The sequence below is a fragment of the Acidovorax sp. GW458-11-26-14-TSB4 genome, from assembly GCF_059423865.1.
In genome coordinates this window covers 111,148-166,569 of record NZ_JBWKYR010000010.1, presented here as the reverse complement: position 1 = coordinate 166,569, position 55,422 = coordinate 111,148, and the positions used below count along the sequence as shown (strand labels likewise).

55 protein-coding genes (2 of these 55 cut by a window edge) are annotated in these 55,422 nt (G+C 67.9%); 37 read left to right on the top strand and 18 right to left on the bottom strand.

Translation table 11 applies throughout. The features are described 5' to 3' along the window. The 5 genes from pbpC to AC07X5_RS20485 form a co-directional block, all read left to right on the top strand. Nucleotides 1-1,904, top strand: partial view of a penicillin-binding protein 1C gene (pbpC, locus tag AC07X5_RS20505; protein ID WP_494771618.1) — the 3' portion only. Its footprint begins 397 nt before the window's first position; 1,904 of the gene's 2,301 nt are visible here — the last part of the coding sequence; the start codon falls outside the window, past its left edge; it ends in the stop codon at nt 1,902-1,904. Nucleotides 1,905-2,015: 111 nt separating this feature from the next. After that, on the top strand, nt 2,016-4,289 hold the full coding sequence (locus tag AC07X5_RS20500; RefSeq protein WP_494771617.1) for a bifunctional diguanylate cyclase/phosphodiesterase: 2,274 nt from the start codon (nt 2,016-2,018) through the stop codon (nt 4,287-4,289). 71 nt (nt 4,290-4,360) lie between these two features. Beyond that, entirely contained in the window at nt 4,361-5,221 is an 861-nt protein-coding gene (locus AC07X5_RS20495) for a DMT family transporter (RefSeq protein ID WP_494771616.1), read from the top strand. Nucleotides 5,222-5,319: 98 nt separating this feature from the next. After that, nucleotides 5,320-6,483 carry an alpha-hydroxy acid oxidase gene (locus AC07X5_RS20490; RefSeq protein WP_409956102.1) on the top strand — a complete coding sequence of 388 codons (1,164 nt, stop codon included), beginning with the start codon at nt 5,320-5,322 and terminating at the stop codon, nt 6,481-6,483. 95 nt (nt 6,484-6,578) lie between these two features. Further along, nucleotides 6,579-7,508, top strand: coding sequence for a DMT family transporter (locus AC07X5_RS20485; RefSeq protein ID WP_494771615.1), 930 nt, complete (start codon nt 6,579-6,581; stop codon nt 7,506-7,508). 16 nt (nt 7,509-7,524) lie between these two features. On the opposite strand, the gene AC07X5_RS20480 is transcribed toward AC07X5_RS20485, so the two are convergent. Further along, nucleotides 7,525-7,884, bottom strand: coding sequence for a c-type cytochrome (locus AC07X5_RS20480; RefSeq protein ID WP_409956100.1), 360 nt, complete (start codon nt 7,882-7,884; stop codon nt 7,525-7,527). Nucleotides 7,885-8,167: 283 nt separating this feature from the next. On the opposite strand from AC07X5_RS20480, the gene AC07X5_RS20475 reads away from it, so the two are divergent. The 5 genes from AC07X5_RS20475 to AC07X5_RS20455 all read left to right on the top strand — a co-directional run bounded on the left by AC07X5_RS20475 (nt 8,168) and on the right by AC07X5_RS20455 (nt 12,185). After that, nucleotides 8,168-8,743: an RNA polymerase sigma factor gene (locus AC07X5_RS20475; RefSeq protein ID WP_409956099.1), complete on the top strand. Its 576-nt coding sequence runs from the start codon at nt 8,168-8,170 to the stop codon at nt 8,741-8,743. Nucleotides 8,744-8,755: 12 nt separating this feature from the next. Then, nucleotides 8,756-9,565: an anti-sigma factor gene (locus AC07X5_RS20470; protein WP_494771614.1), complete on the top strand. Its 810-nt coding sequence runs from the start codon at nt 8,756-8,758 to the stop codon at nt 9,563-9,565. 288 nt (nt 9,566-9,853) lie between these two features. Then, nucleotides 9,854-10,786 carry a DUF3034 family protein gene (locus tag AC07X5_RS20465; protein ID WP_494771613.1) on the top strand — a complete coding sequence of 311 codons (933 nt, stop codon included), beginning with the start codon at nt 9,854-9,856 and terminating at the stop codon, nt 10,784-10,786. A gap of 195 nt (nt 10,787-10,981) precedes the next feature. Next, nucleotides 10,982-11,419 (top strand): group I truncated hemoglobin, encoded by a 438-nt coding sequence (locus tag AC07X5_RS20460; protein ID WP_494771612.1) that lies wholly within the window; start codon nt 10,982-10,984, stop codon nt 11,417-11,419. A gap of 25 nt (nt 11,420-11,444) precedes the next feature. Then, on the top strand, nt 11,445-12,185 hold the full coding sequence (locus tag AC07X5_RS20455) for a cupredoxin domain-containing protein (RefSeq protein WP_494771611.1): 741 nt from the start codon (nt 11,445-11,447) through the stop codon (nt 12,183-12,185). A gap of 26 nt (nt 12,186-12,211) precedes the next feature. Here the strand turns inward: AC07X5_RS20455 and AC07X5_RS20450 are convergent, their stop codons facing one another. The 8 genes from AC07X5_RS20450 to AC07X5_RS20415 form a co-directional block, all read right to left on the bottom strand. Further along, nucleotides 12,212-13,138, bottom strand: coding sequence for a c-type cytochrome (locus AC07X5_RS20450; protein WP_494771610.1), 927 nt, complete (start codon nt 13,136-13,138; stop codon nt 12,212-12,214). 185 nt (nt 13,139-13,323) lie between these two features. Continuing rightward, complete coding sequence (locus tag AC07X5_RS20445; protein WP_409962608.1) at nt 13,324-14,391, bottom strand: ABC transporter substrate-binding protein; 1,068 nt, start codon at nt 14,389-14,391, stop codon at nt 13,324-13,326. Nucleotides 14,392-14,439: 48 nt separating this feature from the next. Next, nucleotides 14,440-15,612 carry an NAD(P)/FAD-dependent oxidoreductase gene (locus AC07X5_RS20440; RefSeq protein ID WP_494771609.1) on the bottom strand — a complete coding sequence of 391 codons (1,173 nt, stop codon included), beginning with the start codon at nt 15,610-15,612 and terminating at the stop codon, nt 14,440-14,442. Beyond that, entirely contained in the window at nt 15,609-17,009 is a 1,401-nt protein-coding gene (locus AC07X5_RS20435; RefSeq protein ID WP_494771608.1) for an FAD/NAD(P)-dependent oxidoreductase, read from the bottom strand. Before AC07X5_RS20435 ends, AC07X5_RS20440 begins: the two co-directional genes overlap by 4 nt. After that, on the bottom strand, nt 17,006-17,308 hold the full coding sequence (locus AC07X5_RS20430) for a (2Fe-2S)-binding protein (RefSeq protein WP_494771607.1): 303 nt from the start codon (nt 17,306-17,308) through the stop codon (nt 17,006-17,008). The genes AC07X5_RS20435 and AC07X5_RS20430 overlap by 4 nt, the downstream gene beginning before the upstream one ends. A 5-nt stretch (nt 17,309-17,313) precedes the next feature. Then, the gene (locus tag AC07X5_RS20425; protein WP_494771606.1) at nt 17,314-18,108 is read right to left on the bottom strand and encodes an ABC transporter permease; all 795 of its coding nucleotides are present in this window, start codon (nt 18,106-18,108) and stop codon (nt 17,314-17,316) included. A 28-nt stretch (nt 18,109-18,136) separates the two neighbouring features. Further along, on the bottom strand, nt 18,137-18,997 hold the full coding sequence (locus AC07X5_RS20420; RefSeq protein ID WP_494771605.1) for an ABC transporter permease: 861 nt from the start codon (nt 18,995-18,997) through the stop codon (nt 18,137-18,139). Next, nucleotides 18,994-20,085 (bottom strand): ABC transporter ATP-binding protein, encoded by a 1,092-nt coding sequence (locus AC07X5_RS20415; RefSeq protein ID WP_494771604.1) that lies wholly within the window; start codon nt 20,083-20,085, stop codon nt 18,994-18,996. Before AC07X5_RS20415 ends, AC07X5_RS20420 begins: the two co-directional genes overlap by 4 nt. Before the next feature lie 251 nt (nt 20,086-20,336). On the opposite strand from AC07X5_RS20415, the gene AC07X5_RS20410 reads away from it, so the two are divergent. Continuing rightward, nucleotides 20,337-21,197, top strand: coding sequence for an IclR family transcriptional regulator (locus tag AC07X5_RS20410; protein WP_494771603.1), 861 nt, complete (start codon nt 20,337-20,339; stop codon nt 21,195-21,197). Nucleotides 21,198-21,283: 86 nt separating this feature from the next. After that, nucleotides 21,284-21,679 carry an MAPEG family protein gene (locus AC07X5_RS20405; RefSeq protein WP_494771602.1) on the top strand — a complete coding sequence of 132 codons (396 nt, stop codon included), beginning with the start codon at nt 21,284-21,286 and terminating at the stop codon, nt 21,677-21,679. A gap of 20 nt (nt 21,680-21,699) precedes the next feature. On the opposite strand, the gene AC07X5_RS20400 is transcribed toward AC07X5_RS20405, so the two are convergent. Together AC07X5_RS20400 and AC07X5_RS20395 are read right to left on the bottom strand one after the other, a co-directional pair. After that, the gene (locus AC07X5_RS20400) at nt 21,700-22,602 is read right to left on the bottom strand and encodes a LysR family transcriptional regulator (RefSeq protein WP_494771601.1); all 903 of its coding nucleotides are present in this window, start codon (nt 22,600-22,602) and stop codon (nt 21,700-21,702) included. Nucleotides 22,603-22,655: 53 nt separating this feature from the next. Next, nucleotides 22,656-22,799, bottom strand: coding sequence for a hypothetical protein (locus AC07X5_RS20395; RefSeq protein WP_494771600.1), 144 nt, complete (start codon nt 22,797-22,799; stop codon nt 22,656-22,658). Here AC07X5_RS20395 and amaB point away from each other — a divergent pair. From amaB to AC07X5_RS20360, 7 genes are all read left to right on the top strand, one after another. Then, entirely contained in the window at nt 22,798-24,342 is a 1,545-nt protein-coding gene (gene amaB, locus AC07X5_RS20390; protein WP_494771599.1) for an L-piperidine-6-carboxylate dehydrogenase, read from the top strand. The genes AC07X5_RS20395 and amaB overlap by 2 nt on opposite strands. Before the next feature lie 31 nt (nt 24,343-24,373). Continuing rightward, the gene (locus AC07X5_RS20385; RefSeq protein WP_494771598.1) at nt 24,374-25,549 is read left to right on the top strand and encodes an NAD(P)/FAD-dependent oxidoreductase; all 1,176 of its coding nucleotides are present in this window, start codon (nt 24,374-24,376) and stop codon (nt 25,547-25,549) included. A gap of 65 nt (nt 25,550-25,614) precedes the next feature. Further along, nucleotides 25,615-26,535, top strand: coding sequence for an amino acid ABC transporter substrate-binding protein (locus tag AC07X5_RS20380; protein ID WP_494771597.1), 921 nt, complete (start codon nt 25,615-25,617; stop codon nt 26,533-26,535). Next, nucleotides 26,532-27,758: a pyridoxal phosphate-dependent aminotransferase gene (locus tag AC07X5_RS20375; protein WP_494771596.1), complete on the top strand. Its 1,227-nt coding sequence runs from the start codon at nt 26,532-26,534 to the stop codon at nt 27,756-27,758. Before AC07X5_RS20380 ends, AC07X5_RS20375 begins: the two co-directional genes overlap by 4 nt. A 43-nt stretch (nt 27,759-27,801) precedes the next feature. Then, entirely contained in the window at nt 27,802-29,502 is a 1,701-nt protein-coding gene (locus AC07X5_RS20370; RefSeq protein ID WP_494771595.1) for a thiamine pyrophosphate-binding protein, read from the top strand. Nucleotides 29,503-29,566: 64 nt separating this feature from the next. After that, nucleotides 29,567-30,835: a DNA polymerase Y family protein gene (locus AC07X5_RS20365; protein ID WP_494771594.1), complete on the top strand. Its 1,269-nt coding sequence runs from the start codon at nt 29,567-29,569 to the stop codon at nt 30,833-30,835. Between the two features lie 98 nt (nt 30,836-30,933). Beyond that, on the top strand, nt 30,934-31,194 hold the full coding sequence (locus tag AC07X5_RS20360; protein WP_494771593.1) for a hypothetical protein: 261 nt from the start codon (nt 30,934-30,936) through the stop codon (nt 31,192-31,194). 32 nt (nt 31,195-31,226) lie between these two features. On the opposite strand, the gene queF is transcribed toward AC07X5_RS20360, so the two are convergent. The 4 genes from queF to AC07X5_RS20340 form a co-directional block, all read right to left on the bottom strand. Then, on the bottom strand, nt 31,227-32,078 hold the full coding sequence (gene queF / locus AC07X5_RS20355) for an NADPH-dependent 7-cyano-7-deazaguanine reductase QueF (RefSeq protein ID WP_494771592.1): 852 nt from the start codon (nt 32,076-32,078) through the stop codon (nt 31,227-31,229). A gap of 8 nt (nt 32,079-32,086) precedes the next feature. After that, the gene (locus tag AC07X5_RS20350; protein ID WP_409955440.1) at nt 32,087-32,983 is read right to left on the bottom strand and encodes a 2OG-Fe(II) oxygenase; all 897 of its coding nucleotides are present in this window, start codon (nt 32,981-32,983) and stop codon (nt 32,087-32,089) included. 8 nt (nt 32,984-32,991) lie between these two features. Continuing rightward, a complete protein-coding gene (gene yaaA / locus AC07X5_RS20345) occupies nt 32,992-33,771 on the bottom strand; it encodes a peroxide stress protein YaaA (protein WP_494771591.1) in 780 nt (259 codons plus the stop codon). Between the two features lie 150 nt (nt 33,772-33,921). Beyond that, nucleotides 33,922-37,059 (bottom strand): Rne/Rng family ribonuclease, encoded by a 3,138-nt coding sequence (locus AC07X5_RS20340; protein ID WP_494771590.1) that lies wholly within the window; start codon nt 37,057-37,059, stop codon nt 33,922-33,924. A 590-nt stretch (nt 37,060-37,649) separates the two neighbouring features. On the opposite strand from AC07X5_RS20340, the gene AC07X5_RS20335 reads away from it, so the two are divergent. The 4 genes from AC07X5_RS20335 to AC07X5_RS20320 all read left to right on the top strand — a co-directional run bounded on the left by AC07X5_RS20335 (nt 37,650) and on the right by AC07X5_RS20320 (nt 40,855). Beyond that, entirely contained in the window at nt 37,650-38,660 is a 1,011-nt protein-coding gene (locus tag AC07X5_RS20335; RefSeq protein WP_494771589.1) for an RluA family pseudouridine synthase, read from the top strand. A gap of 14 nt (nt 38,661-38,674) precedes the next feature. Beyond that, nucleotides 38,675-39,346: an HAD family hydrolase gene (locus AC07X5_RS20330; RefSeq protein WP_494771588.1), complete on the top strand. Its 672-nt coding sequence runs from the start codon at nt 38,675-38,677 to the stop codon at nt 39,344-39,346. Between the two features lie 8 nt (nt 39,347-39,354). Beyond that, nucleotides 39,355-39,735 carry a Rieske (2Fe-2S) protein gene (locus AC07X5_RS20325; RefSeq protein WP_494771587.1) on the top strand — a complete coding sequence of 127 codons (381 nt, stop codon included), beginning with the start codon at nt 39,355-39,357 and terminating at the stop codon, nt 39,733-39,735. Between the two features lie 100 nt (nt 39,736-39,835). Further along, complete coding sequence (locus AC07X5_RS20320) at nt 39,836-40,855, top strand: S49 family peptidase (protein WP_494771586.1); 1,020 nt, start codon at nt 39,836-39,838, stop codon at nt 40,853-40,855. A gap of 180 nt (nt 40,856-41,035) precedes the next feature. Here AC07X5_RS20320 and AC07X5_RS20315 read toward each other — a convergent pair whose 3' ends face one another. The 3 genes from AC07X5_RS20315 to AC07X5_RS20305 are packed head-to-tail and all read right to left on the bottom strand — an operon-like array spanning nt 41,036 to nt 43,586. After that, nucleotides 41,036-42,217: a toxin-antitoxin system YwqK family antitoxin gene (locus AC07X5_RS20315; RefSeq protein ID WP_494771585.1), complete on the bottom strand. Its 1,182-nt coding sequence runs from the start codon at nt 42,215-42,217 to the stop codon at nt 41,036-41,038. 2 nt (nt 42,218-42,219) lie between these two features. Continuing rightward, entirely contained in the window at nt 42,220-42,990 is a 771-nt protein-coding gene (locus AC07X5_RS20310; RefSeq protein WP_494771584.1) for an SAM-dependent methyltransferase, read from the bottom strand. Then, nucleotides 42,987-43,586: a Maf family nucleotide pyrophosphatase gene (locus tag AC07X5_RS20305; protein ID WP_409955427.1), complete on the bottom strand. Its 600-nt coding sequence runs from the start codon at nt 43,584-43,586 to the stop codon at nt 42,987-42,989. The genes AC07X5_RS20310 and AC07X5_RS20305 overlap by 4 nt, the downstream gene beginning before the upstream one ends. A gap of 25 nt (nt 43,587-43,611) precedes the next feature. Here AC07X5_RS20305 and AC07X5_RS20300 point away from each other — a divergent pair, with 25 nt between their 5' ends. From AC07X5_RS20300 to lepA, 14 genes are all read left to right on the top strand, one after another. Next, nucleotides 43,612-44,163 carry a YceD family protein gene (locus tag AC07X5_RS20300; RefSeq protein ID WP_409955425.1) on the top strand — a complete coding sequence of 184 codons (552 nt, stop codon included), beginning with the start codon at nt 43,612-43,614 and terminating at the stop codon, nt 44,161-44,163. Nucleotides 44,164-44,261: 98 nt separating this feature from the next. After that, entirely contained in the window at nt 44,262-44,444 is a 183-nt protein-coding gene (rpmF, locus tag AC07X5_RS20295) for a 50S ribosomal protein L32 (protein WP_005794249.1), read from the top strand. 108 nt (nt 44,445-44,552) lie between these two features. Then, entirely contained in the window at nt 44,553-45,605 is a 1,053-nt protein-coding gene (gene plsX / locus AC07X5_RS20290; RefSeq protein WP_494771583.1) for a phosphate acyltransferase PlsX, read from the top strand. Between the two features lie 2 nt (nt 45,606-45,607). Beyond that, complete coding sequence (locus tag AC07X5_RS20285) at nt 45,608-46,585, top strand: beta-ketoacyl-ACP synthase III (protein ID WP_409955422.1); 978 nt, start codon at nt 45,608-45,610, stop codon at nt 46,583-46,585. 55 nt (nt 46,586-46,640) lie between these two features. Then, entirely contained in the window at nt 46,641-47,591 is a 951-nt protein-coding gene (gene fabD / locus AC07X5_RS20280; protein ID WP_494771582.1) for an ACP S-malonyltransferase, read from the top strand. Next, nucleotides 47,588-48,337 carry a 3-oxoacyl-ACP reductase FabG gene (gene fabG, locus AC07X5_RS20275; RefSeq protein ID WP_409955419.1) on the top strand — a complete coding sequence of 250 codons (750 nt, stop codon included), beginning with the start codon at nt 47,588-47,590 and terminating at the stop codon, nt 48,335-48,337. The genes fabD and fabG overlap by 4 nt, the downstream gene beginning before the upstream one ends. Nucleotides 48,338-48,440: 103 nt before the next feature. Next, nucleotides 48,441-48,680 (top strand): acyl carrier protein, encoded by a 240-nt coding sequence (acpP, locus tag AC07X5_RS20270; protein ID WP_003058049.1) that lies wholly within the window; start codon nt 48,441-48,443, stop codon nt 48,678-48,680. 46 nt (nt 48,681-48,726) lie between these two features. Further along, entirely contained in the window at nt 48,727-49,971 is a 1,245-nt protein-coding gene (fabF, locus tag AC07X5_RS20265) for a beta-ketoacyl-ACP synthase II (protein WP_494771581.1), read from the top strand. Nucleotides 49,972-50,124: 153 nt separating this feature from the next. Then, nucleotides 50,125-50,598, top strand: a complete 474-nt coding sequence (locus AC07X5_RS20260; RefSeq protein WP_494771580.1) for a hypothetical protein — start codon at nt 50,125-50,127, stop codon at nt 50,596-50,598. 16 nt (nt 50,599-50,614) lie between these two features. Then, nucleotides 50,615-51,244, top strand: coding sequence for an RNA polymerase sigma factor RpoE (rpoE, locus tag AC07X5_RS20255; RefSeq protein WP_494771579.1), 630 nt, complete (start codon nt 50,615-50,617; stop codon nt 51,242-51,244). Nucleotides 51,245-51,308: 64 nt separating this feature from the next. Beyond that, nucleotides 51,309-51,965: a sigma-E factor negative regulatory protein gene (locus AC07X5_RS20250; protein WP_494771578.1), complete on the top strand. Its 657-nt coding sequence runs from the start codon at nt 51,309-51,311 to the stop codon at nt 51,963-51,965. A gap of 29 nt (nt 51,966-51,994) precedes the next feature. Then, nucleotides 51,995-53,080: a MucB/RseB C-terminal domain-containing protein gene (locus tag AC07X5_RS20245; protein WP_494771577.1), complete on the top strand. Its 1,086-nt coding sequence runs from the start codon at nt 51,995-51,997 to the stop codon at nt 53,078-53,080. 113 nt (nt 53,081-53,193) lie between these two features. Next, entirely contained in the window at nt 53,194-54,660 is a 1,467-nt protein-coding gene (locus tag AC07X5_RS20240; protein ID WP_494771576.1) for a Do family serine endopeptidase, read from the top strand. A gap of 512 nt (nt 54,661-55,172) precedes the next feature. Then, a protein-coding gene (lepA, locus tag AC07X5_RS20235; protein ID WP_409964358.1) for a translation elongation factor 4 crosses the window boundary here: on the top strand, nt 55,173-55,422 show its beginning. The gene runs 1,559 nt beyond the window's last position; only the first 250 of its 1,809 coding nucleotides appear in the window; its start codon is at nt 55,173-55,175; its stop codon lies beyond the right edge, outside the window.

Below are 55,422 nucleotides of genomic sequence, written 5' to 3'. Positions count from 1 at the left end.
CGGGCGGGCGCAGCGTGGTGCAAAAGCTCGGCCAGACCGTGGCCGCCCAGGTGCTGGACCGCCGCTGGCGCAAGGACCAGGTGCTGGAGGCGTATCTCAACCTGGTGCCCTTCCGCAGCGAGCTGGTAGGCATCGAGGCGCTGAGCCGCACCCTGTTCGGCAAGGCCGCGCACGGCCTGGACGACCGCGAGGCCGCCGTGGCCGCTGCGCTGGTGCGTGCCCCCAATGCCCGGCCCGGCCTGGTGGCGCAGCGCGCCTGCGGCGTGCTGCGCGAGATGCAGCGGCGCCCCGGCCAGGCCGCAGCCCAGGTGGACTGCGATGCGCTGGACCTGTTCACCACCGCGGCCCTGCAGCGCCGGGCCTTTGACGCCAGCGAGGGCATCGCGCCGCATTTCGCACGCTACCTGCTGCGCCAGCAGGCGGCTGCGGGCAAGGCGGTGGCCGAACGCGTGGACAGCAGCTTGCGTGCCCCGCTGCAGCGCTTTGCGGTGCAGACCCTGGCCCAGCACCTGCGCGAGCTGCAGGGCCGCAACGTCGAGGACGGTGCTGTGCTGGTGCTCGACAACGCCACGGGCGCCGTGCTCGCCTGGGTCGGCTCGTCGGGCCAGCTCAGCCAGGCCGGCGAGGTCGATGGCGTGCTCGCGCTGCGCCAGCCGGGCTCCACGCTCAAGCCCTTCCTGTATGCACAGGCGATTGCCGAGCGCCGGCTGACTGCGGCCTCGCTGGTGGATGATTCACCGGCCCACATCGCCACGGCCAGCGGCCTCTACATCCCGCAGAACTACGACCGCCAGTTCAAGGGCTGGGTCTCTGCGCGCACGGCGCTGGCCGCCTCGCTCAACGTGCCGGCCGTGCGCACCCTGGTCATGGTCACGCCCGATGCCTTCCACCGCCAGCTCGGTGCCCTGGGACTGCCGCTGCGCGAAAGCGGTGACTACTTCGGCTACAGCCTGGCCCTGGGCAGCCCCGAGGTGCCGCTCTTGCACCTGACCAATGCCTTCCGCACCCTGGCCAACGGCGGCAGCCGCGGGCCGGTGCGCGTGTGGCCGGGCCAGCCGGGTGCCGCAACGGTGCGCGCCATCGATGCGGGCGCGGCCTTCATCGTGGGCGACATCCTGTCCGACGGCAATGCGCGCTCGCGCACCTTCGGCACCGACAGCGTGCTCGCCACGCGCTTCTGGTCGGCCGTGAAGACCGGCACCAGCAAGGACATGCGCGACAACTGGGCCGTGGGCTGGTCCGCGCGCTACACGGTGGGCGTGTGGGTGGGCAACGCCAGCGGCGCCGCCATGCACGACGTGAGCGGCACCAGCGGCGCCGCGCCCATCTGGGCCGCGGTGATGGGCTTTCTGCATGCGCGCGAGCCCAGCCGCGCGCCGGCCGCGCCCAAAGGCCTGGTACGCCAGGCGGTGCAGTTCGGCGCCCTGCAGGCGGCGCAGGAGGGAGCGGCACCGCTGCCGCTGGAGGCGGCGCGCGAGGAATGGTTCGTCCCCGGCACCCAGCAGGCGCGCTTTGCCATCGACCCAGGGCCGGCCGACGAACCCCAGGTGGCAAAGCGCGGTGCCAGGCCCTTGCGCGCCGCGCCCGCCGCAGCGGATGCGGCCGACGAACCGACCTCGGCGCGCATCCTGGCGCCGGTGCCGGGCACCATCATCGCGCTTGATCCCGACATTCCGCCCGAGCGCCAGCGCCTGCAGTTCGTGGCCAGCGGCGGCCGCGACCTGCGTTGGCGCATCGACGGGCGCGAGCAGGGGCGTGGTACCCGCTCGGCCTGGCCACCCTGGCCCGGGCGCCACCAGCTGGAACTGGTGGACGCGCGCGGCAAGGTGCATGACACGCTGCAGTTCGAAGTGCGCGGCGCGGGTGTGCGGGCGGCCGGTGCCAGCCCGCCAGCGCACCGATAAATGGCGCAAAAACCCTGCCTTTTCGCGCTATGCCTGGATTACGGGCAACGTTACACTGTGTTGCAAATGACCGGGTCTGCATGACGCCTGCCCCGCAACGCACGCTTGTCCATGCACTTTTCCCGCCAGTTTTTCTCCCACAGGCTGATCTGGCTGGCCCTGCTGGTGTCCCTGGGCATCGGCCTGCTATTTGCCCGCACGATCTGGACCATGCGGGAAGACAGCTGGGACTATGCCAGCCGCACCAATGCCAACCTTGCGAGCACGCTGGAGCGCAGCATCGGCGACTCGATCCGCTCGCTCGATGAATCGCTCAAGGGCGTGGTGGCGGGGCTTGAGCGCCCTGAGGTGATGGCCCTGCCGCCCGAGATCCGCAGCGGCGTGCTGTTCGACAGCTCGCTGCAGGTGCCGGGTTCGGGCGCGGTGCTGGTGGCCGATGCCCAGGGCAAGCTGGTGCTGCACTCTTCCACGCTGACCCCGCACGCGGCCAACTTTGCCGACCGCGACTATTTCCTGGCGCTCTCGAAGAACCCGGGGCAGGGCCTGCACGTCGGCCGCCCCGTGCCTTCGCGCATGAGCGGGCTGGCCATCCTCCCCCTCACCCGGGCCTACCACCACCCTGACGGGTCCTTTGCCGGCGTGGTGGTGGGGGCCATCCGCCTGAGCTACTTCGACGGGCTCTTCGGCTCGCTCGACCTGGGGGCCGGCAGCAGCGTGGACCTGTACCGCATGGATGGGCTGCCCATTTCGCGCTTTCCGCGCGCCGAGGACGACACCTATGCCAGCATTGCCGGCACGGCGGCCCTGGCCCGGCTGCAGGCCGCCCCCGTGGGCACCGATACCGACGACCCCGTGGGCAGCAGTGGCGCGCGCCAGCTCCAGGCCTGGAAGCATGTGGGCAGCTACCCCCTGGTCGTGAACGTGGCGCAGTCCGGCAACACGGTGCTGGCCAAGTGGCAGCGCAGCGCCTGGGCGCTCGGGGTGTTCGCGGCGCTGCTGATGGCGGGGTGCGTGGGCCTGGCCACGCTGTTCGTGCGCGAACTGCAGCGCCGCCAGGCCGTGAGCGCCGAACTGCGCGCGGCCGAGCGCGAGCGGCAGACCATCCTCGACAACCTGCCCTCGCTGGTGAGCTACTGGGATGCGGACCTGAACAACCGCTTTGCCAACAGCGCCTACGACACCTGGTTCGGCAGGCCGCCCGACCAGATGCGCGGCCGGCATTGCCGCGACCTGCTGGGCCCGGCCCAGTACGCCATGTGCGAGCCCTTCGTGCGCAGCGCGCTGCGTGGCGAGCGCCAGCTCTTCGAGTGCACCGTGGCCGACAAGGCCGGTGTGCTGCGCCATGCCCTCATTTCGTACGTGCCCGACGTCGATGGCGATGCCGTGCGCGGCGTGTTCTCGCAGACCATCGACATCACCGACCGCAAACGCATGGAGGACCAGCTGTTCGAGGAGAAAGAGCGCATCCGGCTGACCCTGCAGGCCATCGGCGATGCCGTGATCTGCACCGATGCGCAGGGCCGCATCACCTACCTCAACCCGGTGGCCGAGCGCCTGACGGGCTGGCAGGCCTTCGACGCTGCAGGCAGTCAGGTGGATGCGGTCCTGCGCCTGCAGGCGCCGGACACGGACAGGCCTTTGCCCAGTACCCTGCACCGCGCCATGCAGGGCGATGCGCCCGATGCGCCCGTGCGGGGCGTGGTACAGCACCGCACCTCGGGGCAGCGTTTCGATGTCGAGGAGACGGCCCGCACCATCACCGACCGGCACGGCACGGTGACCGGCGCCGTGGCCGTGCTGCGCGACGTGACCGAAGCCGTGGCCATGCAGGCGCGCATGGCCCACCTGGCCCAGTACGACGCGCTGACCGACCTGCCCAACCGCCTGCTGCTGCAGGACCGTGCCCAGTTGGCGGTCGCCCATGCACGGCGCGATGGCCGCTGCCTGGCCGTGATGTACCTGGACCTGGACGGCTTCAAGGCCGTCAACGACCGGCTCGGGCACGACCTGGGCGACCGGCTGCTGGTGCAGTTCGCGCAGCGCCTGAAGGCCGCCGTGCGCGGGTCGGACACCGTCTGCCGCCAGGGCGGCGACGAGTTCGTGGTGCTGCTGCCGGGCCTGGACGGTGCGGAGGGCGCCTGCAGCGTGGCGCGCAAGATCCTGGCCGCCGCGGCCAGCCCCTACGAGCTCGGGGGGGAGGCGCTGTGCATCGGCCTGAGCGGTGGCATCGCCATGTTCCCCGAGCATGGCGCCAGCTTCGAAGAACTCACGCAGCATGCCGATGCCGCCATGTACGCCGCCAAGCGCGCAGGGCGGCTGCAGTTCATGCTCTACGCGGGCCCGGATGCCGCTCCGCAGCCGATCGGTCCGCCGGTGTCCGAGTAGGGCGCTGCTCAGCGCGGCCGGCGGCATGCGTCTATGCTCGGCGGTTCTGTCCGCTTTTCTCCTCGCCTTCCATGCATGCGCTCGCCCCGGTGTTGTTCGTCCTGATCTGGTCCACGGGATTTCTGGCAGGGCGCGGCGTAGCCAGCCATGCCGACCCGTTCTGGTTCCTGGCCTTGCGCTTTGCCTGCGTGGCCGCTGCCTTCATTGCGGCGGCGTTCTGGGTGCGGGCCGCCTGGCCGCGGGGCACGCAGCGCATCGCCATGCATCTTTTGGCCGGTGCGCTCATGAGCGGACTGTATCTGGGCCCGAGCTGGTGGGCCATGTCCAAGGGCCTGGCGGCGGGCATCATGTCGCTCATCGGCGCGCTGCAGCCGCTGTTCACCGCACTGCTGGCCGTGGCGGTGCTGGGCAGGCGGCTGTCGCCCAGTACCTGGGCGGGCCTGGCGCTGGGCTTTGGCGGCGTGGGCATGGTGCTGCTGCCGCGCCTGCAGGCAGCCGATGCAAGCGCCCTGTCGCTGCCCGTGGTGCTGGTCGCGGCGGGCAGCATCTTCTCGTTGACCATCGGCTCCATGGTGCAGAAATCGCCGCTGGCGGCCGGCGACGACCTGCGCAGCGCCAGTGCGGTGCAGAACATCGGCGCGGTGGCCGTGCTGCTGGCCATGGCCTTCACGGTCGGCCAGCCGAACTGGGACAACTCGGCCGCACTCTGGGGCTACCTGGCGTTCTCGGTGCTGGTGCTGTCCATCGGCGGGGCCACGCTGCTGATCTGGCTCATGCGCCAGGGCGAGGCCACGCGCACCACAGCGCTGTTGCTGGCCGTGCCGCCGCTGTCGGCGCTCCAGGCCTGGCTCATCTTCGGTGAGACGCTCTCGCCCATCCAGCTCGTGGGCTTCGTGGTGGCCATCGCCGGGGTTGCACTGGCGCGCCGCTGACGCCGCCGTGCAAAAATTTCAACGCACGCGCAAAAGCCTTCATCCCGCCCTTGGCGGGGCACGGCTACGATGTGCGCCATCCATAACAAGGGGACCCCGTGCCTGACCTGTCCAAAATCACCTGCATCGAAGACCTGCGCGTGGTCGCCCAGCGCCGCGTGCCGCGCATGTTCTACGACTATGCCGATTCAGGCTCATACACCGAGGGCACCTACCGCGCCAACACGGCCGAGTTCCAGTCCATCAAGCTGCGCCAGCGCGTGGCCGTCAACATGGAAGGCCGCAGCACCCGCACCACCATGCTCGGCCAGGACGTGGCCATGCCCGTGGCCATTGCGCCCACCGGCCTCACAGGCATGCAGCATGCCGATGGCGAGATCCTGGGCGCGCGCGCGGCCAAGGCCTTCGGCATCCCGTTCACGCTGTCCACCATGAGCATCTGCTCCATCGAGGACATTGCCGAGAACACCGGCCGCCACCCTTTCTGGTTCCAGGTCTATGTGATGCGCGACCGCGACTTCATCGAGCGCCTGATCGACCGCGCCAAGGCGGCCAACTGCTCGGCCCTGCAGCTCACGCTGGACCTGCAGATCCTGGGCCAGCGCCACAAGGACATCAAGAACGGCCTGTCCACCCCGCCCAAGCCCACGGTCCGCAACCTCATCAACCTGGCGACCAAGCCGCACTGGTGCCTGGGCATGCTGGGCACCAGGCGCCGCACCTTCGGCAACATCGTCGGCCATGCCAAGGGCGTGGGCGACCTGTCGTCGCTGTCGTCCTGGACGGCCGAGCAGTTCGACCCCCAGCTCAACTGGGGCGATGTGGAATGGATCAAGAAGCGCTGGGGCGGCAAGCTCGTCCTCAAGGGCATCATGGACGCCGAGGATGCGCGCCTGGCGGTGGACAGCGGGGCCGATGCGCTCATCGTGAGCAACCACGGCGGCCGCCAGCTCGACGGCGCGCCCTCGTCCATCGCCGCGCTGCCGGCCATCGCCCAGGCCGTGGGCAAGGACATCGAGGTCTGGATGGACGGCGGCATCCGCAGCGGGCAGGACGTGCTCAAGGCCCGTGCTCTGGGCGCGCAGGGCACGCTGATCGGGCGCAGCTTTCTCTACGGCCTGGGTGCCTTCGGCGAGGCCGGCGTGACCCGTGCGCTGCAGATCATCCAGAAGGAACTCGATATCACCATGGCCTTCTGCGGCCATACCAACATCAACAACGTGGACCGCTCGATCCTGCTGCCGGGCACCTACCCCGCATAGGTGCGGGGCAGGCAGTCCGGGCCTTCTCCTGCCTGGATGGCCGCCGTGCCCGTTGGAGTGGGCGAGACACCAGGCCAGGGGGCTATAACCCATCGATGACTCTTTCATGGATGGCCTGGGCCTGGATTCCCCTCACCCTCTGGGCCGCGCTCGCGCAGACGGCGCGCAACGCCGCCCAGCGCTCCGTCACGGCCGAGCTGGGCACGCTGGCGGCCACGCTGGTGCGTTTTCTCTATGGGCTGCCTCTGGCCTCGGCCTGGGTGGCGGGCCTGACCTTGGTCGGCACGGGCTACGCCGTTCCGCATTTCTCGCTGCCCTATGCCGCCTGGCTGGCCCTGGGTGCGCTCACGCAGGTCGGGGCCACGGCCTTCCTGCTGCTGGCGATGAAGGAGCGCAATTTCGTGCTCGCAGTGGCCTATTCCAAGACCGAGGTGCTGCAGGTCGCGCTGTTCTCGGCCGTGCTGCTGCAGGAACTGCCGGGCCCGCTGGCCTTTGGCGCCATGGCCGTGGCCACCATGGGCGTGGTGCTGCTCTCGCTGCCGGCCGGCGGCTGGCGCGCACTGCGCACGGGGGAGGGCGGCAGCGGCAAGCTGGTGGTCTACGGCCTTGCCTCGGGGGCGTGCTTTGCGCTGGCCAGCGTGGGCTTTCGCGGTGCCTCGCTGGCGCTGGGCGAGGGCGTCGCGCCCTGGGTGGCCGGCGCCTGGGGGGTGTTCTGGGCGCAACTGCTGCAGACCCTGGTGCTGGGCGGCTGGCTGCTGGCGCGCCAGCCCGGCGTGGCCGGCGCTATTGCGCGCGCCTGGCGGCTGTCGGTGGTGGCGGGCTCCATGGGCGCGCTGGCCTCCATCGCCTGGTTCACGGCCTATGCCATGCGCCCGGCGTCCGACGTGCGCACGCTGGGGCTGGTCGAGGTGCTGTTCAGCTACCTGGTCTCGCGGCGCATGTTCCGCGAAAGCCTGTCGCGCACCGAGGGCATCGGCCTGGCCCTGGTGCTGGCGGGGTTGGTGGGCATCTGCGCCCAGTGGTAGCTGCAGCCTGGGAAGGTCAAGGCGCTGCGATCAGACGCCGCAGGGTGGCCAGGTAGGCCACTACGTCCTCGCGCTCCCTTGCGTCGTCGAGGCGGTAGTCCATGGCCTGGCCTGGGATCAGCGCCTCGGGGTCGGTCAGCCAGGCCTTGAGCGTGGCCCGCGTCCACAGCAGCTTGCTGTTCTGCAGGGCGGGTGAATACGCGTAGTCTTTGAGGGCTCCCGCACGGCGGCCGACGACGCCCCGGTGGGCCGGGCCTTCGCCGTGCGTGTCCACGCTGTGGCAGCCTGCGCAGTGCTCCTGGTACACGGCGCGCCCGCGTTCCACCGATTGGGCGGATGCACTGGCGCTGGCCAGGCACAGCGCGGCGGCTGCCACGGCCCTCCATTTCCATCCGTTCGCGTCAGGCGGCATCATGGCGTTCCTGCCCCATGGGGGCTCCCGGCTGGGGGCGTGGCGGAGTGTCGTGGTTCATGGGCCTGTGGTTCGAAGGGGAAAGGGGCGTGCCTGCATGGCCCTTTCTATACGCAGCGGACTGCCCAGTGGATGCGAGGGCCGCAGAAGGCAGGCCCGTGCATCCAGATGCGGGTTTGTGGCGTATTCACAGCAGACCGACTCCATCCTCCACCGTGACTTCTGGCCAATCCCAGACAATGGGCGCATGAGCACCCTCACCCCCGACAGTGAACTGATGCAACTCCTCGACCGCATTGCCGCGCAGGACGATTCCGCGCTGAAAGCCTTGTACGAGAGCACCTCGTCCAAGCTGTTCGGCCTGGCCCTGCGCATCGTGCGCCACCGCGACGTGGCCGAGGACGTGCTGCAGGAAGCCTTCCTGAGCATCTGGCGCGGGGCGGGCAATTACCGCGCATCGCTGAGCCCGCCCATGGCCTGGATGGGGCTGATCGTGCGCAGCCGGGCCCTGGACGCGCTGCGCAAGCGCGCCTCGGACCGCAGCGACGTCACGAACGAGTTCGACGACGAGATGGCCCAGACCATGGAGGGCGATTCGCCCAACCCCATGGACATCACCCAGGCCAGCGAACAGGCCTTTGCGCTGCACCAGTGCCTGGGCAAGCTGGAGAACAAACAGCGCGAGGTGGTGAGCCTGGCCTACCTGCGCGACCAGAGCCACAGCGAGCTGGCCGAGCAATTGCGGCTGCCGCTGGGCACCGTGAAGAGCTGGATCCGGCGGGGCCTGGAGCAGTTGCGCCAGTGCATGGCCCGCTACGTTTAAGGGGGCACCACCATGGACATCGCCCAACACCCCGAACTGCTGGACCGCCTGGCGGCCAGCTACGCGCTCGGCACCCTGCGCGGCGGCGCGCGCCGCCGCTTCGAGACCCTGGCCCGCGAGCAGGCCGCCGTGCGAGCGGCCGCCCTGGTATGGCAGACCCACTGGTCGGGCCTGGCCGAACTGCAGGAACTCGCACAGCCCGATGCCGCCGTGTGGACGCGCATCCATAATCTGGTGCAGGCCGAACGCCAGGCCCAGGCCATGCAGGCGGCGCGCCAGGCAGGCGAGCCGGCCTTGCCGCTGGTATCCGCTGGCTCCGGTGGCTGGCTGCGCAGCCTGCTGCTGTGGCGCGGTGCGGCGGCCGCCGGTGCCCTGGCCACCCTGGTGGCCGTGGTGGTCGGGGTGCAGGTCAATGGCGGGCTGCGTGCCAGCAGCGGTGCCCAGATCGCCGAGTTGCGCCAGCAACTGCAGGCCGCGCCGCAGATCCAGTACGTGGCCGTGCTGGCCGACGACAAGGCCGCAGCCTCCATGCTGGTGACCTTCGATCCGAAGAACAACCGGCTGGAGCTGCAGCGTGTGGGCGGCTTCCAGGAGGGGGCCGACAAATCGCTGCAGCTGTGGGCCCTGCCGCCCGCGGGCGGCCCGCGCTCGCTCGGCGTGCTCGGTCAGGAGCGCCTGCTCAACCTGACAGCCGGCGAGGCCGACGTGCGCCAGGTGCCGGCGCTGGCCATCAGCCTGGAGCCCCGGGGCGGCGTGCCCAGCGCAGGCGGCCCCACCGGGCCCGTGCTGTTCAAGGGCGAACTGATCCAGCGCATGTTGTAGATCGAAGCACCCCCTGAGTCGCTGCGCGCCTTCCCCCTATCTCGCATTGCTGCGCAATGCGGGAGGGGGACGCCCCCAGCGCGGCGGGGCGGCCCTTGCGCGGGGCACTGGCTTTGGCTGCGCCAGTTTCGCAGGCCTGTGGCTTGTGTGCTGTCTTGTGAGCTGTCGGCGGCTGCCCCTCGACAGGGGATCGAACAAAAATATCTGTGGTTTTTGAATCCGAGGCGCACCAGATTGCGTAAGTAGGGTGCAACATCCTCTTACATCGCTTTCGTACTGGAGCCCCCGATGAACCACAGGCGTCCCTTCACCGTGTTTGCGGTCCTGGCCATGGCGACCGGGCTGGCGCAGGCGGACACCGGCAAGCTGCTGCTCACCGGCGGTGTGAGCACCATTGCCGGCTCGGCTGGCGGGGGGCTCACGCCCTGGGCCGTGATCGGCAGCAACGCCACCGAGGGCGAGGTCGGCTTCAGCGGCTACGCCACGCGGGTCGGCACGCAGGACTACAGCCTGACCGGCTACGGCGTGGCCGTGGGCCTGTTCGACCGGGCCGAGCTGTCGTTGGCGCGGCAGGATTTCAATGCCTCGCCGGCCCTGGCGCTCAACGGCATCGCGGCCTTTGGCGTCACCCCGGGCCAGCACATCAAGACGGATGTGGTGGGCCTCAAGTTCCGGGTGGCCGGTGACGCGGTGCTCGATGCCGACAGCTTCATGCCGCAGATCGCCGTGGGCATCGAGCACAAGCGCGCCCACCCCGGTTCCATCCAGTCGGTCTACAACTTCCTGGGCGTCAAGAACAACGGCACTGACGTCTATGTGAGCGCCACCAAGCTCTTTTTGGCGCAGAGCCTGCTGGTCAATGCCACGCTGCGCTCCACCAACGCCAACCAGAACGGGCTGCTGGGCTTTGGCTCGGCGGCGCCGGGCAAGAACAGCCGCAGCCTGCAGCCTGAATTTTCCGTGGCCTACCTGCTGCGCCGCGACTTGGCGGTGGGCGCCGAGTACCGCTTCAAGCCCAACAATTTGCAGGCGCTGGGTGCAGCGGCGGGCCTGGGGGCTGGGCTGCGCGAGGATGACTGGAAAGACCTGTTCATCGCCTGGGCGCCCAGCAAGCACCTGTCGCTCACGTTGGCCTACGTGGACCTGGGCCGCATCGTGCCCGGCGTGACCCAGGGCCGGCGCCAGACCGGCTACTACCTCTCTGCGCAAGCCGCGTTCTGAAATGAAGCACCCCCTGAGTCGCTTCGCGCCTTCACCCCTATCTCGACTCGCTGCACGAGTCGGGAGGGGGACGCCCCCGGTGCGGCGGGGCGGCCCTCGCACGGGGGCACTGGGTTGGGCCGCGCCAGTTTCATGCGCGGCGGGCAGAACGCAGGGCAATGAATAACTGATACCAGGTACCTTTGGAGACCGATCATGAGAAATTCCCTGATGGCCTTGGGCCTCGCCTGTGCCTGCCTGCTGGCGGTGCCCGCCCTGGCCCAATCCGCATCCCCTGCCGGCTTGTACCAGGCGCTGGGCGAAAAGCCTGGCATCGACCGCCTGGTGGATGACTTCGTCAACCGTGCCGTGAAGGACCCGCGCATCGGTGCCCACTTCAAGGATGTCAAGCCCGCGGCGCTCAAGGAGAGCCTGGCCGACCAGTTCTGCCAGCTCAGCGGCGGGCCTTGCAAATACGAGGGGGCCGATATGAAATCGGCCCATGCCGACATGCAGATCAACAAGGGCCACTTCCATGCGCTGGTCGAGGTGCTGCAAAGCGCCATGGATGCGCAAGGCATTCCCTTTGCCCAGCAGAACCGCCTGCTGGCCTTGCTGGCCCCCATGCACCGTGACGTGATCACAGTTCACTGACTGACAGAGAGAGGGACCCTTGCCCATGCAAAACACGCACATCGCCATCGCCGCTGCTATCGCTGCCAGCTCCCTTGCCATGGGGGCCCACGCCGGCAACGTACAGATCCAGGTCCTGGACAAGGACGGCAAGCCCGTGCCCGACGCCGTGGTGGTGGTCTATCCGCCCGCAGGCAGCGGCGCGGCGCCCAACCTGGTGGCGCCCAGCCCCGTGATCGAGCAGGAGAAGATGCGCTTCGTGCCCGCCGTGACGGTGGTGCAGCCCGGCACCACGGTGCGCTTCACCAACCAGGACCGCTGGGACCACCATGTGCGCGGCAATGCCGCCGGCCCTGCGGCCAGCGCGGCGCCCGGCGCTGGTGGCTTTGAATTGCGCTTGGCCGGCAAGACCGATGGCAAGCCCTCGAATTTCGCCGACGTGAAGCTCGACACTGCCGGTGTCGTGCTGCTGGGCTGCCACCTGCACGGCTCCATGCGCGGCCATGTGTTCGTGACCGATTCGGCCTGGACGCTCAAGACCGACGACAACGGTATCGCCCGCTTTGCCAGCGTGCCCGAGGGCGCGGCGCAGGTGCGCGTGTGGCATGCCGAGCAGCTGGTGGACCTGCCGCGCAAGGCTGTGCAGGTGCTGGCCACGCCGGTGCTCGATACGGTGCAGCTGAGCGTGGTGCCGCGCGTGCGCCGCGCACCGCCGCCTTCCACCGCACCGGGCGGCCCCATGGGTTCATACAGCCAGGCGCAATCGGTGCCGCAGCATGCGCATTGAGCGCGTGGGCATGGCAGCCGGCGGGCTTAGCGGTTCAACGCCACCTCGGCTGCGGGGGGTGGGGGCATGCTGCCATCGGCTGGCAGGGCCTGCAGGTAGTTGTACAGGGCGCGTGCATCCACATCGCTCAACTGCCCCAGCGACTCGAAGGGCATGACCTGGATGGCCGTGCCATCGGGCCGCTTGCCGTTGCGCAGCATGGCCACGAAGCTCTCGGCCGTGGGGTAGCGCGCCATGGAGCTGTCCTTGCCGGGGCGGATGTCGGCAGCGGCCGGCCAGTCCGGCGGGCCGCCGGGGATCTTGCCGCCTGCCAGGTTGGCGCCATGGCAGCCGATGCACATGTTCGCCACATACTGGCCGTTGGCCACCGTCACGCCGGCTGGCACGGGGCGCGAGGGCGCCAGTTGGTGGTCAATGCGCGCAGCCGCGTCGGGAATCATGCCCAGGCCATAGAGCACCCAGGCTGGGCGCGGCAGCTCGATGGTGGCAGGCGTGCCTTCCTTCGCTGGCAACTGGCGGATATAGGAGACCAGGGCGTTCAGGTCGTCGTTGGTCAGCCGGTTGTAGTCCTCGCTGGGCATCACCAGCAGGGGACGGCCATTGGGCTTGACGCCGTGGCGGATGGCGCTGTTCCAGTCTTCGGGCTGGTAGCGCGCCACCACGCCGGCTGCGGTGATGTTGGGGCCGGCCAGGCGCGTGCCCTTGCCGTCGTTGACGAACTCTCGGCCCGTGCCGTTGGCGCCATGGCAGTCGGTGCAGCCGCGCGAGCTGAACAGGTAGCGCCCGCGTTCGATGGTCTGCGCCTCGGTCGTGTAGGCCACGGGGCGGGGCTTGATGTCGATGTAGCGGTTGCGCTTTTGCTCGGCCAGGTACAGGCCGGTGGCGGCCGTGGCGGCAACCAGCACGCCCAGAACCAGGGCGCTGCCTGCGGTCCATTTGATCCAGCGTTTCATGGTGGGGAAGCCTTGTCGGAATGTCTTCGGAATCTCGATGGGGCGGATTCTGAAGTCCTGCAGGCGGTTTGGCGCATGGCGTGCACAAGATGCATCAGGGGCCGGTGACATATGTCACGCACATCACGCCCGCGTGGCCCCACCAGGTTGGCCACGCGAGCGGTTGTGCCTGCCGCTGCCGACGATCAGCGCTCGATGGTCTTGTTCCAGCGCGTGTTCCAGGCGGGGCGGTTGGCGTTCACGGCGTCCCAGTCCAGCGTCACGGCGTTCTTCATCCACTGGCTGATCTGGGCCACCTGGGCCGCCCCTTCGCCCACGGCAGGGGCCTTGGGGTTGGTGGGGATCTGCGCGCCGAACTGCAGCACATTGGCCTGGGCCAGCGGGCTCAGCAGGAACTCGGCGAGCTTTTGCGCGAGCTCGGGTTCGCTGTTGTTGGCGATCACGCACTGGCCCACCATCAGCACCACCGAGCCTTCCTTGGGCTGGGCGTATTCCACGGGAATGCCCTTGGACTTGAGCGCGGCCACGGCGGTCGGAGTCAGCGGGAACATCGCGGCCTCACCGGTCTGCACCATCTCGGAGATCTTGGCTGAGCTGGGGATGTACTCGAGCACGTTCGGCCCGATGGTCTTGGCCCAGTTGTTGAAGCCCGGTTCCACGTTCTTGTCGTTGCCGCCCTGGATGCGGTTGAACATCAGGAAGCCGTGCAGCCCGAAGGACGAGGAGGGCATGGACTGGAACACCACCTTGCCCTTGTACTTGGGGTCGGCGAAGTCCATCCACGAGGTCGGCGGTGCCCAGCCCTTTTCGGTGAACATCTTGGTGTTGTAGGCGATGCCCGTCATGCCCAGGCTCACGCCGCTGGCCAGGTCGTCCTTGAAACGGGCGGCCGGGTAGATCTCGGCCAGATGCGGATTGGGCCGCTGCTTCTGGCACAGGCCCATGCCCATGGCGCGCACCATGATGCCGTCGTCAAGGAACATCACGTGCATCTGCGGCTTGTCCTTGTTGGCCTGGGCCTTGGCCAGGATGTCCGAGGACGTGCCCGGCACCACCACCACCTTGGCGCCATGCAGCTTCTCGAACGCCGGGAAGACGTACTGCGTGTACGCCTTCTCCATCGTGCCGCCGTTCATGCCGATGTAGATCGTTTTCGTCTGCGCACCGGCCATGCCGCTGGCGGCCAGCGCCGCCGCTGCGGCAGCCGTGGACAGAGCGCGGCGCAGAAATGAGGTCTGGCGAGAAGAGGTCATGGGTCTTTCCTTTCTGGGGTTGAACGGTAGCGGTCAATGCAAGGGGAATCAATGGGCAGTTGCGGCCGCCGGCGCATCTGCAGGGGCGAATCGGTCGATGGCAAAGGCATCGGTGGGCGTGCTGCTGCGCCCGTCGCGCGCCAGCTCGGCCAGCACCTCGCCCACTGCGGGGCCGATCTGGAAGCCCGCGCCGGCAAAGCCGAAGCCGTGGATCAGCCCGGGCCTGGTGCGGCTGGTACCAAGCACCGGCTGGCGGTCGGGCAGGTAGCCTTCGGTGCCGCTCCAGGTGCGGATGAAATGGGCGTGCTTGAGTGCCGGCAGCAGCTCGATGGCCTGCACGGCCAGCGCCGCAATGGCGCTGCGCTCGGAGCGGGCGCGGTCGCCGTCCAGCGCCACGCCAGACCCGCCCCCCAGCACCACGTTGCCGCGTGCCACCTGGCGGCAGTAGATGCCGCCACCCTCCACGCCCAGGCTCCATTGCATGAAGTGGGGCAGGGGCTCGGTCACGGCCATGGCCGGGTGGCCCGAGCGCAGGGGCACGGCCTCGCCGAATTGCGCTGCCAGCGGGCCGGCCCAGGCCCCGGCGCAATTGATGAGCAGGGGCGCATGCACGGTGAGCGTGTTGCCCGAGGAGAGGATGAACTGCCTGCCGTCGTGCTCCACCGCGGTCAGCGGCGTGCGCTCGAAGATCTGCGCGCCAGCCCGCTGCGCCGCCAGCGCGAACGCAGGCGACACCAGGCGCGGGTTGGCTTGCCCGTCGTCGGGGCACAGCGACCCGCCCACGGCGCGGCCTCCGATCCAGGGACAGCGCTCGCGCAGGCGGGCGCCGGAGAGCAGCTCGATGCCGAGCCCGAAGTCGCGGCTCATCGCCTGGTATTTCTCCAGCGAGGCCAGGTCGGCCTCGCTGCGCGCGATCTTGAAATGGCCCGTGCGCTGGTATTCGCCATCGGTGCCCAGCAGCGCGGGCAGGCGGCCCCAGATCTCATGGGCGCGCTGCGCCAGCGGCAGCTGGCTCAGGGGGCGGCCCTGGCGGCGCACACCGCCATAGTTCACGCCGCTGGAGCGCGAGCCGCACAGGTCGCGTTCGAGCAGCACCACGTCCACGCCGCGGCGGCGCAGGGCCAGCGCGGCCGATGCGCCCACGATGCCGCCACCGACGATGGCGACCTCGGTATCCAGGACCCGCGGGCTGCGGGTCAGGTTGGGCGTGGCGGCGCTCATGCGACGGCTCCGGGTTGCTGGCCGGCGGCCTGCAGGTGGATGGGGATGGGCTTGATCGGCGCTTGGCCGCGCAGCCGGCCCACCAGTTCCACCGGCTTGCCGGTGGCATGCGCCAGGATTTCGGCGGCCGCCACGCCGCAGCTGCGGCCCTGGCAGCGGCCCATGCCTACGCGGGTCAGCGCCTTCAAGCGGTTCATCTCGTCGGCACCGGCCTCACGCACGGTTGCGCGCAACTGGCCCGCGGTGATGTGCTCGCAGCGGCACACCACCAGCTCGTCGGGGGCCTGGGCGGCCCAGTCGGTGGGGAAGGGAAAGGCGCGTTCCAGCCCTTCGCGAAAGCGCACCAGGCGTGCCAGCTTGCCTTCGAGTTCCTGGGCGCGGGCGGCATCCACCGCCATGCCCTGGTCGGCCAGCAGCGCCAGCGCGGCGCGCTCGCCGGCCCACTCGGCCGCATCGGCGCCCATGATGCCGGCGCCGTCACCCGCCAGGTACACGCCGGGCACGCTGGTGCGGCCCGCGGCATCGCGCTCGGGCAGGTGGGCGCGGTGCAGGGGCGCCCAGGCAAAGCGGCAGCCCAGCAGGTCGGCCAGTTGCGTTTCGGAGCGCAGGGCATAGCCCAGGCCCACGGCGTTGCAGTGGAGGGTGTGGTCGCGGGTGCCGTCGCTGAAGACAACCCCCTCCACCCGTTCGCTGCCGAGCACGCGCACGGGGCGCACGCCCGTGTGGATGGCCACGCCATGCGTGCGCAGCCAGGCCACGTAGTACACACCCTTGGCGAACACGGCGGGTTGGGTCAGCATGGCGGGCGCAGCGGCCACCTGGTCGGCCAGGCGTGCGGTGTCGAGCACGGCGGCCACGGTGGTGCCGGCGCGCGCGTATTGGTAGGCCACCAGGTAGAGCAGGGGACCGTTGCCCATCAGCACCACGCGGTTGCCGATGGTGCAGCCCTGGAACTTGAGCGCCACCTGCGCACCGCCCAGGCTGTACACGCCGGGCAGGGTCCAGCCCGGCACCGGCAGCACGCGGTCGGCCGCGCCGCTGGCCACGATGAGCGGGCCATGGGGCACGCTGCGCGTGGTCTGCGTGGGGCCGTGCAGCACGTCGAGCAGGCCGCCCTGGGCGTTCCACACCAGGCTGTCGGGCCGATAGTCGATGCGCTCCGCGATGCCGTCGAGCGCAGCATGCACGGCCGTGGCACGAGCGGCCTCGGTGCCGTACAGGGCCGATGCCGGGCGCGTGAAGTGCCCGGGCGGGCGCCGGTAGATCTGGCCGCCGCCGCGCGCCGCTTCGTCGAGCAGCACGGGGCGCACGCCATGGGCCGCGAGCGTCTGCGCCGCGCGGATGCCGGCCGGGCCGGCGCCCACGATCACCGCCTGCAGGGCGTGGGGGTCGCTCATGCCGTGCCTTCCTGGGTGCGCAGTGCCATGCCCGGCTGGATGAAGGTGGAGCAGGCACGCAGGCGCTCGCCGCTGTCGGTCTGCACCCAGCAGTCCTGGCAGGCGCCCATCATGCAAAAACCCGCACGCGGCTCGTGGCTGAACTCGTTGCGGCGCAGCTGCGCCTTCTGGGTGAGGATGGCGGTGAGCACGGTATCGCCTGCGAGGGCGCTGGCCGGCTGGCCATCGAGCACGAAGGGCACGGCCTGGCGCTCGGTCTCGGCCACGCGGTGCAGCAAGGGAGATGCAGAGGAAGTCATGGTGATCACTTGCGCCCCACCAGCACGCGGTCCAGGCCGTACACGCGGTCCAGCAGCACCATGGCCAGGGCGGTCACGCCCACCATCAGGGCCGACACGGCAGCCATCAGCGGGTCGATGGACTCGGTGGCGTACATGTACATGCGCACCGGCAAGGTCACCGTGCTCGGCGAGGTGACGAAGATCGACATGGTCACCTCGTCGAAGCTGTTGATGAAGGCCAGCATCCACCCGCCCGTGACGCCCGGCAGGATCATCGGCAGCGTGATGCGGGTGAACACCGTGGCCTGGCTCGCGCCGAGCGACAGGGCCGCATGCTCGGCGCTGCGGTCGAAGCCCACCAGTGCCGCCACCACCAGGCGCAGCGTGTAGGGCGTGACGATGAGCGCATGGGCCAGCACCAGCCAGCCGAAGCTGCCGCTGCCGCCGACCAGCGCGAACAGGCGCAAGAGGGCCACGCCCAGCACCAGGTGCGGAATGATCAGCGGCGACAGGAACAGGCCGTTGAGAAAGCCGCGCCCCGGAAACTCGTAGCGCGTGATGGCGATGCCCGCCGGCACGGCCAGCACCGTGGCCAGCGTGGCCGAGGCCAGGGCCAGCCACAGGCTGTTCCAGAACGACTGCACGAAGTCGGGGTGCTCGAACACCGCCTTGAACCAGCGCAACGAGAACGCGGTGGTCGGCAGGGTCAGCGTGTTTTCGGGCGTGAAGGCCACCACGCACACGACCAGCAGGGGCGCGAGCATGAAGGCGATGACGAGGGCGTTGAACGCCAGGGCGGTGGGGCCGTTCTTGTGCATGGTCAGATTTCCTGCGGGATCGTCATGGTCATCCCAACGCTTTTTTGTAGCGGCCTTCGACCAAGCGGTTGTAGCTGAGCATCACGACCAGGTTGGCCACCAGCAGGGTCAGGGCCACGGCCGCGCCCAGCGGCCAGTTCAGCTCGTGCAGGTACTCGTCGTAGACCACGGTGGCCACCATCTTCAGGCGCCGCCCACCGAGCAGGCCGGGGATGGCGAAGGAGCTGGCCGCCAGGCCGAACACGATCAGGCTGCCCGAGAGGATGCCCGGCAGCACCTGCGGCAGAACGATGCGCCGCAGTGTGGTGAAGGGCGAGGCCTTGAGCGACAGGGCCGCGTTCTGCACCCCGGGGTCGAGCTTTTGCAGCGAGGTCCAGACGGGGATCACCATGAAGGGCAGCATCACGTGCACCAGGGCGATGATGACCGCGATCTCGGTGTAGAGCATCTTCACCGGCCCGATGCCGACCAGCTTGAACAGGCCGTTGACCAGGCCCTCGGGCCCGAGCAGCATGCTCCAGCCGAAGGCCCGCACCACCACCGAGACCAGGAGCGGCGCCAGCACCACCAGCAGCAGCACCGAGCGCCAGGGGTTGCCCATGCGGCTCAGGATGTAGGCCTCGGGCGCACCGATGAGCACACAGATCAGCGTGACCAGGGCCGAGATCCAGAACGTGCGCCAGAAGATCGCGTGGTAGTACGAGTCCATGAACACATGGGTGTAGTGCTCCAGCGTGAACTCGCCGGCCTTCACGCCCGTCATCGGGTCGAAGGCATTGAACGACAGCACGGCCGTGAGCGCCAGCGGCACCAGCAGCAGGCAGGTGAACAGCACCAGCGCCGGGGCCGACAGCCACCAGGGCACAGCCTTGCGGGTGGCACCGCTCATGGGGCCACCTCGGCCTGGGGTTCGGCCACGGCGGTTTCGTCGGCGGGCAGCAGGCGCATGCAGTGGTCAGGCCAGTCCACACCGGTGCGATCGCCCTCGTTGAGCGCGTTGCGGCCGTCATTGGGCACCAGCACCATCAGGTCGCCCACGGGCGTGGCCACGCGGTACAGCCATTGGCTGCCCAGGAAGAAACGCTCGCCCACCTCGCCATCGAGCCGGCCCTGCACGGCGGGCACCAGTTGCAGCTTTTCGGGCCGTACGCTGAGCAGCACGGCGGCGCCGGGCTCAAAGCCGGGCTGCTCCACCTGCACCGCCAGCGAGCCCACGGCCACATGGGTGCGGTTGCCGCTGGCCGTGACCTTGCCGGGCAGCAGGTTGGCCTTGCCCACGAAGGTGGAGATGAAGCGCGTGCGCGGATGCTCGTAGACGCGGTGCGGGTGGTCGATCTGCGTGGCGCGGCCGGCCTCCATCACCACCACGCGGTCGCTGATGGACATGGCCTCGCTCTGGTCGTGCGTGACCATCACCGTGGTCGTGCCCACCTTGCGCTGGATCTGGCGCAACTCGAACTGCATCTCCTCGCGCAGCTTGGCGTCGAGGTTGGACAGGGGCTCGTCGAGCAGCAGCACGGGCGGCTCGATCACCAGCGCGCGTGCCAGCGCCACGCGCTGGCGCTGCCCGCCCGAGAGCTCGCGCGGGTAGCGCGTGGCGTGCTTTTCCAGGTGCACCAGGGCCAGGGCCTGGGCCACGCGTTCCTTGCGCTCCGTCTTGGGCATCTTGCGCATCTCCAGCCCGAAGCTCACGTTGTCGGCCACCGTCATGTGCGGGAACAGCGCGTAGCTCTGGAACACGATCCCCAGGCCCCGCGTGTTGGCCTTGGCGTGCGTGATGTCGCGCCCGTCGAGTTCGATGCGGCCGCTGCTCACCGCCTCGAAACCCGCCACCATCTGCAAGGTGGTGGTCTTGCCGCAGCCCGAGGGGCCCAGCAGCGACACGAATTCGCCTTTTTCCACCGCCAGGTTCATGGCCTGCACCGCGCAGGTGCCGCCATAGAACTTGGTCACGTCAGTGAGTTGAAGGAAGGACATGCACGGGCCTTTCTGGTCGCTGTTTCATCGCCGCGCTGCGGCAGTCCCTGCTGTGCCTGTTCCCCTGTCTGCACCGGGGCGGTGCAGGGTTGAGCATCCCGTGGACTGTCTTGCGCTTTCGATTCAATGTATTGCAGTAATCAGGCCAGTTCGCATCGGGTATTCCATTAATCAGAATATTTATTGAATTTATTCCATTTAATGGAATATGATGGGCCTTCAAAATGCCATCTATTCCACAGGAGCAGTGCATGGAAGCAGCTTCCACCGCCACGGGCGGTGTGCCCCGCATGTTTGCCGTCATCCGGGCCCTCGCCGAGGTGCAGGCCGAGGGTGGGCGCGTCACCCAATTGGCGCGCGCCGTGGGCCTGACCCAGGGCACCACGCACCGTCTGCTGCAATCGCTGGTCGCAGAGGGCATGGCCGAGCAGGACGAGCGCAGCAAGCTCTACCGCCTGTCCACCGAATTCTTCGCGCTGGCAGCCAAGGCCGGCAATCCGGGCGATCTGCGCAGCCTGTGCCGGCCCGCGCTGCTGCGCCTGAGCGCGAGCCTGGGCGACAGCATCTTCCTCTTGGTGCGCAGCGGCTTCGACGCGATCTGCCTGGACCGCAGCGAGGGGCCGTTCCCCATCCGCTCCTTCACCGGCGATATCGGCGGGCGGGTGGCGCTGGGCGTGGGGCAGGGGGCCTTGTCCATCCTGGCCTTCCTGCCCGAGGCCGAGCGCGAGGAGGTGATCCGCTTCAACCTCTCGCGCGTGCGCGAGTACGGGGTGTACGACGAGGTCTACCTGCGCACCGAGATCGAGCGTGTGCGCCAGAGCGGCTATGCCGCGCGCAACACCGGCCTGCTCGAGGGCATGGCCGGCGTGGGCGTGCCCGTGCTCGACCGCGAAGGCCGTGCCGTGGCGGCGCTCAGCGTGGGCACCATCTCGGCGCGCCTGAACGAAGACCGCCTGCCCACGGTGGTGGAGCTGCTCAAGCGCGAGGCCGCGGCCATCGGCCCGCGCATCCACCCGTTCGATGCCACGCTGCGTCGGCCTGCGCAGAGCCTGGCGGGGCAGCAGCCCGAGCAGCGCCTGGTGCCTGGTGGCGTGCCACCTTCGCCGAACTGAGCCCGCCGGCGGGCAGCGTATGCTGCGGGTTCCTGCCGCATCGAGGTGCCACGGATGCGGTGTTTCCCAACTTGCAGCACGCTGCCATGAACCCCATCCTCACCCTCGTCGTGTACTTTGCCATCATCACCTGGGTGCTGGTGGTCGTGGCCAGCCTGATCCGCGCCCGCGCGTGGACACCCTCGGGCCTGCTGCTGGCCTTCGGCAACCGCGACCACCTGGACGACCCCGGGGCCTTTGCCGGCCGCGCCGAGCGCACGGCGCGCAACAGCTTCGACAACCTCGTGTTCTTTGCCATCCTGGGCCTGGCGGCCACGGCCAGCAACCGCACCGGCAGCCAGGTGCTGCTGGGTGCCCAGGTGTTCTTCTGGGCGCGCATGCTCTACATCCCCGTGTACTACATCGGCATTCCGTATGTGCGCACGGCGACCTGGGCCGTGAGCATCGTCGGGCTGGGCATGATGGCTGCGGCCTTGCTGTAGACCGCCGGCATACTACGGGTTCAGTTGGTGGCCCCCTGGCACTGCGCCAGCAGCCAGTCCCGGAAGGCCTTGACCAGCGGGGTCTGGGCGCGGGCTTCGGGGTAGACCAGGTAGTAGGCCTCGCTGCTGGTGAGCACCTGGCTGGACAGGGCCACCAGCGCGCCCGAGGCCAGTTCGCCTTCGATCAGAAAGCGTGGCAGCAGGGCCGCGCCCAGGCCCGACACCGCCGCCTGCGCGATCATCGAGAACTGCTCGTAGCGCGGGCCGCGCAGCGCCTGCGGGGTGGGCGCGCCCACATGCTCGAACCACTCCGCCCACTGCGTGGGGCGGGTGTTCTGCTGCAGCAGCATGGCGCCCGCCAGGTCGGCCGGCGTGCGCAGGCCCTGCTGCGTACGGTAGAGGGGGCTGCACACGGGCAGCACCTCTTCGTGCATCAGGTACTCGCACACTGCGCCCGCCCAGTGCGGTGCCCCGAAGTGGATGGCTGCGTCCATGGGCTCCTGCGCGAAGTCGAAGGGCTCCGAGCGGGCCGAGAAATTCACCGTGGCATCGGGGTACAGCGCCATGAAGCTCGGCAGCCGCGGGATCAGCCAGCGCGTGCCCAGCGTGGGCAGCACGGCCAGATTGAGCAGCCCGCCCGCGCTGGAGATGGCCATGGCCTTCTGCGTGGCCGCCGACAGCTGCTGCAGCAGGGCGCGCACGTCGGCCGCGTACACGCGCCCGGCATCGGTCAGCACTACGCGCTGGCGCACGCGGTGGAACAGCGCCATGCCCAGCTGTTCCTCCAGCTGGCGGATCTGGCGTGAGACGGCGCTCTGCGTCAGGTGCAACTCCTCGGCCGCGCGCGAGACGCTGGTATGGCGCGCCGCAGCCTCGAAGGCCAGCAGGTCGGCCACGGGCGGCAGAAAGGTCTTGCGAAACATCGCTGTTCATGCTCCCGGGGAATGATTCTCAGGGTTTATACCGTTGGTGCGCTTCAATATTGCCCTGCTTGCTCAGCAATAGGGCAGGCGATGGCTGGAGTTGATTCTATTTGCGAATCAAGTTGTTCCATTTTTTTGCTATCCGCCGCGCTGCGCTTGGGCGATATTGCACGCATTGATTTTTGGAATGCCGCCATGTCCGCACCCTCTGCTGCCGCCGCCTCTTCTTCCTCCCTCGTGCCCGACGTCGATGCGCTGCTGCAGCGCCTGGGCGTGCCGCGCACCGCCTATACCGGTGGCGATCTGCCGGTGCGCTCGCCCATCACGGGCGAGGCCATCGGCGCCGTGCACGAGGTTTCCGCTGCCGATGCCACCGCGGCCATCGCCCGCGCGCAGGCCGCCTTCCAGGCCTGGCGCCAGGTGCCGGCGCCCCGGCGCGGCGAACTGGTGCGCCTGCTGGGCGAAGAACTGCGCGCAGCCAAGGACGACCTGGGCCTGCTCGTGACCATCGAGGCCGGCAAGATCCCGTCTGAGGGCCTGGGCGAGGTGCAGGAGATGATCGACATCTGCGACTTCGCGGTCGGCCTGTCGCGCCAGCTCTACGGCCTGACCATCGCCACCGAGCGTCCCGGCCACCGCATGATGGAAACCTGGCACCCGCTGGGCGTGTGCGGCGTGATCTCGGCCTTCAACTTCCCCGTGGCCGTGTGGTCGTGGAACGCGGCCCTGGCCCTGGTCTGTGGTGATTCGGTGGTCTGGAAGCCGTCCGAGAAGACGCCGCTCACCGCCCTGGCCACCCATGCCATCGCCCAGCGCGCCCTGGCCCGTTTCGGCGATGCGCCCGAAGGCCTGCTGGAACTGCTGATCGGCCAGCGCGGCATCGGTGAAGTGCTGGTGGACGATACCCGCGTGGCCGTGCTCTCGGCCACCGGCTCCACGGCCATGGGCCGTGCCGTCGGCCCGCGCCTGGCGGCCCGCTTCGCCCGCGCCATCCTGGAGCTGGGCGGCAACAACGCCGCCATCGTCGCCCCCACGGCCGACCTGGACCTGGCCCTGCGCGGCATCGCCTTCGCGGCCATGGGTACGGCCGGCCAGCGCTGCACCACGCTGCGCCGCCTGTTCGTGCACGACAGCATCTACGACACCCTGGTGCCCCAACTGCGCAAGGTGTACGGCAACGTGCAGGTGGGCGACCCGCGCAGCGCCGGCACCCTGGTGGGCCCGCTGATTGATCGCGGCGCCTACGACGGCATGCAGAAGGCGCTGGAAGAAGCCCGCGCCCTCGATGCCAAGGTGCACGGCGGCGAGCGCGTACAGGGCCTGGGCGGCGGCGATGCCTACTACGTGCGCCCCGCGCTGGTCGAACTGCAAAAGCACGAAGGTCCGGCCCTGCACGAGACCTTCGCGCCCATCCTCTATGTCGTGCGCTACCGCACGCTCGACGAGGCCATCGCCTGGAACAACGCAGTGGGCGCGGGCCTGTCGTCCTCGATCTTCACGCTCAACGTGCGCGAGGCCGAGCAGTTCATGTCCGCCGCAGGCTCGGACTGCGGCATCGCCAACGTCAACATCGGCCCGAGCGGCGCCGAGATCGGCGGCGCCTTCGGCGGCGAGAAGGAAACCGGCGGTGGCCGCGAAGCCGGCTCCGACAGCTGGAAGGCGTACATGCGCCGCGCCACCAACACCATCAACTATTCCACCGCACTGCCGCTCGCACAGGGCGTGAAGTTCGACGTCTAAAACGGCTCAGTTTGCTGGCAGGAGCACCTCCATGTCCATCGTGATCATCGGCGGCGGCGTCATCGGCAGCGCCATCGCCTACGAGCTGACGCGCCAGCAGCCGGGCTGCGATGTCGTGGTGGTGGAGCGCGACCCGGGCTACGCGCGGGCCTCTTCGGCCCTGTCGGCCAGCTCCATCCGCCAGCAGTTCTCCACCGACATCAATGTGCAGATATCGGCCTACGGCATCGGTTTTCTGCGCAATGTGGGCACGCTGTTGGCGTGCAACGGCGATGTGCCCGGCATCGGCCTGTACGAAGGCGGTTACCTCTACCTGGCCACTGCGGCCGGCGAGGCCACGCTGCGCGACAACCACGCCGTGCAAAAGCGCCATGGTGCTGATGTGGCGCTGCTCGATCCGGCCGAGCTGGCCGCGCGCTTCCCCTGGCTGGCGCTGCAGGATGTGGTGCTGGGTTCGCTCGGCCTGTCGGGCGAGGGCTGGTTCGATGGCTATTTGCTGCTCACCGCGCTGCGCAAGAAGGCGCAGAGCCAGGGCGTGCGCTATCTGGCCGACGAGGCCGTGGGCTTTGACATGTCTGCCAGTGATGGCGTGCAGCATGTCACCGCCGTGCAGCTGAAAAGCGGCACCACGCTGCCCTGCAGCCATGCAGTGAATGCCGGTGGTCCCTGGTCCGCTGCCATCGCGGCCTGGGCCGGTATCGCGCTGCCCGTGGTGGGCAAGCGCCGCACCGTGTTCCATCTGTCCAGCCCGGCGCCGTTGCCGCGCTGTCCCCTGCTCATCGACACCAGCGGCATCTGGCTGCGGCCCGAGGGCCAGGGTTTCATCTGCGGCTTTGCACCGCCGGCCGACGAGGATGCGGACTTCGCGCCGCTCGACCCCGAGTACCACGCCTTCGAAGACCATGTCTGGCCCACCCTGGCCGAGCGCATCCCCGGCTTCGAGGCGCTGCGCATGCAGGGCGCCTGGGCCGGCTACTACGAGATGAACACCTTCGACCACAACGCCATCGTGGGCCTCTCGCCTGCCTGCGACAACCTGGTGTTCGCCAATGGCTTCTCGGGCCACGGCCTGCAGCAATGCCCCGCCGTGGGCCGGGGCGTTGCCGAGCTGTTGCTCACGGGCGGCTACCGCAGCCTGGACCTGTCGCCGCTGTCCATCGAGCGCATCGCGCGCAATGAACCGCTGCTCGAAAAGAACGTGATCTGAGAGTCCTCTGAGAGCGCCCTTTTTTCTCACCCCTTTCCCAACCATAACCACAAGGAGACGACGGCATGGCATCTTTCCGCAAGACCACCTTCACCGCGCTGGCCGCAGGCCTGGCACTCGCCTGCGCTGCATTCGCACCGGCGCATGCACAAACCCCGGCCACCAACACGCTGGACAAGATCAAGGCCAGCGGCAAGGTGGTGCTGGGCGTGCGCGAAACCTCGCCGCCCATGGCCTATGCACTGGGCGCCAACGAGAAGTACGTGGGCTACCACGTCGAGCTGTGCGAGCGCGTGCTCAAGGAGATCGTGCCCGACGCCAAGCTCGAGTACATGGCCGTGACGGCGCAGAACACGCTGCCGCTGGTGCAGAACGGCACGCTCGACATCGGCTGCGGCCCCACCACCAACAACACCGCACGCCAGCAGCAGGTGGCCTTCGCGGTGACCACCTATGTGAGCGAAGTGCGCATGGCGGTGCGCAAGGATTCGGACCTCAAGTCGATCAGCCAGCTCGCGGGGCGCACCATCGCCGCGTCCACCGGCACCACGGCCGTGCAGCTGCTGCGCAAGCAGGAACGCGCCCTGGGCGGCGCACCCATCAAGACCGTGCTGGGCAAGGACCACCACGAGAGCTTCCTGCTGCTCGAATCGGGCCGCGCCGAGGCCTTCGTGCTCGACGACAACCTGCTGGCCGGCATGATCGCCAACGCCAAGGACCCCTCGTCCTTCCGCATCGTGGGCGAGCCGCTGGGCGCCGAGCCGATCGCGCTGCTGTTCCGCAAGGACGACCCGACCTTCAAGGCCGCCGTGGACGGCGTGCTCACCAAGCTCATGCAGAGCGGCGAGATGGAGAAGATCTACACCAAGTGGTTCGTCGCCCCCATCCCGCCCAAGAACGTGGGCCTGAACCTGCCACTGGGCACCACGCTGCGCCAGCTGTTCGCCGCCCCCAACGACAAGCCCCTGGAGACCTACCAGCAATGAACGCCGCCATCCCCGCCACGACCTTTCGCGCGGCCGATCGCATCAGCGCCATCGGTGTCTCGGACATCGTGCGCATCACCCAGGCCGCCAACGAGCTCAAGCGCCAGGGCCAGCCCGTGATCGTGCTGGGCCTGGGCGAGCCGGACTTCGACACGCCGGTCCACATCCAGGAAGCCGCGCAGCAGGCCATGGCGCGGGGTGAGACCCACTACACCGTGCTGGACGGCACGCCCGAACTCAAGGCCGCCATCCAGCGCAAGTTCCAGCGCGACAACGGGCTGGAATTCGCCACCCACGAGATCACCGTGGGCGCCGGCGCCAAGCAGGTCATCTACAACGCGCTGATGGCCAGCCTGAACCCGGGCGACGAGGTCATCCTGCCCGCGCCCTACTGGACCTCGTACGCCGACATGGTGCTGATCGCGGGCGGCGTGCCCGTGGTGGTGCCGTGCAGCGAAGCCAATGGCTTTCGCATCACGGCCGAACAGCTCGGCGCCGCGATCACGCCGCGCACGCGCTGGGTGTTCATCAATTCACCCTCCAACCCCAGCGGCACGGCCTACAGCGCCGAGCAGCTCAAGCCCATCCTGGAGGTGGTGCTGCGCCACCCGCAGGTCTGGGTGCTGGCGGACGACATCTACGAGCACATCCTGTACGACGGCCATGCGTTCGCCACCCCTGTGGCCGTGCTGCCCGCGCTGCGCGAGCGCACGCTCACGGTGAACGGCGTGTCCAAGTCGTATGCCATGACGGGCTGGCGCATCGGCTACGGTGCGGGCCCGCGCGCGCTGATCGCGGCCATGGCCGTGGTGCAGAGCCAGGCCACCTCGTGCGCCTCGTCCATCAGCCAGGCCGCGGCCGTGGCCGCGCTGAACGGTCCGCAGGACATCGTGGCCGAGCGCTGCCGCGAGTTCCAGGCCCGGCGCGACCTGGTGGTGGCCGCGCTCAACGCCTCGCCCGGGCTGCGCTGCCGCGTGCCCGAAGGGGCGTTCTACACCTTTGCCAGTTGCGAAGGCGTGCTCGGCCGCACCACGCCGGGCGGCGCCACGCTGCGCAGCGATGCGGATTTCTGCGACTACCTGCTGCGCGAGTTCCACGTCGCCGTGGTGCCCGGCAGCGTGCTGGGGCTGGCGCCGTTCTTCCGTATCTCGTACGCTGCGTCCATGGCCGACCTGCAGGAAGCCTGCGCGCGCATTCGTCGTGCGTGCGAGGCGCTGCGCTGAGTTCCCTGTAATTTCTTTTTTTCTCTCGTTTCGGACCTCTGACATGACTTCGCCATCCCCCTCCAGCAACGCCGCCGCCAGCCGCACGGGCGGCCAGATCCTGGTGCAGCAGCTCATCACCCACGGCGTCAAGCAGCTGTTCTGCGTGCCGGGCGAGAGCTACCTGGCCGTGCTGGACGCGCTGCACGACGCGAGCATTGCCGTCACCGTCTGCCGCCAGGAAGGCGGCGCGGCCATGATGGCCGAGGCCCAGGGCAAGCTCACGGGCCGACCGGGCATCTGCTTCGTCACGCGCGGCCCGGGGGCCACCAATGCCTCGGCCGGCGTGCACATCGCCCACCAGGACTCCACGCCCATGATCCTCTTCGTGGGCCAGGTGGCGCGCGGCGCTTTGGGGCGCGAGGCCTTCCAGGAGCTGGACTACGGCGCCGTGTTCGGCACCATGGCCAAGTGGGTGGTGGAGATCGACGACCCGGCGCGCGTGCCCGAACTCATCTCGCGCGCCTTCCACGTTGCCACCTCGGGCCGGCCCGGTCCCGTGGTGGTGGCCCTGCCCGAGGACATGCTGACCGAGGCCGCCACCGTGGCCGATGCGCTGCCTTACCAGGTGACCGAAACCCACCCTGGCACCGCGCAGATGTCCGAGCTGGCCGAGCGCTTGAGCGCAGCGAAGCAGCCCGTGGCCATCCTGGGCGGCAGCCGCTGGTCCGAGCAGGCCGTGCGCGAGTTCACGGCCTTTGCCGAGGCCTGGTCCCTGCCCGTGTACTGCTCGTTCCGCCGGCAGATGCTGTTCCCGGCTACGCACGCCTGCTATGGCGGCGACCTGGGCCTGGGGGTGAACCCCAAGCTGCTGGCGCGCATCCGCGCGTCGGACCTGGTGCTGGTGCTGGGCGGCCGCCTGTCCGAAGTGCCTTCGCAGGGCTACGAGCTGTTCGCCATTCCCAACCCCGTGCAGCCGCTGGTGCACGTGCATGCCGATGCCGACGAACTGGGCCGGCTGTACCGGCCCGCACAGGCCATCCATGCCACGCCGCAGGCCTTCACCGCTGCGCTGGCCAGTGTGCGCCCCACTGCCGCCGTGCCCTGGGCTGCCCATGCCGAGGCCGCCCATGCCGAGTACCTGGCCTGGAGCGACACCGCCCCCATCCGCATCCCCGGTGACCTGCAGATGGGCCAGGTGATGCAGCACCTGAAAGAGGTGCTGCCCGCCGACACCATCTTCTGCAACGGCGCGGGCAACTTCGCCACCTGGATCCACCGCTTCTGGCCCTTCACCACCTATGCCAGCCAACTGGCGCCCACCAGCGGCTCCATGGGCTATGGCCTGCCGGCCGGCGTGGGCGGCAAGCGCCTGTGGCCCGAGCGCGAGGTGGTGATCTTTGCCGGTGACGGTGACTTCCTCATGCACGGCCAGGAGTTCGCCACCGCCGTGCAGTACGGCCTGCCCATCATCGTGGTGCTGCTGGACAATGCCATGTACGGCACCATCCGCATGCACCAGGAGCGCGAATACCCGGGCCGCATCAGCGCCACCGCGCTCAAGAACCCCGACTTCAAGGCCTACGCCCAGGCCTTCGGCGGCCATGGTGAGCGCGTGACCAGCACTGAGGAATTCGCGCCCGCGCTGGCCCGTGCGCGCGCCAGCGGCCTGCCCAGCGTTCTGCACTGCCTGATCGATCCCGAGGCCATCACGCCCACGGGCACGCTGCAGGGCCTGCGCAACGCGGCACTCGCCAAGAAGTAACGCGGCCCATTCAACCCTGCGTCGGCCGGCGGCTGACAGCAGGGTGGCGCTGCTTTTGCGCACAATGGAGGCCGTGACCTCCCCACTGCCTGAAGAGCCCTCCGCGCCGCGCCTGCGCCGCATCGCGCACCTCGACATGGATGCCTTCTTCGCATCCGTCGAGCTGCTGCGCTACCCGCAGCTCAAGGGCCTGCCGGTGGTGATCGGCGGCGGGCGGCGCAAGGTGGACGAGCTCTTGCACCAGAGCCCCGACGGCCAGGGCCTGCGCGCGCCGCACTTCATCCCGGTGGAGGACTTCCCGCGGCTCAAGGATTACGTGGGCCGGGGGGTCATCACGACGGCCACATACCCCGCCCGCCAGTTCGGCGTGGGCTCGGCCATGGGCATGATGAAGGCCGCCAAACTGTGCCCCCATGCCATCGTGCTGCCCGTGGACTTCGACGAGGTACGCCGCTTCTCGCGCCTGTTCAAGAGCACCATCACCGAGATCGCCCCCGTGATGCAGGACCGCGGTGTGGACGAGGTCTACATCGACTTCACCGACGTGCCCGGCGGCCAGCGCGAAGGGGGCCGGGTTCTGGCCCGGCTCATCCAGAAAAGCATCTTCGACGTGACAGGCCTGACCTGCTCCATCGGCGTGGCGCCCAACCGGCTGCTGGCCAAGATGGCCAGCGAGTTCAACAAGCCCAACGGCATCTCCATCGTCTACGAGGAAGATCTGCAGGAGCGGATCTGGCCGCTCAACGTGCGCAAGATCAACGGTATCGGCCCCAAGGCGGGTGAAAAGCTGGCGTCCCTGGGCATAGAAACCATAGGCCAGCTCGCTGCGCAAGACCCGCAGTGGCTCATCGAACGCTTCGGCAAGTCGAGCGGGGCCTGGATGCACCGCGTGGCCTGGGGCCGCGACGACAGCCCTGTGGTCACCGAGAGCGAGCCTGTGAGCATGAGCCGCGAGACCACCTTCGACCGCGACCTGCATGCCGTGCGCGACAAGGCGGAGCTCGGCCGCATCTTCACCGACCTGTGCGAACGCGTGGCGGCAGACCTGCAGCGCAAGGGCTATGTGGGCAAGACCATCGGTATCAAGCTGCGCTACGACGACTTCAAAATCGCCACGCGCGACCAGACGCTGGACCGCTACACCCAGGATGCGGCCACCATCCGCCGCACGGCGGGACTGTGCCTCAAGCGCGTGCCACTGGACCGCAAGCTGCGCCTGCTGGGCGTGCGCGTGGGCACGCTGGAGCGGGAGGGCGATGTGCCCGACGGCCCGCCCGAGCCGCGGCCACCCCGGGTGCGTGGGGGCGATCCGCACACCCGGCCATTGTTCTAAGGCACGCTTCTTGCCTGCACGCTGTGGTGTCGGAGGGCGGGGCTTGACGAATTCTTACGTCAAACTTACATTGAACATCCCTCTGGCGGGAGATGGTCATGACGCTCAACGAGCTCCAACGCATCAAGCAATGGCATGTGGACCACCGGGTGGAGCATCCGCTGGAGTACCACTTGTGGGACCTGGTGCTCACGCTCTGGCTCATGGGCTGGGTGGGCTGGGTGCCCACTTGTGCCTTCGGCGAAGCCTGGGCCGCGCCCCTGTGCTTTGCCGGGACCCTGTTGCCCAGTCTTTATGTGGCCTGGCGCGCCCGTGCGCACCGCTTGAATCGGTTGCGATGCGATTGGCTCAGGGCGTGAACGCCCCTGAGCGGCCGCGCCGGTTCAGGCGCTCATTGCCGTGCGGTGCGCACGTTGCCCGGCAAGGCCTGCGGGTGGCTGGTGCGCAGCGGATTGATGTCCAGGCCGCCGCGGCGCGTGTAGCGCGCGTAGACCGTGAGCTTGAGCGGTTTGCAGCGCGTCCACAGGTCCATGAAGATGCGCTCCACGCACTGCTCGTGGAACTCGTTGTGGTTGCGAAAGCTCACCAGGTACTGCAGCAGCCCTTCCTGGTCGATGGGGGCGCCGGTGTAGCGGATCTGCACGCTGCCCCAGTCGGGTTGGCCGGTCACCAGGCAGTTGCTCTTGAGCAGGTTGCTGGTGAGCACCTCGGTGACGGCGGGCTCGTCGTGCACGGCATGCAGCAGCTCGGGCGCGGGCTGGTAGTGCGTGCATTCCACGTCCAGCCGGTCCAGGCTCAGGCCGTCGAGTTCGTCCACGGGTTCCCGGTCGAACATCTCGGGCAGCAGCAGCTTCACGCCCACGGTGGCCGGGTGTTCGGCGCCGCGCCAGACAGCTTCGCTCACATCGGCACGGATGCGGGCTTGCACCTCGGAGGGGTCGGCAAAGCGCGTGTTGTTGAAGCTGTTGAGGTAGAGCTTGAAGGACTTGCTCTCGACAATGTTCGGCGTCTCGCAGGGGATGGTGATGTGCAGCAGCGCCACCTGCGGCTTGCCGCGCAGGTTGAGCCAGGACAGCTCGAACGCGGTCCACAGGTCGGCGCCGAAGAAGGGCGGGGCCGCGGTGATGCCGATCTCGGCGCGCTTGCCGGCGCGCGGGATCGGGAACAGCAGCGCGGCGTCGTACTGGTCGACATAGGCCGAGGCCTTGCCCAGCTGGGATTGTTCGGGGGTGTTGTCGTTCATGGCAGGCCTCACTTGAATTCGCGCTCGCGCAGCCACTTGGTGGCGATCCACTTCTCGCCGGCGATGACCGGCGCGCCGCCGTGCAATGTCTTGGTGGAGGGATGGGCGCGCTCGTAGCTGAAGAACACGGCATTGCCGCGCTGGGGAGCCACTTCGACGTGCACGTCGGGGAAGGTGGTGCCGCCGCCCTTTTCGGGCGTGTTGAGGTACATCACCAGCGTGCCCACACGCTGCCCGCCGCGCTTGAGGATGGTGGGCGTGCCCGGCTCGCCCGGGTCGAAATAGTCGTAGTGCGGCTTGTACTCGGCGCCGGGGCGGTAGTGCAGGACCTGCAGGCCCTCGCCGTTCTCGATGGGCCAGTCCAGCAGCCGGGCGATGCGCTCCTCGATGCGCTGCACCACCGGGTTCTCGCCGCGCTGAAAGAACATGCCGTCGCTGGTGCGGTCGTCGTTGACCTCCTCGCCACCGGTCTTTGTCGCGACCGTGAGCGAGCGTGCCATGCGGGGCGCGGCCGCGGCGATCAGGGCGTCGCATTCCTCGGCAGACAGCAGGTTGCCGAACACCACGATGCGCGGCTTGGCGATGGCCAGCAGGATATTCACCGCGCGGTCGCCAGCGTCGATCTGGGCCGGCGATTCGTCCAGCAGGGGTTCGGGCACCTTCACGGCGGGCGGCTGGCCCTGCTGCTCGGCCAGCGCGTTGAGGTGGTCCTGCAGCGTGATCTCCAGCGCTTCGGCGGCCACATCCTCGTTCCAGCCGGCGTCGCGCATGGACTGCAGCACCACGGGCGCGGCGAAGCCGGCTTCGGCCTGTTCGATGATCCAGCGGCGCAGCTCGGGCGTGATGGCCTGGCGCGCGGCAGCGGCGGTCGCGGTGGAAGCTGACTGTTCGGAAGACGATGCCATGGCAGATCTCACACGTTGGTCTTGCGCCGGAACACCAGGCGCTCGGGTTGGGAGGCAGCGGGAGCAAAAGTGTAGCCTTCCAGGTCAAAGCCCTGGAGGCCGTGCGGGGTGGCGATGCGCTGGGTGACGGCGTAGCGCGCCATCAGACCGCGCGCGCGCTTGGCGTGGAAGCTGATGATCTTGTAGGCGCCGCCCTTCCAGTCCTCGAACACGCATTCGACCACGCGGGCCTTGAGGACCTGGGTGTCCACGGCCTTGAAGTACTCCTGCGAGGCGAGGTTCACCACCACGGGCGTGGTGTCGGCGCGCAGCCGGGTGTTCAGGTGTTTGGCGATGCGGTCGCCCCAGTACTGGTACAGGTTGCTGCCGGCCTCTGTGGCCAGGCGCGTGCCCATCTCCAGGCGATAGGGCTGCATGAGGTCGAGCGGGCGCAGCAGGCCGTACAGGCCGCTCAGGATGCACACATGGTCCTGTGCCCATTGCAGGTCGTCGCCGTCCAGCGTGCGTGCCTGCAGGCCCTCATAGACGTCGCCATTGAAGGCCAGCAGCGCCTGGCGCGCGTTGGCGGCCGAGAAGCGCGGTTTCCAGGCCTGGTAGCGCGCCACATTCAGGGCGGCGAGCTTGTCGCTCAGGGACATCAGCGAAGCGATGTCTTGGGGCGACTTTTCGCGCAGCACCTTGATCAGATCCTTGGATTGCGGCACGAACTGCGGCAGCGTGTGCGGCAGGTCGGGTGGCAGCGGGGTTTCGTAGTCCAGCGACTTGGCGGGGGACAGCAGGAACAGCATGGTGGCGTGGTGGTTCGTAAGGCCCGAACCAAGGAATGGTGGGCACTGTTGGCGTGGGCATGAGGATACCGGTATCGGCCCTGCGCGCGTGCAGGGGCCGGGCCCAAAGCAAGAAGGCGGCCGAGGCCGCCTTCTTGTGGGTTCAGCGCATCAAGCCGCTGGAGGCTGCTCGAACGGCAGCTTCATGGCCGAGAGGTCGCGGCGGGTTTCCACCAGCACCAGCGGGCCTTCGTCGATCACGACCACGGGCGGGCGTTCGCGCGGCACGTGGATGGGCTTGGGCTCTGCCGCGATCGCAGCCTGCACGGCGGCGATCTTGGCGGCATCGGAGTTCACCCACTGCAGGCCCGAGGCTTCGGCGACCTGGTGCAGCTCATCGAGCGGCAGGGTGAATGCCTGCACGCGAGGCAGGCCGGTGGCAGGCGCTGGTGCAGCCACAGCCACGGGCGCGGCGGCTGCCGGCGCAGGGGCTGCCACAGGCGCTGCCACGGGTGCGGGAGCGGCTGCGACGGGTGCCGGTACCGCGGGCGCCGGAGCGCTCTCTTGCACCGGAGCAGCGACTGGGGTTGCTGCCACGGGTGCTGCTGCGGTTTCGGCAGGGGCGCTGAAGTAGCTGCGGCGCGGTGCTTCGCCTTCGCTGGCGGCCGTGGGGGCAGGGACCGCCGAGGTATCGAAGTCCAGCAGCGGGGCGGCTGCCGGTGCGGCTGCACCCTCGGCGTTGTCGCGCGGACCGCGCTCGCCACGTTCGCGGCGGTCACGGCCGTAGCGGTCGCGCGAGCGGCGCTCACGGCGTTGCTCTTCGCTGCCTGCGGCGTTGCTGGCCGACTCGTTGCCGGTCAGGTCCAGGTCGGGCAGCAGTGCCAGCGGCGAGGTGTCGGCGAAATCGCCTGCCGGTGCGGCCTGTTCAACGCCCTCGGCGTTGCGGGGCGCGCGCTCACCGCGTTCACCCCGCTCGCGGCGGCCGGAGCCGTCGCCGCGCTCGCGGCGGGGGCCGCGCTCGCCACGTTCACCACGCGGGGCCTGGCTGGTGCTGGCGTCGGCACCGCCGATCGGGCCTTCCACCTGGGCACCGGCCACTGCGGCGGCTTGTTCGCCATTCAGCGCGGCGCCGTTGGCCTGGTTGCGGACTTCGCCGTCGTTGCGGCCACGGCCATTGCGACCGCCGCGTCCTTCACGGCCTTCACCCTCGGGGCGGCGCTCGCCACCTTCGCGGGGTGGGCGGCCGCCCTGGCCTTCGGCGTCGCGCGGTGCGCGGCCTTCGGCCGAGCGCTCGCCACGGCGGCCACGGCCTTCTGCGGCGCCTTCGCGGTTGCCGCCGTCACGGCCACTGCCTTCGCGCTGGCCTTCGCTGCGGCCAGGGGCGTCGCGGTTGCTGCGGCGCCCGCCACGGCCTTCACCGCGGCCGTCACGGCGCGGTTCACGGGCGGTGGTTTCTGCCGCGGCGGGTGCCGGTGCCGGGGCAGGGCTTGCCACCGGTGCCGGAGCTGCCGGCTTGTCACCGAAGCCGAGCACGCCCTTGAGCCAGGCAAAGAAGCCTTGCTCCTGCGGCGCGGCCGGGGCGGCAGCAGCGGGTGCCGGTGCGGGCGTGGGGGCTGCGGCCGGCGTGGCTGCGGGGCGCTGGCCTTGCTGGCCGGTGCGCGCAGGGCGGGCCGCGCCTTCGGGGCGGGGTTCTACCTGCGGGGCCGGTGCATCGGGCAGCACGCCCTTGATCACCGGGGTCTGCTTGTTGGTGGGCTCCTGCGAGCGGCGGGTCACGGCCGTGGGGTCTTCCACTTCCTCTGCGAGCTTGTAGCTGGCTTCGATGTGGTCCAGGCGCGGGTCGTCGTGCTTGAGGCGTTCCAGGCGGTAGTTGGGGGTTTCCAGCGTCTTGTTGGGCACCATCAGCACGGCCACGCGCTGCTTGAGTTCGATCTTGGCGATCTCGGTGCGCTTTTCGTTGAGCAGGAACGAGGCCACTTCCACCGGCACCTGGCAGTGCACGGCGGCCGTGTTGTCCTTCATCGACTCTTCCTGGATGATGCGCAGGATCTGCAGCGCCGAGGACTCGGTGTCGCGGATGTGGCCCGAGCCGCCGCAACGGGGGCAGGGGATGGAAGAACCTTCGGACAGGGCGGGCTTCAAGCGCTGGCGGCTCATTTCCATCAGGCCGAACTTGCTGATGGTGCCGAACTGCACGCGGGCGCGGTCCTGGCGCAGCGCGTCGCGCAGGCGGTTTTCCACCTCGCGGCGGTTCTTGCTCTCCTCCATGTCGATGAAGTCGATCACGATCAGGCCGCCCAGGTCGCGCAGGCGCATCTGGCGCGCCACTTCGTCGGCGGCTTCCAGGTTGGTGCGGGTGGCGGTTTCCTCGATGTCGCCGCCCTTGATGGCGCGGGCCGAGTTCACGTCCACGCTGACCAGCGCTTCGGTGTGGTCGATCACGATGGCACCGCCCGAGGGCAGTTGCACGGTGCGGGCGTACGCCGATTCGATCTGGTGCTCGATCTGGAAGCGGCTGAACAGGGCGGCGTCGTCGCGGTAGCGCTTCACGCGGGCGGCATGCTCGGGCATGACGTGCGCCATGAACTGCTGCGCCTGTTCGTAGATGTCGTCGGTATCGATGAGGATGTCACCGATGTCGTTGTTGAAGTAGTCGCGGATCGCGCGGATCACCAGGCTCGATTCCTGGTAGATCAGGAAGGCGCCCTTGCCACCCTTGGCAGCGCCGTCGATGGCGTTCCACAGCTTGAGCAGGTAGTTCAGGTCCCACTGCAACTCGGGCGCGGTGCGGCCGATACCGGCGGTGCGCGCGATGATGGACATGCCGTTCGGGTATTCCAGCTGGTCCATCGCCTCCTTGAGCTCGGCGCGGTCTTCGCCCTCGATGCGGCGCGAGACGCCACCGCCACGGGGGTTGTTGGGCATCAGCACCACATAGCGGCCGGCCAGCGAGACGAAGGTCGTCAGGGCCGCGCCCTTGTTGCCGCGCTCTTCCTTCTCGACCTGGACCAGCAGTTCCTGGCCTTCGCGGATCACTTCATTGATGCGCGCCTGGCTGGGCGAGACGCCCGGGGCAAAGTAGCTGCGGGAGATTTCCTTGAACGGCAGGAAGCCGTGGCGGTCTTCGCCGTAGTCGACGAAGCAGGCTTCCAGCGAAGGCTCGACGCGCGTGACGACGGCCTTGTAGATATTGCCCTTGCGCTGCTCGCGCCCCTCGATCTCGATCTCGTAGTCGAGGAGCTTTTGTCCGTCGACGATGGCCAGGCGCCGTTCTTCGGGCTGCGTGGCGTTGATGAGCATCCGCTTCATGATGCGATTCCTTCTTGTGTTTCGCGGTGGGCAGCGGCGCGGCCAACAGGCCTATCGCGGGCTGCCACCCGCAGTTCCAACCATTGAACAAGCTCTACAGGAGCCGTGAATGCCTGGACTGACGCGTCGAAACGAAGGGAATTGCCGGGGATGCCGAAAGCCTGCCGCGCGTCAGCGCGGCAGCAAAAGGCAGGGGCGCATGGAAGGGGGCGAGTGGGAGAGGCGCAGTTTTGCCACGAACAAGGTGGCTGGTTGCGCTTGCCGGGTGGATGCCACAGGCCCTTGCCATTGCGCGCGCATGGCCAGGGGCATGCGCCACCGCCACAAGGTCACAATCCAGGCCATCAACAACCACATGCTCGCTTCGATCCGCTGGCAGATCGTGCCCTGGTGGGGCGCATCTGCCAGCTTGGGGGATTCCGTATCAGTGTTTCAATCTGTCAGCCCGCCGGCTGGCGCCCAGGCCATTGCAGGCATCTGGCCTGCAATCTGCGTGGGCGACACCCGCTGGCATCGACCGGCCTGCGCCCGTATGGTGGTCGTGTGGACTAAACTCCAGGCAAATCAACCACTTACACAGCAACGCGCAGGTGAAACACATTATAGGGGGCAAACCGCCCTCCAGCCCCGCCCCGGTTTCCACCCCCCCTTCTGCCAAGTTGGTGGAGGTCGATGAGGACTCTGCGGGCCAGCGCCTGGATAACTTTTTGATACGCCATCTGAAGGGCGTGCCCAAGACACATGTCTACCGCATCATCCGCAGCGGCGAGGTGCGCATCAACAAGGGCCGTGCCAGTGCCGACACCCGTGTGGAGGCGGGCGACCAGGTGCGCCTGCCGCCCGTGCGTATCTCCGACAAGGTGGCCGAGAAGGCCGAGCGCCCGGCGCCGGCGCGCGAATTCCCCATCCTGCTGGAAGACGAGCACGTGATCGCGCTCGACAAGCCTGCGGGCGTGGCCGTGCACGGCGGCAGCGGGGTCAGTTTCGGCGTGATCGAACAGCTGCGCCAGGCACGCCCGGGGGCGAAATTCCTGGAACTGGTGCACCGGCTGGACCGGGACACCTCGGGAATCCTGCTGGTGGCCAAGAAGCGTTCGGCGCTCACGCACCTGCAGGACCAGTTCCGTGAGCGCGAAACCGGCAAGACCTACCTGGCGCTGGTGACCGGGGTGTGGCCTGCCAACAACAAGGTCATTGATCTGCCGCTGCACAAGTACCTGCAGGCCGATGGCGAGCGCCGTGTGCGCGTGACCACGGCCGACGACCCCGAGGGCATGCGCTCCATCACCCTGGTCAAGCTGCGCCAGAAGGTGCCGGCGCGCCAGGGGCAGGGCCTGCCAGCGATGACGCTGCTGGAGGTGACCATCAAGACCGGGCGCACGCACCAGATCCGGGTGCACCTGGCCAGCCAGGGCCATGCCATCGTCGGCGACGACAAGTACGGTGATTTCGAGCTGAACAAACGCTTGCAGAAGCAGGGCATGCGGCGCATGTTCCTGCACGCCTGGAGGTTACAGTTCAACCACCCGGCCAGCGGCGAGCGCGTGGCGCTCAACGCGGAACTGCCGCCCGAGCTGGCCGATTTCGTCCCTTCTGCCTGAGTGCCCTTTCCTCCATGCGCCCCACGTCCCGTCCCCGCCGCTTCGACCTGATTGCCTTTGACTGGGATGGCACCCTGTTCGACTCCACGCAGATCATCGTGCGCTGCATCCAGGCGGCCGTGAAGGATGTGGGCGGCACCGTGCCCACGGACCAGGCGGCCTCGTACGTGATCGGCATGGCGCTGATGCAGGCGCTCGCCCATGCGGCGCCCGACGTGCCGCCCGAGAAGTACCCCGAGCTGGGCAACCGCTACCGCTTCCATTACCTGCAGCACCAGGACGACCTGAGCCTGTTCGAAGGCGTGCTGCCCATGCTGGCCGACCTGCGCGACGCCGGGCACCTGCTCACGGTGGCCACGGGCAAGAGCCGGCGCGGCCTGGACGAGGTGCTGCACTCCAAGGACCTCAAGGGCGTGTTCGACGGTTCGCGCACCGCCGACCAGACCGCCGGCAAGCCCCACCCGCTGATGCTGCAGGAGCTGATGGCCGAGTTCGATGTGCTGCCCGAGCGTGTGCTGATGATCGGCGACACCACGCACGACCTGCAGATGGCGGTCAATGCGGGCTGCGCCAGCGTGGGTGTGAGCTATGGCGCCCATGAGCCCGATGCCTTCCATGTGCTGCAGCCGCTGGCCGTGGTGCATTCCGTGCGCGAGCTGCACGACTGGCTGCGGGCCAACGGCTGAGGCCCGCCATGACGACCCCGTCCGAGTCCCTTCCCACCCCCTTGTGCAACAGTGCCGAGCTGGTCGATGGCGGGCTGGCGGTGCCGTTCGACGTGGTCTACGCGGGCCAGACCTGCCGGGCCTTTGCCATCCGTTACCGCGGCGTGCCGCACGCCTACCTCAACCGCTGCACGCATGTGGCGATGGAGATGGACTACCAGCCCGACCGGTTCTTTGACGACACCGGCAACTGGCTGCTGTGTGCCACCCACGGTGCCGCCTACCTGCCCGATACGGGACAGTGCGCGGGCGGGCCCTGCCGGGGCGGGTTGGTGAAGATCACCCTGTCGGAGTCCGATGGTGTGGTGCGCTGGCATACTGCGTACCACCTGCAAGCCGTCGCGTTCTAGATAGACCAGATGCAATTTCCCGGCTTGCGCCGATTTTTCGCGTCCATGCCCGTTGCCAGGGTGCCTGGCATGGAGCGCTTGCTGTCCCCAAGGGCCTGAAATGACCGATCCCGACAAGAATTTTCCTCCCTCCCAGGACCTGTGGGCGCAATCGCCCGCAGCGTCGGGCACCCGTGCCTCGGCCGCGCAGGAGCCGGGCTGGGAGCGCGCCACGCTCGAAAAGCTGGCCTTTGCCGCCCTCCAGGAGCAGCGCTCGGCACGGCGCTGGAAGATCTTCTTCCGCTTTGCCTGGCTGCTGGTGATCGGCGCCCTGGTCTTCGGCGCCATGCGCCAGGCCTCCACGGGCGCCAGCAAGAGCACGCCCCACACGGCTGTGGTGGACGTCAAGGGCGAAATCGCCTCGGGCGCCGAGGCCAGCGCCGAGTTCGTGGTCGCCGCCATGCGCAGCGCCTTCGAGGACGAGGGCTCGCAGGCCGTGGTGCTGCTGATCAACTCGCCCGGCGGCAGCCCGGTGCAGGCCGGCATCATCAACGACGAGATCGTGCGCCTGAAGGCCAAGCACAACAAGCCGGTGTATGCCGTGGTCGAGGAGACCTGTGCCTCGGCTGCGTATTACATTGCCGCGGCGGCGGACGAGATCTTCGTGGACAAGGCCAGCATCGTGGGCAGCATCGGCGTGCTGATGGATGGCTTCGGCTTCACCGGCACCATGGAAAAGCTGGGCGTGGAGCGCCGCCTGCTCACGGCTGGTGAGAACAAGGGCTTCCTGGACCCCTTCAGCCCGCAGACCGAAAAGCAGCGCGAGTACGCGCAGGCCATGCTCAACCAGATCCACCAGCAGTTCATCGCCGTGGTGAAGGCCGGGCGGGGCGAGCGCCTGAAGACCACCCCCGAGACCTTCAGCGGCCTGTTCTGGACCGGCCAGCAGGCGGTGGAGATGGGCCTGGCCGACAAGCTGGGCAACCTCGACTTCGTGGCGCGCGAAGTGGTCAAGGCCGAGGAAATCATCGACTACACCCGCCGCGACAACGTCGCCGAGCGCCTGGCCAAGCGCTTTGGCGCCGCCATGGGCATCGGCGCGGCCAAGGCGCTGGGCTCCGCGGGGCCTCAGCTGCGTTGATGCAGGCGGGGCGGGGTCTTTGAACGACCCTTGATGGTTGCCTGTGTGTGCTCGCGATACTGGCGCTCCATAGGCCAGTGCCCTCGCGCAAGGGCCGCCAAAGCTGCGCATGCGGCGCTTCGATTGCGTGCGCTGGGGGCATCCCTGGGGGGGGGGAAGGCGCGAAGCGACTCAGGGGGCCTATGAATCCAGTCCGCCGGCCTTGCGCTGGCGCGAGCCGTCTTCGAGGATGGTGTCGTCGGCGGTGAGCTTGCCCGATTCGTCCCACTGCTTGCGTGCCTCCAGCCGGGTGCGGCCGCGGGCATCGGGTGCGGTGTAGCGGTCTTCCCGGCCCAGGCGCCCGTTGGCGTGGAAGTGTTGCTGCACCCCGGTAGGTTGCTGCTCTGAAGTGAGGAGTTCGCGCCGGGTGAGCTTGCCTTCGTCGTCGCGCAGTTCGCGCTGGATGCGGGTGGCGTCCCCGGTGCCGGTTATGGTGGTGCGCTCGCGTGGGGCGCCGTTGAGGTACCAGCGTTCCAGCAGTACTTCGCGCCCATCGGCATACGCGTGCTGCTCGGTCATCTGGCCGTTGCTGCCAAAGCGGCGCAGGCTGTGCAGCGGCCCGCGCGCATCGCGCAGAAAGCGCTGCTCGTCGGGCGCGAAGATGCGCTCCTCGCGCAGCACGCTCTTGCCGCCCTCGGTGAAAAAGCTGCGGTGCACGCGCCGGCCTTCCTCGAACAGCATCTGCTGCGCGACCAGGCCTTCGCTGGTCCATTCGGTGGACAGCAGCAGGCGGCCCTGCTCGTAGCGCACCTGGCCAGCCCTGGCGCCTGCGGTGGTGAACAGTGCGGTGTCGGCCGCGCCCTCGAAGCCGCAGGGCTTGCGGTCCTCGGGCAGCACGCTCGCACGCGGGCATTGCAGCCGGGTGGGCTGGCCGGCGCTGTTGTACTCTATGACGAACTGTTCCTGTCCCGCCACATGGAAGGACAGGCGCTCGGGCCGGCCATTGGCGTCGAAGCGGCGCACCGCGCCGACGGTGCTGCCGTTCTCGGCGAACTCCTCGCGCTTGAGTTGTCCGTTGGGCCAGAACTCGGCCACCCGGCCCTGGCTGTTGCCACGTTCGTTCACGCTGCGCTCGCGCAGCAGTTTTCCCTCGCGGTCGAAGAAGCGCTCCTTGCCCAGGTATTTGCCGTCCTTGAGCTCCTGCTCGCGCTGCAGCTGGCCGGTGTTCTCGTCGCGGCAGCGCAGCAGGCCGGTCAGCCCGGCGGTCTCGGCACCATTGTTGGGGTTGACGGGCTTGCCGTTGAATTCGCAGCGGATGATGGCATTCGCACCGGTGGCGCAGGTGCCCAGGGCAATGAGCAGAAGGGCGGAGAGGCGTTGCATGGTCAGCGGCCGAGGGCGAACACAATGGGCGTACGGTTGCTGGGGAGCAGGGGCTCTGCGCGCCACTGGCGCACGAGCTGGCTGCGGATCTCTGCGCTGGGCAGTGTGAGGCCACTGGCCAGTGCCAGGCGGGTGTGGGGCTGCAGCGTCTGCACCAGCGCCTGCCACAGCACGGGGTTGCGGTAGGGCGTTTCGATGAACAGCTGCGTCTGGCCGGTCTTGAGGGCCAGCGATTCGAGTTCGCGGATGCGCTGCGTGCGCTCCTGCCCGTCCTGGGGCAGATAGCCGGCAAAGGCAAAGCTTTGGCCGTTCAAGCCGCTGGCGGCCAGGGCCAGCAGCAGCGAAACCGGGCCCACGAGGGGCACGACAGGAATGCCCAGGTCGTGCGCGGCGCGCACCACGGACGAGCCCGGGTCGGCCACGGCCGGCATGCCGGCCTCGCTGACCAGGCCCAGGCAATGGCCGAGCAGCGCAGGCGCCAGCAAGGGTTTGGCGTCAAAGTGGGCCGAGCCCTTGTCGCCATGGTCGCCCTTTTTGTGCACTTCGCGCGGCAGCTCGGTGATCTGCTGCTGCTGCAGCGGCACGGCCAGCGGGTGCAGGGCGTCGATGCGCTTCAAGTAGGCGCGGGTGCTCTTGGCGTTCTCGCACACCCAGTGGGTGAGCCGTGCCGCCTGCTGCAGGGTGCCGCTGGGCAGGGCCTGGTCCAGCGGTATTTCCGTGTCGCAGCCGAAGTCGAGCGGCGCGGGGACCAGGTACAGCGTGCCGGTGCTCATGGCAGGACCACCCCGGCAGCGCGCAGCATGCGGCAGGTGCGGATCAGCGGCAGGCCGATCAGGGCGGTGGGGTCGTCGCTGTGGATGGCGTCGAGCAGGGCAATGCCCAGGCCTTCGCTCTTGGCGCTGCCGGCGCAGTCATAGGGCTGCTCGGCGCGCAGGTAGCGCTCGATCTCATCGTCCGACAGGTCGCGAAAGCGCACTTCCACGGGCGCGATGTCCACCTGCTCGAAGCCGCTGGCCTGGCACACGGTGGCCACGGCGGTCTGGAAAATCACCGTCTGTCCGCGCATCTGGCGCAGTTGCTGCACGGCGCGCTCATGGGTGCCGGGCTTGCCCAGGGGCTGGCCGGCCAGGTCGGCCACCTGGTCGGAACCGATGACCACGGCCTCGGGGTGCTGTTTCGCCACCGCGTGGGCCTTGGCGAGGGCCAGGCGCAGGGCCAGATCGCGCGGGGCTTCACCTGGGGTGGGGGTCTCGTCCACGTCCGGCGAGGCGATCTCGAACGGCAGGTTCAGGCGGGACAGCAGCTCGCGCCGGTAGCGGGAGGTGGAGCCCAATACCACAGGGCGTTGCGGGGCGGGGGATTGATGCATTCGCTGATTCTCTTACACTGCCGCCATGACCAAGGAATTCTCAGTAGACCGGCTCGACGTCAAGGCCTTCGCCTTGGCTGGCGCGCGCCTGGCCGGCCATGATTCCCTTTTGAAGTATGAGCGCCTGGCCCAGGAGGCCCGGGGGCTGCATCCCGATCTGCTGGTGGACTGGCAGGCGCAGGGCGAAGTGCGCACGGCGCTCGGCGGTGCCAGCCAGGTGTGGCTGGTGCTCAAGGTGCGCGCTACGTTCCCCATGGAGTGCCAGCGCTGCCTCACGCCGGTGGATGTGCCGCTGGAGGTGGATCGTTCGTTCCGCTTCGTTGCCGATGAGGCCACGGCCGACGCTCTGGACGATGAGAGCGAGGAAGACCTCCTGGCCATGAGTCGCGAATTCGATCTGCACGAGCTGATCGAAGACGAATTGCTCATGGCGCTGCCCGTGGTGCCCAAGCACGACGAGTGCCCCACGGCCGTTCCGCTGGCATCGTCAGACGACGATTTCGAGGAAGCCAACGCGGAAAAGCCCAATCCTTTCGCTGCCCTTGCCGGCCTCAAAAAAGACAGTAAGAGGCACTGAATTCATTTGGGCTATAATCGAGGGCTTCGCGCGAATCCCCTCGTGTCTTCTATGGGCCCATCGCGTATTTACCAACCTATTTAAGACCAGGAGCCATCATGGCCGTTCAGCAAAACAAAAAGTCCCCTTCCAAGCGCGGTATGCACCGTTCGCACAATGCCCTGAATGTGCCAGGCATTGCTGTGGAACCCACCACCGGCGAAACCCACCTGCGCCACCACATCAGTCCCAACGGCTTCTACCGTGGCCGCCAGGTGCTCAAGAACAAGTCTGAAGCCTAAGCTTCACTACCCCTCAAAGGCCCGTTGCTACTAAATCTGTAGCGCGGGCCTTTGTTTTGACTGTTGTATCCAACTTCCGGCCCTGTCAGTGGGTTGGACAAGTCGCCCATGATCACACTGGCTGTTGACTGCATGGGGGGCGATCACGGCCCCCGCGTCACGCTCGCGGCGTGCCGTCAGTTCCTTGGCAATCACCCGGATGCCCGCTTGCTGCTGGTCGGCCTGGCGGATAGCCTGCGCGAGTTCTCCCACGAGCGTGCCACCATCGTCCCTGCCACCGAGGTGGTGACCATGGACGACCCTGTCGAGGTGGCCCTGCGCCGAAAAAAAGACTCTTCGATGCGTGTGGCCATTCAGCAGGTCAAGGAGGGCACGGCTGCGGCGGCCGTCTCGGCCGGCAATACCGGCGCCCTGATGGCCATTGCGCGCTACCTGCTCAAGACCCTGGACGGCATCGACCGCCCCGCGATTGCCACCCAGCTGCCCAACAACCAGGGGCGCGCGACCACGGTGCTCGACCTGGGGGCCAATGTGGACTGCTCGGCGGAGCACCTGCTGCAGTTCGCGGTCATGGGCTCGGCGCTGGTGTCCGCCCTGCGCGATGATGGCAGGGAGCCCACCGTCGGCCTGCTCAATATTGGTGAAGAGATCATCAAGGGCAGCGAAATCATCAAAAAAGCGGGTGAACTGCTGCGATCTGCGGCCGAAGCGGGTGACCTTAACTTCTATGGCAACGTGGAAGGCAATGACATCTTCAAGGGCACAGTGGACATCGTGGTCTGTGACGGGTTTGTCGGCAACGTGGCGCTCAAAGCCAGCGAGGGGGTTGCGGCCATGGTGATCGGGGGACTCAAGAATGAGTTTTCCAAAAACATCTTCACCAAAACTGCAGCCATCATCGCTTATCCGGTGTTAAAGGCGCTCATGACCCGCATGGACTACCGGCGCTACAACGGTGCGGCCCTGCTCGGATTGCGCGGACTGGTGTTCAAGAGCCATGGCTCGGCCGATGCCATGGCCTTCGAGCAGGCCTTGAACCGGGCGTATGATGCAGCCCGCAACAACCTGCTCGACCGTGTCCGGACCCGGATTGCGCACGCAGCGCCTCTCCTGGCCCCTGCCGATGCCCAGTCCAGGCCCGCTGCGGCGATTACACATTAATAATGAGACGCTATTCCCGCATCACCGGCACTGGCAGCTATCTGCCACCGCGCCGGCTCACGAATGCCGACTTCGTGGACCTGCTGGCCCGTGACGGCATCGAAACTTCCGACGAGTGGATCGTCGAGCGTACGGGGATCCGGGCGCGGCATTTTGCAGCCCCCGATGTGGCGGCCAGCGACCTCGGCCTGGAGGCCGCCCGCAATGCGCTGCAGGCGGCGGGCCTGCAGGCGCAGGACATCGACCTGATCATCGTCGCCACGTCCACGCCGGACATGGTGTTTCCTTCGACGGCCTGCATTCTCCAGAACAAGCTGGGTGCCAACGGCTGCCCGGCCTTCGACGTGCAGGCCGTGTGCAGCGGTTTCGTCTATGCACTGGCCGTGGCCGATTCCATGATCCAGACGGGCGCTGCCAGCCGGGCCCTGGTGGTCGGTGCCGAGGTGTTCAGCCGCATCCTGGATTTCAAGGACCGCACGACCTGTGTGCTGTTCGGCGACGGCGCTGGCGCCGTGGTGCTGGAAGCGTCCGAGACGCCGGGCATCCTGTCGAGCGACCTGCATGCCGACGGCAAGCATGTCGGCATCCTGTGCGTGCCGGGCAATGTTTCGGGTGGCAATGTGCTGGGCGACCCGCTGCTCAAGATGGATGGGCAGGCGGTGTTCAAGCTGGCCGTGGGCGTGCTGGAGAAGGCTGCCCATGCCGTGCTGGCCAAGGCGGGCCTCGCTGAAGCCGATGTGGACTGGCTCATTCCACACCAGGCCAACATCCGCATCATGCAGGGCACGGCGCGCAAGCTCAAGCTGCCCATGGACAAGGTGGTGGTCACGGTGGACCAGCATGGCAACACGTCCGCTGCGTCCATTCCACTGGCCCTGGACCATGCCGTGCGCAGCGGCCAGGTCCAGAAGGGCCAGACGCTGCTGCTCGAAGGCGTGGGCGGCGGCTTCACCTGGGGTGCCGTGCTCCTGAAGTTCTAGCTGGCCGCGTTGGGCGGCCTGCAGGATTCCATTCCCTCTCTCTATTTGTGCTGGCATGAAGTCATTTGCATTTGTTTTTCCCGGGCAGGGCTCGCAGTCGGTCGGCATGCTCGATGGCTGGGGCGACCACCCCGTGGTGGCAGAAACCCTGCGCGAGGCGTCCGATGCGCTGGGCGAGAACCTTGGCCAGTTGATCAAGGATGGCCCCAAGGAGGCGCTGGCCCTGACCACCAACACGCAGCCGGTGATGCTGGTGGCCGGTGTGGCCGCCTGGCGCGTATGGAGTGCCGAAGGCGGCGCCGCACCGGTGGCCCTGGCGGGCCATTCGCTGGGTGAGTACTCGGCGCTGGTCGCATCGGGCGTGCTCACGCTGGCGCAGGCTGCACCCCTGGTGCGCCTGCGCGCTGCCGCCATGCAGGAAGCCGTGCCCGTGGGCACGGGTGCCATGGCAGCCATCCTGGGCATGGAGGCTTCCAAGGTCATTGCAGGCTGTGCGGAGGCGGCGGCTTCTTTCGGGCCTGGCACTGCCGAAGTGGTGGAGGCCGTGAATTTCAACGATCCCATCCAGACCGTGATCGCGGGCACCAAGGCGGCCGTCGACAAGGCCTGTGAAGTGCTCAAGGCCAATGGCGCCAAGCGCGCACTGCCTCTGCCGGTCTCGGCGCCCTTCCATTCGAGCCTGATGAAGCCCGCAGCCGAGAAGCTGCGTGAGGCGCTGGGCGGCGTGGCGCTGGCCGCGCCTGCCATTCCGGTGGTGAACAACGTGGATGTGGCCGTACGTGAAGACGCCGATGCCATCCGCGACGCCCTGTACCGCCAGGCCTTCGGGGCCGTGCGCTGGGTGGAGTGCGTGCAGGCGCTCAAGGCGCGTGGCGTGACGCATATCGTGGAGTGCGGCCCTGGCAAGGTGCTGGCCGGCCTGACCAAGCGCATCGACCCCGAGCTGGTTGGTGCCGCAGTATTTGACACGGCCTCGCTGGCCGAAGCACGGGAGTTGCTGGCATGACGGAGTCTGTTCAACAAGCCGCCCAGGTGGCCCTGGTCACCGGCGCCTCGCGCGGCATCGGCGCGGCGATTGCACTGGAGTTGGCCGTGCGCGGCTACCAGGTCATCGGCACGGCCACCACCGATGAAGGTGCTGCCCGCATCTCTGCGGCCCTGGCGGCTTACCCCGGCTCCAAGGGGGTCAACCTGAATGTGAACGATGGCGCGGCCATCGAGGCAACCATCGACGCCATCGTCAAGCAGCAGGGCGGCCTGCACGTGCTGGTGAACAATGCCGGCATCACGCGCGACACCCTGGCCATGCGGATGAAGGACGATGACTGGGATGCGGTGCTGGACACCAACCTCAAGGCCGTGTTCCGCGTGAGCCGTGCGGCCATCCGTCCCATGATGAAGCAGCGCTTCGGGCGCATCATCAGCATCACCAGCGTGGTCGGTGCATCGGGCAATCCGGGACAGGCCAACTACGCCGCTGCCAAGGCCGGCGTGGCCGGCATGACGCGAGCCCTGGCGCGCGAGCTGGGCAGCCGCAGCATCACCGTGAATTGCGTGGCCCCCGGCTTCATCGAGACCGACATGACGGCCGGCCTGCCCGAAGAGCAGCAAAAAGCCCTGCAAACGCAGATTGCGCTGGGCCATCTGGGCAAGCCTTCGGACATTGCACATGCGGTCGCATACCTTGCCTCGCGCGAGGCGGGCTATGTGACCGGGCAGGAGTTGCATGTCAATGGCGGCATGTACATGTAATTGTTGAAAGATAACGCCGGTTCATCCGGACGGCGGGCTGCTGAGGGGCTTTACCTTAAGCAGCTAGAATCGCGGATTCATTCACAACCCCCAGAGGGAAACCATGAGCGATATCGAAGCACGCGTCAAAAAAATCATTGCCGAACAACTCGGTGTGGAAGAGTCTCAAGTCACCAATGAAAAGGCCTTCGTGGCAGACCTCGGTGCCGACTCGCTCGACACGGTGGAGCTGGTGATGGCCTTGGAAGACGAGTTCGGCATCGAGATCCCCGACGAAGACGCCGAAAAGATCACCACGGTGCAAAACGCCATCGATTACGCCAACACTCACCAGAAGGCCTGAGCGGCGCTTTGCGCCTGACTTGAGCGATCAGCAGAAGGTTTTACGCATGAGCCGTCGTCGCGTCGTCGTGACCGGCCTGGGTTGCATCAGTCCCGTGGGCAACACGGTGGCAGATGCCTGGGCCAATCTCCTTGCCGGACAATCCGGTATCGACCTCATCACCAAGTTCGACGCGTCGAACTTCTCTTGCAAGATTGCAGGGGAAGTCAAGGGCTTTGACCTGGAGTCGTACATCAGCGCCAAGGATGCGCGCTCGATGGACACCTTCATCCACTACGGCATTGCCGCTGCCGCACAGGCCGTGCAGGATGCGGGCCTGCCCACCGGCGAGGCGCTGGACGAAGAGTTCGCCACGCGCATCGCCTGCGTGATCGGCTCCGGCATCGGCGGCCTGCCGATGATCGAGGATACGCATGCCGAGCTGACGAACCGTGGGCCACGGCGCATCACGCCGTTCTTCGTGCCTGCGTCCATCATCAACATGGTGGCGGGCCACGTGTCCATGCGTTTTGGCTTCAAGGGGCCGAACCTGGCGGTCGTGACAGCCTGCACGACAGGCCTGCATTGCATTGGCGAAGGCGGCCGCATGATCGAGTACGGCGATGCCGATGTCGTGATCGCGGGCGGCACGGAGTCGACCGTATCCCCTCTGGGCATCGGGGGCTTCGCGGCCATGCGTGCGCTGTCCACCCGCAACGACGATCCCAAGACGGCCTCGCGCCCCTGGGACAAGGACCGCGACGGCTTCGTGCTGGGCGAGGGGGCCGGCGTGATGGTGCTCGAGGAGTACGAGCATGCCAAGGCGCGCGGCGCCAAGATCTACGCCGAGCTCAGCGGCTTCGGCATGAGTGCCGATGCGGGCCACATGACGGCCCCGAACATGGATGGCCCGCGCCGCGCCATGATCGGCGCGATGCGCAACGCGGGCATCAATCCCGAGCAGGTGGACTACCTCAACGCGCATGGCACGTCCACGCCGCTGGGCGACCTGAACGAAACCAATGCCATCAAGAATGCGTTGGGCGAACACGCCTTCAAGACGGTGGTAAGTTCCACCAAGTCCATGACGGGCCACCTGCTGGGCGGCGCTGGCGGGATCGAGAGCGTGTTCACGGTGCTGGCCTTGCACCACCAGAAGGTGCCACCTACCATCAACCTGTTCAACCAGGATCCCGAGTGCGATCTCGATTACTGTGCCAACACGGCCCGTGATCTGAAGATGGACTATGCACTCAAGAACAATTTCGGCTTTGGCGGAACCAACGGCTCGCTGGTGTTCAAGCGGGTCTGAGCGGCGAGCCGCCCTGTCCGCGCGCGGCTGTGCCGCTGCGGACTTCCTGGTCGCATGCGCAGGGCTCGGGTTTGCGGCACACTGCGAAACGATGGCATTCCTGCAGTCCTTTTGGCGTCTTTCATGAATACGGCAGCACGACGAGCCCCTGCCGTGCGCTTTCCCGCGCGGCGCAGCGGCATTGTGGGGGGCGTGCTGGCCGCTGTCGTGGCAGCTGGGCTGGTAGTGCTGATGGCCTGGCTGTTGCAGGGGAGCCGCCAGGGCCCGGCGGTTGCCATTGCTGCCGCGGTATGCTGGCTGGCCGCCGCGGCAGGTGCATGGCATTGGTGGCATGGCCAGTTTTGCGGGGAACTGTGCTGGGATGGCCAGCAATTGGCGCTGGACCCCTTGGTCCCCGGTCGGCATCCCCAGGTGCTGCGCGGCACGCCCGAAGTGCAGGGGGATCTGCAGCACCACCTGTGGCTGCGTACCAGTGGCGATGCCGGGCGGCCGCGGATCTGGCTATGGCTGGAGCGCAGCCGGCAACCGGAACGCTGGGATGATCTGCGCCGTGCGGTATATTCGCGCGCCGGATCGGGCACTGCGAGTGCCAGCGAGTTCGCGCCGATCCACAGCCGACAGGCGTGAGCCCGCACAAGACCTGATGACTGACCAAACGCCGCCTCCCACACCCGACAACAGCGATCTGCAACTGGTGGAGCGCACGGTAGCGGGCGACCAGCGGGCGTTCGAACTGCTGGTCATCAAGTACCAGCGCCGCATCGAGCGCCTGATCGGCCGCATGGTGCGCGACACCGACATCATCCAGGACATCGCGCAGGAAACCTTCATCCGCGCCTACCGCGCGCTGCACCAGTTCCGTGGGGATGCCCAGTTCTATACCTGGCTGTACCGGATTGCCGTCAATACGGCCAAGAAGGCGCTGATGGACATGAAGCGCAATCCGGTGGTGACGGAGAATGCGCTGCGCGGGGCGGATGACGAAGATGAAACTTCTCGTGTCGGACACGAACTAACCAGCGACGAGACCCCCGAAACGGTGCTCGCCGCCAATGAAATTGCCCAGGCGGTGAATGCCGCCATGGAGGCGCTGCCCGAGGATTTGCGCCAGGCGGTGACGCTGCGCGAGATCGAAGGGCTCAGTTACGAAGAGATTGCAGCGGCCATGGGATGCCCCATCGGGACGGTGCGGTCGCGTATTTTCCGTGCGCGGGAGGCGATTTCGGCCCGCGTGCGCCCGATGCTGGAAAACCAGACGGGAAAAAGGTGGTGATGGTGGTGGTGCGGTGCACGGCAAGGGCGAAGCAGTGTCTGGTGACGGATATGCAGGTGAGACCATGAACAATGATGTGACGACGACGAAGCGCGAAAAAATCTCGGCCCTGGCCGATGGCCAATTGCATGGCGATGCATTTGCGGACGCCATGCAGTGCGCGGGCGACGACGAAGGTATGGCCACATGGCAGCTGTACCACCTGGTGGGCGACGTGCTGCGTTCGAGCGACATGGCGCCTGCAGGTGGCAGCAATCTTCTGCTGTCGCGCCTGCGCGACCAGATCGCCCAGGAGGCACCGGTGCAGCGTCCGGTGGCTCTGGCACCGGAGCCTGGATTGGCCGTGGTGGCGCAGGCGCAGTCGCCCGCGGCCAATGCCTCGGTGTTCCGCTGGAAGATGGTGGCTGGCGTGGCGTCCCTGGCGGCCGTGGCAGCCATTGGATGGTCGTCCGTCGGCGTGCTGCAAGGTGGTGGCAGTGCTGCTGGCGCGCAGATGGCAGCGGTCGGGGTCCCTGTGATCCAGGCGGGCCAGGTTTCCCAGGGCACGCCGCCCTCTGCGCCCCTGGTCGCCGTGGCCGACAGCGAAGGGCAGCAGGTCATGATCCGCGATCCGCGCCTGGATGAGCTGCTGGCAGCCCACAAGCAGTTTGGCAGCACCTCTGCGCTGCAGATGCCGGCAGGTTTTCTGCGCAACGCCACGTTTGCGACGCCTGGCCGCTGACAACTGCGTGCTGCCTCGGGATGGGATTGATGCCTGATTTCTCCGCCGTGGGTACCGCTGGAACACTGCGGTGGCGCAAGGTGTTCGCCAACGCGGCCGTGTGGGTGTATGCCGGCCTGGGGTTGGTGGCGGGCGTGCATGCCCAGTCTTCCGTGCAGCCGCCGCCAGGATCGGCCTTGCCGCCGATGTCGGTGGTGACCCCGGCCCGGGACATCGGCCAGTGGATCGAGCGCATGCACCAGGCGCCACGCAACCGTTCCTACGTCGGCACCTTCGTGGTGCTGTCCTCTTCGGGGGCCATGTTCAGCTCGCGCATCTGGAATGCCTGCGATGGCAAGCAGCAGCTCGAGCGCGTGGACGGACTGAGCGGCAAGCCGCGCAAGGTCTTTCGGCGCAATGACGAGGTGCGCACTTTCCTGCCGGAGGAGCGCACCGTGCGCACCGAGCGCGGGGATGCCCGGGGCCTGTTCCCGCAATTGCCTTCGGTGCAGGGCGCGTCCCTGGCAAAACACTATGAAGCCCAGATGCTGGGCCAGGAGCGCGTGGCGGGGCTGGATGCCGACGTGGTCTGGTTCAAGCCGCTCGATCCCCTGCGCTTTGGCTACCGCATCTGGAGCGAAAGGGAGTCGGGTCTGGTGGTCAAGATGCAGACCCTCGCCACGGACGGCAGGGTGCTCGAGCAGGCGGCGTTCTCCGAGCTCGATCTCCATGCTTCTGTCCCCATGGACAAGCTTGCGCGCATGATGGACGATGTCTCGGGCTACAAGGTGATCGCGCCGGCTGTGGTCAAGACCACGGCGCAGGAGGAGGGGTGGCGCCTGCGCCAGCCGGTGGCGGGCTTCGTGGCCCAGAGTTGCCACAAGAGGGCGGCGGCAGCGCCCGCCGGCGCGCCTGCGGTACTGCAGTGTCTGTACTCCGATGGCCTGGCCACGGTGTCGCTGTTCGTGGAGCCCTTCGATCTGCAGCGCCACGGCACGCAGGGCCAGCTGGGCAGTGTCGGGGCCACTCAGATGCTGGGCCAGCGCATGGTGCCCGATGCCTGGGTGACCGCGGTGGGCGAGGTGCCGATGCAGACGCTGCGCCTGTTCGTCGGGGCGCTGGAGCGAGCGCGCTGAACCCAGGCCCTCGCGCGCCGGCATGAAGGGGGTTTCGGGAACCAATTGCCCATCCTCCTTTCACATGCAGTGACAGATTTTTGACGTTCCCCACATTTCATGAAAGGTCGATGATGTCCAAGTTTGATTGGAGTACGCTGCGCGCCCTGGCCATGTCGGGCATAGTGGCAACGGTGGCCAGCGTCGCTGTTCTGCCGCCGCAGGTGGCGATGGCGCAGTCTGCGGTGGTGCGCGGCTTGCCCGATTTCACCGATCTGGTGGACCAGGTCGGTCCATCGGTCGTGAACATCCGCACGCGTGAAAAGGCATCGGATCGCTCGGCCAATGGCATGGACGAGGAGATGCTGGAGTTCTTCCGCCGCTTCGGTGTCCCGATTCCCAACATGCCGCGCCAGCAGCGGCCACAGCGCCCCCAGCAGGACGAGGAGGCGCAGCCGCGTGGCGTGGGTTCGGGCTTCATCCTCACGACCGATGGCTTCGTGATGACCAACGCCCACGTGATCGATGGGGCCGACGAGGTCATCGTCACACTGACCGACAAGCGCGAGTTCAAGGCGCGTGTCGTGGGTGCGGACAAGCGCACCGACGTGGCGGTGGTCAAGATCGAGGCCACCGGCCTGCCGGCCGTGAAGGTGGGCGACGTGAGCCGCCTCAAGGTCGGCGAGTGGGTGATGGCCATCGGCTCGCCCTTCGGCCTGGAAAACAGCGTCACCGCCGGCATCGTGAGCGCCAAGGCGCGCGACACGGGTGATTACCTGCCCTTCATCCAGACCGATGTGGCCATCAACCCCGGCAACTCCGGCGGCCCGCTGATCAACATGCGCGGCGAGGTCGTGGGCATCAACAGCCAGATCTATTCGCGCTCGGGCGGCTTCATGGGCATCTCGTTCGCGATTCCCATGGACGAAGCCATCCGCGTGAGCGAGCAGCTGCGCACCTCGGGCCGCGTGACGCGCGGCCGCATTGGCGTGCAGATCGGCAATGTCAGCAAGGATGTGGCCGAAACCATTGGCCTGGGCAAGGCGCAAGGTGCGATGGTGACGGGAGTGGAATCGGGTTCGCCCGCCGACAAGGCGGGCGTCGAGGCAGGCGACATCATCACGCGCTTCGATGGCAAACCCATCGAGAAAGTGGCCGATCTGCCGCGCCTGGTGGGCAACACCAAGCCCGGCACCAAGAGCTCCATCACGGTATTCCGCCGTGGCAGCGCGCGCGACTTGTCCATCACCATTGCCGAGATCGAGCCCGACAAGCCGGCAGCCAAGGCGGTCGAAAGGGAAGAAAAGCCCAAGGCTTCCTCGATTGGCCAGCAGCTCGGCCTGTCCGTGCTCGAACTCACCGAGGCGCAGAAAAAGGAACTCAAGCTCAAGGGCGGTGTGGCCGTGGCGACGGCCACCGACGCCGCTGCGCGCGCAGGCCTGCGCGAAGGCGACGTGATCCTCTCGGTTGCCAACACGGAGATTTCGGGTCTCAAGGATTTCGAGGCGGTGGTCTCCAAGGCGGACAAGAGCAAGCCCCTGAGCGTGCTCTATCGCCGCGGCGAATGGGCCCAGTACGCGGTGATCCGCCCTCTGCGCTGAGGGCCGGGGCTCGCATGCTCCAGGTTGGCAAAGGGGTGATGGCAAGCGTCTATTCCCTCTGCCTGCACTGGGGCTTTGCCGAAAAACCGCGCAGGAACCGTGGGCTGAAAAAAAATTGAGAGGTTGGCGCTCGCTAACTTCTGAAGTGGGGCATCAACCAGTTTCGATAGAATGCAGGGGTCTGTTCAATTGTTATGTGCATATTGAACGGCTCCTGCTCCACCATGCGGGATGCCCCGGTTTCATGCACAGCTGATCCACAGCTCACCCACAAGTTGTTCAGGACTGCGTGGACTGGATCTGTGAATAAACTGTGTATAAAATCCGTGTTGCAGTCAGGCAACGACCCTTTTCCTGCCAGTGCCGGGCTGCTCCCGACACGCTTTTTGCCTACAATGAAGATCCAACTATCGCAGTTGCCAATGATTGTTGGTTCAGGGCGCGTCGCCACTCGACGCGCCCTTTTTTCTTGTGCGCGCCGTTTTAATTCAATTACTTGACGCTTCCCGTTGATGAACCACATCAGAAATTTCTCCATCATTGCGCACATCGACCATGGCAAGTCGACGCTGGCCGACCGCCTGATCCAGCGATGCGGTGGCCTTGCGGACCGCGATATGGAGGCCCAGGTTCTGGACTCGATGGACATCGAAAAAGAGCGTGGGATAACCATCAAGGCACAGACCGCAGCACTGCAATACAAGGCACGTGATGGGCAGGTCTACAACCTCAACCTGATCGACACGCCAGGCCATGTGGACT

Excerpts from the sequence above, each read along its gene's own strand:
- AC07X5_RS20430 (WP_494771607.1), bottom strand. The coding sequence starts at position 17,308 with ATGACTTCCTCTGCATCTCCCTTGCTGCACCGCGTGGCCGAGACCGAG.
- AC07X5_RS20465 (WP_494771613.1), top strand. The coding sequence starts at position 9,854 with ATGAACCACAGGCGTCCCTTCACCGTGTTTGCGGTCCTGGCCATGGCG.
- AC07X5_RS20310 (WP_494771584.1), bottom strand. The coding sequence starts at position 42,990 with ATGAGCACCGGCACGCTGTACCTGGTCCCCGCGCCGCTCGACTTCGGC.
- AC07X5_RS20445 (WP_409962608.1), bottom strand. The coding sequence starts at position 14,391 with ATGACCTCTTCTCGCCAGACCTCATTTCTGCGCCGCGCTCTGTCCACG.
- AC07X5_RS20245 (WP_494771577.1), top strand. The coding sequence starts at position 51,995 with ATGCCTGATTTCTCCGCCGTGGGTACCGCTGGAACACTGCGGTGGCGC.
- AC07X5_RS20300 (WP_409955425.1), top strand. The coding sequence starts at position 43,612 with ATGACCAAGGAATTCTCAGTAGACCGGCTCGACGTCAAGGCCTTCGCC.
- AC07X5_RS20500 (WP_494771617.1), top strand. The coding sequence starts at position 2,016 with ATGCACTTTTCCCGCCAGTTTTTCTCCCACAGGCTGATCTGGCTGGCC.
- AC07X5_RS20495 (WP_494771616.1), top strand. The coding sequence starts at position 4,361 with ATGCATGCGCTCGCCCCGGTGTTGTTCGTCCTGATCTGGTCCACGGGA.
- AC07X5_RS20365 (WP_494771594.1), top strand. The coding sequence starts at position 29,567 with ATGGAGGCCGTGACCTCCCCACTGCCTGAAGAGCCCTCCGCGCCGCGC.
- AC07X5_RS20425 (WP_494771606.1), bottom strand. The coding sequence starts at position 18,108 with ATGCACAAGAACGGCCCCACCGCCCTGGCGTTCAACGCCCTCGTCATC.
- AC07X5_RS20250 (WP_494771578.1), top strand. The coding sequence starts at position 51,309 with ATGAACAATGATGTGACGACGACGAAGCGCGAAAAAATCTCGGCCCTG.
- queF (WP_494771592.1), bottom strand. The coding sequence starts at position 32,078 with ATGAACGACAACACCCCCGAACAATCCCAGCTGGGCAAGGCCTCGGCC.
- AC07X5_RS20440 (WP_494771609.1), bottom strand. The coding sequence starts at position 15,612 with ATGAGCGCCGCCACGCCCAACCTGACCCGCAGCCCGCGGGTCCTGGAT.
- fabF (WP_494771581.1), top strand. The coding sequence starts at position 48,727 with ATGAGCCGTCGTCGCGTCGTCGTGACCGGCCTGGGTTGCATCAGTCCC.
- AC07X5_RS20350 (WP_409955440.1), bottom strand. The coding sequence starts at position 32,983 with ATGGCATCGTCTTCCGAACAGTCAGCTTCCACCGCGACCGCCGCTGCC.
- acpP (WP_003058049.1), top strand. The coding sequence starts at position 48,441 with ATGAGCGATATCGAAGCACGCGTCAAAAAAATCATTGCCGAACAACTC.
- AC07X5_RS20435 (WP_494771608.1), bottom strand. The coding sequence starts at position 17,009 with ATGAGCGACCCCCACGCCCTGCAGGCGGTGATCGTGGGCGCCGGCCCG.
- AC07X5_RS20315 (WP_494771585.1), bottom strand. The coding sequence starts at position 42,217 with ATGCAACGCCTCTCCGCCCTTCTGCTCATTGCCCTGGGCACCTGCGCC.
- AC07X5_RS20385 (WP_494771598.1), top strand. The coding sequence starts at position 24,374 with ATGTCCATCGTGATCATCGGCGGCGGCGTCATCGGCAGCGCCATCGCC.
- AC07X5_RS20360 (WP_494771593.1), top strand. The coding sequence starts at position 30,934 with ATGACGCTCAACGAGCTCCAACGCATCAAGCAATGGCATGTGGACCAC.
- AC07X5_RS20325 (WP_494771587.1), top strand. The coding sequence starts at position 39,355 with ATGACGACCCCGTCCGAGTCCCTTCCCACCCCCTTGTGCAACAGTGCC.
- AC07X5_RS20485 (WP_494771615.1), top strand. The coding sequence starts at position 6,579 with ATGACTCTTTCATGGATGGCCTGGGCCTGGATTCCCCTCACCCTCTGG.
- AC07X5_RS20400 (WP_494771601.1), bottom strand. The coding sequence starts at position 22,602 with ATGTTTCGCAAGACCTTTCTGCCGCCCGTGGCCGACCTGCTGGCCTTC.
- fabG (WP_409955419.1), top strand. The coding sequence starts at position 47,588 with ATGACGGAGTCTGTTCAACAAGCCGCCCAGGTGGCCCTGGTCACCGGC.
- AC07X5_RS20405 (WP_494771602.1), top strand. The coding sequence starts at position 21,284 with ATGAACCCCATCCTCACCCTCGTCGTGTACTTTGCCATCATCACCTGG.
- AC07X5_RS20470 (WP_494771614.1), top strand. The coding sequence starts at position 8,756 with ATGGACATCGCCCAACACCCCGAACTGCTGGACCGCCTGGCGGCCAGC.
- AC07X5_RS20415 (WP_494771604.1), bottom strand. The coding sequence starts at position 20,085 with ATGTCCTTCCTTCAACTCACTGACGTGACCAAGTTCTATGGCGGCACC.
- rpoE (WP_494771579.1), top strand. The coding sequence starts at position 50,615 with ATGACTGACCAAACGCCGCCTCCCACACCCGACAACAGCGATCTGCAA.
- rpmF (WP_005794249.1), top strand. The coding sequence starts at position 44,262 with ATGGCCGTTCAGCAAAACAAAAAGTCCCCTTCCAAGCGCGGTATGCAC.
- plsX (WP_494771583.1), top strand. The coding sequence starts at position 44,553 with ATGATCACACTGGCTGTTGACTGCATGGGGGGCGATCACGGCCCCCGC.
- AC07X5_RS20460 (WP_494771612.1), top strand. The coding sequence starts at position 10,982 with ATGAGAAATTCCCTGATGGCCTTGGGCCTCGCCTGTGCCTGCCTGCTG.
- AC07X5_RS20375 (WP_494771596.1), top strand. The coding sequence starts at position 26,532 with ATGAACGCCGCCATCCCCGCCACGACCTTTCGCGCGGCCGATCGCATC.
- AC07X5_RS20420 (WP_494771605.1), bottom strand. The coding sequence starts at position 18,997 with ATGAGCGGTGCCACCCGCAAGGCTGTGCCCTGGTGGCTGTCGGCCCCG.
- fabD (WP_494771582.1), top strand. The coding sequence starts at position 46,641 with ATGAAGTCATTTGCATTTGTTTTTCCCGGGCAGGGCTCGCAGTCGGTC.
- AC07X5_RS20455 (WP_494771611.1), top strand. The coding sequence starts at position 11,445 with ATGCAAAACACGCACATCGCCATCGCCGCTGCTATCGCTGCCAGCTCC.
- amaB (WP_494771599.1), top strand. The coding sequence starts at position 22,798 with ATGTCCGCACCCTCTGCTGCCGCCGCCTCTTCTTCCTCCCTCGTGCCC.
- AC07X5_RS20380 (WP_494771597.1), top strand. The coding sequence starts at position 25,615 with ATGGCATCTTTCCGCAAGACCACCTTCACCGCGCTGGCCGCAGGCCTG.
- AC07X5_RS20410 (WP_494771603.1), top strand. The coding sequence starts at position 20,337 with ATGGAAGCAGCTTCCACCGCCACGGGCGGTGTGCCCCGCATGTTTGCC.
- AC07X5_RS20370 (WP_494771595.1), top strand. The coding sequence starts at position 27,802 with ATGACTTCGCCATCCCCCTCCAGCAACGCCGCCGCCAGCCGCACGGGC.
- AC07X5_RS20475 (WP_409956099.1), top strand. The coding sequence starts at position 8,168 with ATGAGCACCCTCACCCCCGACAGTGAACTGATGCAACTCCTCGACCGC.
- AC07X5_RS20340 (WP_494771590.1), bottom strand. The coding sequence starts at position 37,059 with ATGAAGCGGATGCTCATCAACGCCACGCAGCCCGAAGAACGGCGCCTG.
- AC07X5_RS20305 (WP_409955427.1), bottom strand. The coding sequence starts at position 43,586 with ATGCATCAATCCCCCGCCCCGCAACGCCCTGTGGTATTGGGCTCCACC.
- AC07X5_RS20395 (WP_494771600.1), bottom strand. The coding sequence starts at position 22,799 with ATGGCGGCATTCCAAAAATCAATGCGTGCAATATCGCCCAAGCGCAGC.
- AC07X5_RS20240 (WP_494771576.1), top strand. The coding sequence starts at position 53,194 with ATGTCCAAGTTTGATTGGAGTACGCTGCGCGCCCTGGCCATGTCGGGC.
- AC07X5_RS20450 (WP_494771610.1), bottom strand. The coding sequence starts at position 13,138 with ATGAAACGCTGGATCAAATGGACCGCAGGCAGCGCCCTGGTTCTGGGC.
- yaaA (WP_494771591.1), bottom strand. The coding sequence starts at position 33,771 with ATGCTGTTCCTGCTGTCCCCCGCCAAGTCGCTGGACTACGAAACCCCG.
- AC07X5_RS20320 (WP_494771586.1), top strand. The coding sequence starts at position 39,836 with ATGACCGATCCCGACAAGAATTTTCCTCCCTCCCAGGACCTGTGGGCG.
- AC07X5_RS20330 (WP_494771588.1), top strand. The coding sequence starts at position 38,675 with ATGCGCCCCACGTCCCGTCCCCGCCGCTTCGACCTGATTGCCTTTGAC.
- AC07X5_RS20285 (WP_409955422.1), top strand. The coding sequence starts at position 45,608 with ATGAGACGCTATTCCCGCATCACCGGCACTGGCAGCTATCTGCCACCG.